This window comes from Burkholderia sp. Bp9004 (genome assembly GCF_003858025.1).
GTDB lineage: Bacteria > Pseudomonadota > Gammaproteobacteria > Burkholderiales > Burkholderiaceae > Burkholderia > Burkholderia diffusa.
On sequence record NZ_QTQD01000018.1, the window covers coordinates 54,712 to 110,271 of the forward strand.

General features: G+C 65.7%; 56 protein-coding genes and 2 pseudogenes (2 of these 58 cut by a window edge). 17 read left to right on the forward strand and 41 right to left on the reverse strand.

The window, feature by feature from the left end; genetic code table 11:
• From DIE08_RS20140 to DIE08_RS36265, 17 genes are all read right to left on the reverse strand, one after another.
• Positions 1–96, reverse strand: the 5' portion of a protein-coding gene (locus DIE08_RS20140) for an OmpP1/FadL family transporter (RefSeq protein ID WP_124903223.1). 1,287 nt of this gene lie to the left of the window's left edge; the window shows 96 of its 1,383 coding nt (coding positions 1–96); it begins with the start codon at positions 94–96; its stop codon lies beyond the left edge, outside the window.
• Between the two features lie 206 nt (positions 97–302).
• Positions 303–1,133 carry an alpha/beta fold hydrolase gene (locus tag DIE08_RS20145; protein ID WP_124903225.1) on the reverse strand — a complete coding sequence of 277 codons (831 nt, stop codon included), beginning with the start codon at positions 1,131–1,133 and terminating at the stop codon, positions 303–305.
• Positions 1,134–1,169: 36 nt separating this feature from the next.
• On the reverse strand, positions 1,170–1,364 hold the full coding sequence (locus DIE08_RS20150) for a 2-hydroxymuconate tautomerase (RefSeq protein WP_257129466.1): 195 nt from the start codon (positions 1,362–1,364) through the stop codon (positions 1,170–1,172).
• Between the two features lie 24 nt (positions 1,365–1,388).
• Positions 1,389–2,177 (reverse strand): 2-oxo-3-hexenedioate decarboxylase, encoded by a 789-nt coding sequence (gene dmpH / locus DIE08_RS20155; RefSeq protein ID WP_059604954.1) that lies wholly within the window; start codon positions 2,175–2,177, stop codon positions 1,389–1,391.
• Positions 2,174–3,220: a 4-hydroxy-2-oxovalerate aldolase gene (gene dmpG, locus DIE08_RS20160; RefSeq protein ID WP_059604951.1), complete on the reverse strand. Its 1,047-nt coding sequence runs from the start codon at positions 3,218–3,220 to the stop codon at positions 2,174–2,176. The genes dmpH and dmpG overlap by 4 nt, the downstream gene beginning before the upstream one ends.
• 45 nt (positions 3,221–3,265) lie before the next feature.
• A complete protein-coding gene (locus DIE08_RS20165) occupies positions 3,266–4,186 on the reverse strand; it encodes an acetaldehyde dehydrogenase (acetylating) (protein WP_124903227.1) in 921 nt (306 codons plus the stop codon).
• 41 nt (positions 4,187–4,227) lie between these two features.
• Positions 4,228–5,010 (reverse strand): 2-oxopent-4-enoate hydratase, encoded by a 783-nt coding sequence (gene dmpE / locus DIE08_RS20170; RefSeq protein ID WP_059604944.1) that lies wholly within the window; start codon positions 5,008–5,010, stop codon positions 4,228–4,230.
• 27 nt (positions 5,011–5,037) lie between these two features.
• Positions 5,038–6,549, reverse strand: coding sequence for a 2-hydroxymuconic semialdehyde dehydrogenase (locus DIE08_RS20175; protein ID WP_124627816.1), 1,512 nt, complete (start codon positions 6,547–6,549; stop codon positions 5,038–5,040).
• Between the two features lie 60 nt (positions 6,550–6,609).
• Positions 6,610–7,059, reverse strand: coding sequence for a heme-binding protein (locus DIE08_RS20180; RefSeq protein ID WP_124903229.1), 450 nt, complete (start codon positions 7,057–7,059; stop codon positions 6,610–6,612).
• Between the two features lie 20 nt (positions 7,060–7,079).
• Positions 7,080–8,024 carry a catechol 2,3-dioxygenase gene (locus DIE08_RS20185; RefSeq protein WP_124903231.1) on the reverse strand — a complete coding sequence of 315 codons (945 nt, stop codon included), beginning with the start codon at positions 8,022–8,024 and terminating at the stop codon, positions 7,080–7,082.
• Between the two features lie 25 nt (positions 8,025–8,049).
• Positions 8,050–8,406, reverse strand: coding sequence for a 2Fe-2S iron-sulfur cluster-binding protein (locus tag DIE08_RS20190; RefSeq protein WP_124903233.1), 357 nt, complete (start codon positions 8,404–8,406; stop codon positions 8,050–8,052).
• A gap of 1 nt (position 8,407) precedes the next feature.
• Positions 8,408–9,472, reverse strand: coding sequence for an NADH:ubiquinone reductase (Na(+)-transporting) subunit F (locus DIE08_RS20195; RefSeq protein WP_124903235.1), 1,065 nt, complete (start codon positions 9,470–9,472; stop codon positions 8,408–8,410).
• 25 nt (positions 9,473–9,497) lie between these two features.
• The gene (locus DIE08_RS20200) at positions 9,498–9,854 is read right to left on the reverse strand and encodes a phenol hydroxylase subunit P4 (protein WP_124903237.1); all 357 of its coding nucleotides are present in this window, start codon (positions 9,852–9,854) and stop codon (positions 9,498–9,500) included.
• A 69-nt stretch (positions 9,855–9,923) separates the two neighbouring features.
• Positions 9,924–11,474, reverse strand: a complete 1,551-nt coding sequence (locus DIE08_RS20205) for an aromatic/alkene/methane monooxygenase hydroxylase/oxygenase subunit alpha (protein WP_124627729.1) — start codon at positions 11,472–11,474, stop codon at positions 9,924–9,926.
• 38 nt (positions 11,475–11,512) lie between these two features.
• The gene (locus DIE08_RS20210) at positions 11,513–11,782 is read right to left on the reverse strand and encodes an MmoB/DmpM family protein (protein ID WP_059604920.1); all 270 of its coding nucleotides are present in this window, start codon (positions 11,780–11,782) and stop codon (positions 11,513–11,515) included.
• Between the two features lie 36 nt (positions 11,783–11,818).
• Positions 11,819–12,814: a phenol hydroxylase gene (locus DIE08_RS20215; RefSeq protein ID WP_124903239.1), complete on the reverse strand. Its 996-nt coding sequence runs from the start codon at positions 12,812–12,814 to the stop codon at positions 11,819–11,821.
• A 16-nt stretch (positions 12,815–12,830) separates the two neighbouring features.
• On the reverse strand, positions 12,831–13,217 hold the full coding sequence (locus tag DIE08_RS36265) for a phenol hydroxylase subunit (RefSeq protein ID WP_260436545.1): 387 nt from the start codon (positions 13,215–13,217) through the stop codon (positions 12,831–12,833).
• 133 nt (positions 13,218–13,350) lie between these two features.
• Here DIE08_RS36265 and DIE08_RS20225 point away from each other — a divergent pair, with 133 nt between their 5' ends.
• Entirely contained in the window at positions 13,351–15,036 is a 1,686-nt protein-coding gene (locus tag DIE08_RS20225) for a sigma-54-dependent Fis family transcriptional regulator (protein ID WP_124903241.1), read from the forward strand.
• Position 15,037: 1 nt separating this feature from the next.
• Positions 15,038–15,778, forward strand: coding sequence for a GntR family transcriptional regulator (locus DIE08_RS20230; protein WP_059604908.1), 741 nt, complete (start codon positions 15,038–15,040; stop codon positions 15,776–15,778).
• 23 nt (positions 15,779–15,801) lie between these two features.
• Here DIE08_RS20230 and DIE08_RS20235 read toward each other — a convergent pair whose 3' ends face one another.
• Complete coding sequence (locus DIE08_RS20235) at positions 15,802–16,626, reverse strand: phosphate/phosphite/phosphonate ABC transporter substrate-binding protein (RefSeq protein WP_124903243.1); 825 nt, start codon at positions 16,624–16,626, stop codon at positions 15,802–15,804.
• Positions 16,627–16,939: 313 nt separating this feature from the next.
• Between DIE08_RS20235 and DIE08_RS20240 the strand changes: the two genes are divergently transcribed.
• The gene (locus DIE08_RS20240) at positions 16,940–17,965 is read left to right on the forward strand and encodes a fatty acid desaturase (RefSeq protein ID WP_124903245.1); all 1,026 of its coding nucleotides are present in this window, start codon (positions 16,940–16,942) and stop codon (positions 17,963–17,965) included.
• A gap of 229 nt (positions 17,966–18,194) precedes the next feature.
• Positions 18,195–19,397 carry a benzoate/H(+) symporter BenE family transporter gene (locus tag DIE08_RS20245; protein WP_124903247.1) on the forward strand — a complete coding sequence of 401 codons (1,203 nt, stop codon included), beginning with the start codon at positions 18,195–18,197 and terminating at the stop codon, positions 19,395–19,397.
• 34 nt (positions 19,398–19,431) lie between these two features.
• Here the strand turns inward: DIE08_RS20245 and DIE08_RS20250 are convergent, their stop codons facing one another.
• Both DIE08_RS20250 and DIE08_RS20255 read right to left on the reverse strand, forming a co-directional pair.
• A complete protein-coding gene (locus tag DIE08_RS20250) occupies positions 19,432–20,319 on the reverse strand; it encodes an NAD(P)H-binding protein (RefSeq protein ID WP_124903249.1) in 888 nt (295 codons plus the stop codon).
• 196 nt (positions 20,320–20,515) lie between these two features.
• Entirely contained in the window at positions 20,516–21,421 is a 906-nt protein-coding gene (locus tag DIE08_RS20255; protein ID WP_124627741.1) for an AraC family transcriptional regulator, read from the reverse strand.
• A 192-nt stretch (positions 21,422–21,613) separates the two neighbouring features.
• Between DIE08_RS20255 and DIE08_RS20260 the strand changes: the two genes are divergently transcribed.
• Positions 21,614–21,811, forward strand: coding sequence for a hypothetical protein (locus DIE08_RS20260; RefSeq protein ID WP_124903251.1), 198 nt, complete (start codon positions 21,614–21,616; stop codon positions 21,809–21,811).
• A gap of 49 nt (positions 21,812–21,860) precedes the next feature.
• On the opposite strand, the gene DIE08_RS20265 is transcribed toward DIE08_RS20260, so the two are convergent.
• Positions 21,861–22,814 carry a LysR family transcriptional regulator gene (locus tag DIE08_RS20265; protein ID WP_124627743.1) on the reverse strand — a complete coding sequence of 318 codons (954 nt, stop codon included), beginning with the start codon at positions 22,812–22,814 and terminating at the stop codon, positions 21,861–21,863.
• A 100-nt stretch (positions 22,815–22,914) separates the two neighbouring features.
• Between DIE08_RS20265 and DIE08_RS20270 the strand changes: the two genes are divergently transcribed.
• Both DIE08_RS20270 and DIE08_RS20275 read left to right on the forward strand, forming a co-directional pair.
• Positions 22,915–24,273, forward strand: coding sequence for an NAD(P)/FAD-dependent oxidoreductase (locus DIE08_RS20270; RefSeq protein WP_124903253.1), 1,359 nt, complete (start codon positions 22,915–22,917; stop codon positions 24,271–24,273).
• Between the two features lie 324 nt (positions 24,274–24,597).
• Positions 24,598–25,032, forward strand: coding sequence for a phosphatase (locus DIE08_RS20275; protein ID WP_124627747.1), 435 nt, complete (start codon positions 24,598–24,600; stop codon positions 25,030–25,032).
• Between the two features lie 194 nt (positions 25,033–25,226).
• Here the strand turns inward: DIE08_RS20275 and DIE08_RS20280 are convergent, their stop codons facing one another.
• Together DIE08_RS20280 and DIE08_RS20285 are read right to left on the reverse strand one after the other, a co-directional pair.
• Entirely contained in the window at positions 25,227–25,478 is a 252-nt protein-coding gene (locus DIE08_RS20280; protein WP_059447486.1) for an energy transducer TonB, read from the reverse strand.
• A 60-nt stretch (positions 25,479–25,538) separates the two neighbouring features.
• Positions 25,539–25,820, reverse strand: coding sequence for a transcriptional regulator (locus tag DIE08_RS20285; protein WP_124627749.1), 282 nt, complete (start codon positions 25,818–25,820; stop codon positions 25,539–25,541).
• A 368-nt stretch (positions 25,821–26,188) separates the two neighbouring features.
• Here DIE08_RS20285 and DIE08_RS20290 point away from each other — a divergent pair, with 368 nt between their 5' ends.
• The 4 genes and pseudogenes from DIE08_RS20290 to DIE08_RS20310 all read left to right on the forward strand — a co-directional run bounded on the left by DIE08_RS20290 (position 26,189) and on the right by DIE08_RS20310 (position 32,650).
• On the forward strand, positions 26,189–26,500 hold the full coding sequence (locus DIE08_RS20290) for a hypothetical protein (RefSeq protein ID WP_124903255.1): 312 nt from the start codon (positions 26,189–26,191) through the stop codon (positions 26,498–26,500).
• A gap of 356 nt (positions 26,501–26,856) precedes the next feature.
• Positions 26,857–28,501, forward strand: a pseudogene (locus DIE08_RS20295) (EAL domain-containing protein).
• Between the two features lie 216 nt (positions 28,502–28,717).
• A complete protein-coding gene (locus tag DIE08_RS20300) occupies positions 28,718–31,090 on the forward strand; it encodes a DNA polymerase II (RefSeq protein WP_124903257.1) in 2,373 nt (790 codons plus the stop codon).
• A gap of 432 nt (positions 31,091–31,522) precedes the next feature.
• Positions 31,523–32,650 carry a molecular chaperone DnaJ gene (locus DIE08_RS20310; protein ID WP_124903259.1) on the forward strand — a complete coding sequence of 376 codons (1,128 nt, stop codon included), beginning with the start codon at positions 31,523–31,525 and terminating at the stop codon, positions 32,648–32,650.
• A 43-nt stretch (positions 32,651–32,693) separates the two neighbouring features.
• Here the strand turns inward: DIE08_RS20310 and DIE08_RS20315 are convergent, their stop codons facing one another.
• The 6 genes from DIE08_RS20315 to DIE08_RS20340 all read right to left on the reverse strand — a co-directional run bounded on the left by DIE08_RS20315 (position 32,694) and on the right by DIE08_RS20340 (position 38,286).
• On the reverse strand, positions 32,694–33,599 hold the full coding sequence (locus DIE08_RS20315; RefSeq protein ID WP_059604864.1) for a LysR family transcriptional regulator: 906 nt from the start codon (positions 33,597–33,599) through the stop codon (positions 32,694–32,696).
• 79 nt (positions 33,600–33,678) lie between these two features.
• Positions 33,679–34,923, reverse strand: a complete 1,245-nt coding sequence (locus tag DIE08_RS20320; RefSeq protein WP_124627757.1) for an acyl-CoA dehydrogenase family protein — start codon at positions 34,921–34,923, stop codon at positions 33,679–33,681.
• A gap of 39 nt (positions 34,924–34,962) precedes the next feature.
• Positions 34,963–35,721, reverse strand: coding sequence for an SDR family NAD(P)-dependent oxidoreductase (locus DIE08_RS20325; protein WP_059604859.1), 759 nt, complete (start codon positions 35,719–35,721; stop codon positions 34,963–34,965).
• A 7-nt stretch (positions 35,722–35,728) separates the two neighbouring features.
• Complete coding sequence (locus tag DIE08_RS20330; RefSeq protein ID WP_059605181.1) at positions 35,729–36,493, reverse strand: SDR family oxidoreductase; 765 nt, start codon at positions 36,491–36,493, stop codon at positions 35,729–35,731.
• Positions 36,494–36,559: 66 nt separating this feature from the next.
• Positions 36,560–37,591: a phosphotransferase gene (locus tag DIE08_RS20335; protein ID WP_059604855.1), complete on the reverse strand. Its 1,032-nt coding sequence runs from the start codon at positions 37,589–37,591 to the stop codon at positions 36,560–36,562.
• A gap of 20 nt (positions 37,592–37,611) precedes the next feature.
• The gene (locus DIE08_RS20340; RefSeq protein ID WP_124903261.1) at positions 37,612–38,286 is read right to left on the reverse strand and encodes a histidine phosphatase family protein; all 675 of its coding nucleotides are present in this window, start codon (positions 38,284–38,286) and stop codon (positions 37,612–37,614) included.
• A 208-nt stretch (positions 38,287–38,494) separates the two neighbouring features.
• On the opposite strand from DIE08_RS20340, the gene DIE08_RS20345 reads away from it, so the two are divergent.
• The 3 genes from DIE08_RS20345 (at position 38,495) to DIE08_RS20355 (ending at position 39,621) form a co-directional block, all read left to right on the forward strand.
• Positions 38,495–38,650: a DUF3309 family protein gene (locus DIE08_RS20345; protein WP_011881216.1), complete on the forward strand. Its 156-nt coding sequence runs from the start codon at positions 38,495–38,497 to the stop codon at positions 38,648–38,650.
• Positions 38,651–38,889: 239 nt separating this feature from the next.
• Entirely contained in the window at positions 38,890–39,066 is a 177-nt protein-coding gene (locus tag DIE08_RS20350; RefSeq protein ID WP_409360401.1) for a MerR family transcriptional regulator, read from the forward strand.
• 117 nt (positions 39,067–39,183) lie between these two features.
• Positions 39,184–39,621: an N-acetyltransferase gene (locus tag DIE08_RS20355; protein WP_124903263.1), complete on the forward strand. Its 438-nt coding sequence runs from the start codon at positions 39,184–39,186 to the stop codon at positions 39,619–39,621.
• Positions 39,622–39,646: 25 nt separating this feature from the next.
• Here DIE08_RS20355 and DIE08_RS20360 read toward each other — a convergent pair whose 3' ends face one another.
• The 6 genes from DIE08_RS20360 to DIE08_RS20385 form a co-directional block, all read right to left on the reverse strand.
• Positions 39,647–41,581 (reverse strand): SMP-30/gluconolactonase/LRE family protein, encoded by a 1,935-nt coding sequence (locus tag DIE08_RS20360; RefSeq protein ID WP_124903265.1) that lies wholly within the window; start codon positions 41,579–41,581, stop codon positions 39,647–39,649.
• A gap of 451 nt (positions 41,582–42,032) precedes the next feature.
• On the reverse strand, positions 42,033–43,340 hold the full coding sequence (locus tag DIE08_RS20365) for a dicarboxylate/amino acid:cation symporter (protein WP_124627763.1): 1,308 nt from the start codon (positions 43,338–43,340) through the stop codon (positions 42,033–42,035).
• Positions 43,341–43,693: 353 nt separating this feature from the next.
• Positions 43,694–44,899, reverse strand: a complete 1,206-nt coding sequence (locus DIE08_RS20370; RefSeq protein WP_059604837.1) for an MFS transporter — start codon at positions 44,897–44,899, stop codon at positions 43,694–43,696.
• A 7-nt stretch (positions 44,900–44,906) separates the two neighbouring features.
• Positions 44,907–45,092, reverse strand: a complete 186-nt coding sequence (locus DIE08_RS20375) for a DUF1289 domain-containing protein (protein ID WP_059508013.1) — start codon at positions 45,090–45,092, stop codon at positions 44,907–44,909.
• Positions 45,093–45,095: 3 nt separating this feature from the next.
• Entirely contained in the window at positions 45,096–46,409 is a 1,314-nt protein-coding gene (dmeF, locus tag DIE08_RS20380) for a CDF family Co(II)/Ni(II) efflux transporter DmeF (RefSeq protein WP_124903267.1), read from the reverse strand.
• 11 nt (positions 46,410–46,420) lie between these two features.
• Positions 46,421–46,693 (reverse strand): metal/formaldehyde-sensitive transcriptional repressor, encoded by a 273-nt coding sequence (locus tag DIE08_RS20385; RefSeq protein ID WP_124627771.1) that lies wholly within the window; start codon positions 46,691–46,693, stop codon positions 46,421–46,423.
• A gap of 269 nt (positions 46,694–46,962) precedes the next feature.
• On the opposite strand from DIE08_RS20385, the gene DIE08_RS20390 reads away from it, so the two are divergent.
• From DIE08_RS20390 to DIE08_RS36270, 3 genes are all read left to right on the forward strand, one after another.
• On the forward strand, positions 46,963–47,940 hold the full coding sequence (locus DIE08_RS20390) for a chromate resistance protein ChrB domain-containing protein (protein ID WP_124903269.1): 978 nt from the start codon (positions 46,963–46,965) through the stop codon (positions 47,938–47,940).
• Entirely contained in the window at positions 47,937–49,115 is a 1,179-nt protein-coding gene (locus tag DIE08_RS20395; RefSeq protein WP_124903271.1) for a chromate transporter, read from the forward strand. Before DIE08_RS20390 ends, DIE08_RS20395 begins: the two co-directional genes overlap by 4 nt.
• Before the next feature lie 71 nt (positions 49,116–49,186).
• On the forward strand, positions 49,187–49,432 hold the full coding sequence (locus tag DIE08_RS36270) for a chromate resistance protein (protein WP_260436549.1): 246 nt from the start codon (positions 49,187–49,189) through the stop codon (positions 49,430–49,432).
• A 1,513-nt stretch (positions 49,433–50,945) separates the two neighbouring features.
• Here DIE08_RS36270 and DIE08_RS36715 read toward each other — a convergent pair.
• From DIE08_RS36715 to DIE08_RS20440, 6 genes and pseudogenes are all read right to left on the reverse strand, one after another.
• A pseudogene (locus tag DIE08_RS36715) lies at positions 50,946–51,191 on the reverse strand (hypothetical protein); the annotation flags it as partial.
• A gap of 399 nt (positions 51,192–51,590) precedes the next feature.
• On the reverse strand, positions 51,591–52,481 hold the full coding sequence (locus DIE08_RS20420; RefSeq protein WP_185715877.1) for a gamma-glutamyl-gamma-aminobutyrate hydrolase family protein: 891 nt from the start codon (positions 52,479–52,481) through the stop codon (positions 51,591–51,593).
• Positions 52,482–52,491: 10 nt separating this feature from the next.
• Complete coding sequence (locus DIE08_RS20425) at positions 52,492–52,878, reverse strand: GFA family protein (protein WP_124903277.1); 387 nt, start codon at positions 52,876–52,878, stop codon at positions 52,492–52,494.
• A gap of 36 nt (positions 52,879–52,914) precedes the next feature.
• On the reverse strand, positions 52,915–54,069 hold the full coding sequence (locus DIE08_RS20430; RefSeq protein ID WP_185715878.1) for a PLP-dependent aspartate aminotransferase family protein: 1,155 nt from the start codon (positions 54,067–54,069) through the stop codon (positions 52,915–52,917).
• Entirely contained in the window at positions 54,066–55,277 is a 1,212-nt protein-coding gene (locus DIE08_RS20435) for an MFS transporter (protein ID WP_185715879.1), read from the reverse strand. Before DIE08_RS20435 ends, DIE08_RS20430 begins: the two co-directional genes overlap by 4 nt.
• 4 nt (positions 55,278–55,281) lie before the next feature.
• Positions 55,282–55,560, reverse strand: the 3' end of a protein-coding gene (locus DIE08_RS20440) for a peptide ligase PGM1-related protein (RefSeq protein WP_124903283.1). 1,095 nt of this gene lie beyond the right edge of the window; the window shows 279 of its 1,374 coding nt (coding positions 1,096–1,374); its start codon lies off the right edge, out of view; the stop codon is at positions 55,282–55,284.

Here is a 55,560-nt window from a genome sequence, read left to right on the forward strand (position 1 = left end):
ATAGCCTTCGAGATTGAACACGTCGGTCGCACGCGCATGCGTGCCCCATGCCGCGGCGCATGCCACGACCGCCAATCGAACATACATGCCTTTCACGGACGTCTCCTTACCCATTTATAATTAAATAGTGCTAATCGTTTAGAAAGCTGCTATCCATCGCTTGAAATTGCGCCCGGCTCGCGATCAGCGGGATCTCGCCGGCCTCCGTCCGGCAATCCGCACGATCACGACATGCGATTCCTCGTGCCCCACCCAACCTGCCGCGCACAGTCGCACGGCATACCGTCTTCGGCGCGGGTCGATCAGTCCGTCGACTCGCTGAAATGATCGATCACCAGCCGGTTGAACCGCGCCGCATGCTCGATCTGCGTCCAGTGTCCGCAGTTGCCGAACACGTGCAGTTGCGCGTTCGGCAGCAGTTCCAGCAGCCTCATCGAGCTGTCGAGCGGAATCACGCGATCCTCGCGGCCATGGACGATCAGTGTGTCGTGCGGCACCGCGCGCAGTTTCACCTCGTCGCTCGCGAGCGCATCGACCCAGCGCTGGCGTGGGGCCGGAAACATGTTCGCGAACGCTTCCTGGTAGCCGGGCCGCACGCTCGCGTCGTAGCGCAGCTTCGCGAGCTCGTCGTTCACGAGCGTGCGATCGAACGCGAAGATGTCCAGCAGGCCGCGCATGTTCGCGATCGACGGCGTGTAGCCCCACACCGCGTCGAGCCCTTCGGTCAGCGTGAAGCGCGTGCCGGCCGCGCCCATCAGCACGAGCCGGCCGACACGCTCCGGCGCGCGGATCGCCAGCGCGAGCGCCAGCGCGCCGCCGAACGAATTGCCGATCACGTGCGCGCGCTCGACGCCGAGCGCATCGAGCAGGCCGAGTGCGTGGTCGACCCAGTGGTCCATTGAATACACGTAATCGCGCGGCCGCTCGGTTTCGCCGAATCCGGCCATGTCCGGTGCGATCACGCGAAACTGCTCGGCGAGCGCGGGCATCGTGAGCCGCCAGTTCGCGTAGGCCGTGACACCCGGCCCCGAACCGTGGATCAGCAGCACGGGCGGCCCGTCGCCGACGTCGTGATAGTTGGTGTCGAGGCCGCCCGCGACGATCCGGCGGCCCAGTTCGGGATTGGTTGACATGACGTCCTCCAGTCGATTTCGATGGTGCGCGGCGCGTCAGCGCCCGCGCTTCTTCGCGCTCTGCCCGCCGATCCCGAAGTGCGCCTTCGGCATCTCGGTGATGATCACGCGCACCGATTCGAGCGGTGCGTCGAGCGAGCGATGGATGGCTTCCGTGACTTCGGCGATCAGGCGTTCCTTCTTGTCGTCGTCGCGGCCTTCCAGGATGTACAGATGTGCTACCGGCACGATGGCCTCCCTTTGCGTTCGGAACGTTCAGATGAATCGCAGGCCGACCGACCCGATGTCCTGCACGCGCAGCGTCACGTTGTCGCCGGCCGCGACGGCCACCGCCTCCGTGATGCCGCCCGACAGGATCAGGCTGCCCGCCGGAATCGATTCGCCGCGCGCGCCCAGGTGATTCGCGAGCATCGCGATCGCGGCGGCCGGATGCCCGAGCACGGCCGCACCGGCACCGAACGCGACCGGCAGCCCGTTCTTCTCGAGCACGATGCCGAGCGTGCGCAGGTCGACGCCATCCACAGCCAGCGGCCGGCCGCCCGCGACGAAGCGCGCGGCCGACGTGTTGTCCGCCACCACGCTCTTCAGGTCGAACTTGAAGTCGCGGTAGCGGCTGTCGATCACCTCGATCCCGGCGACGACGAAGTCCGTCGCGGCGAGTACCGCGCCGACATGGCAGCCCGGCCCCTTCAGTTCGGCCTTCGTCACGAATGCGATCTCCGGCTCCACCTTCGGATGAATCAGCGCGGACGTATCGCACTCGCCGCCGTCGGGCAGGTCATGGACGTCGGTCAGGAAGCCGAACACGGGCGTGTCCACCCCCATCTGCCGCATCTTCGCGTGCGACGTCAGGCCGGCCTTGTAGCCGACGATCCGCGCGCCGCGCGCAAGCTGCCGGCGGCGGATCGCATCCTGCACCGCATACGCGTCGTCCCAGTCCATCTCCGGATGACGGTCGGTGATCTTCGGCGTGTCGCGCGCCTCGCGCATGCAGTCGTCGAGATGCGCGGCCAGCGACTCGATCGTGTCGGTCGTCAGATTCATGCGGCCTCCCGCTTCGGTTGCGCCGCGCGCGCCTTCGCGAGCGTCAGCGCGGTGTCCTCGATCATGTCCTCCTGCCCGCCGACCATGCCGCGCCGGCCGAGCTCGACGAGGATGTCGCGCGCCGGAATCCCGTACTTCTCGCCCGCGCGCTTCGCGAACAGCAGGAACGAGCCGTACACGCCCGCATAGCCGAGCGTCAGCGCGTCGCGGTCGATGCGGATCGGGAAGTCCATCATCGGCACGACGAGATCCTCGGCGACGTCCTGGATCTTCCACACGTCGATGCCGGTCTCGATGCCCATCCGCTCGCAGACGGCGACGAACACTTCCAGCGGCGTGTTGCCCGCGCCGGCGCCGAGCCCCGCCGCCGCGCCGTCGATCCGGTTCGCACCGGCCTCGATCGCGGCGATCGAGTTCGCGACGCCCATCGCGAGGTTGTGGTGGCCGTGGAAACCCAGTTCCGTTTCAGGCATCAGCGCGTCGCGCACGGCTGCCAGGCGGGCCTTCACGTCGTCGGGCAGCATGTAGCCGGCCGAATCGGTGATGTAGATGCAGTTCGCGCCGTACGACTCCATCAGCTTCGCCTGCTTCACCAGCCCGTCGGGGCTGTTCATGTGGCTCATCATCAGGAAGCCGACGGTATCCATGTCGAGCTTGCGCGCCATCGCGATGTGCTGCTCGGAGACGTCCGCCTCGGTGCAGTGCGTCGCGACGCGAATCGTATGCACGCCGAGCGCGTGCGCCTCCTTCAGGTGATCGACGGTGCCGATGCCCGGCAGCAGCAGCGCCGACACCTTCGCGCGCTTGAGCAGCGGGATCACCGCGCCGAGGTATTCCGCGTCGGTATGCGCGGGAAAGCCGTAGTTGACCGACGAGCCGCCGAGGCCGTCGCCGTGCGTGACTTCGATCAGCGGCACGCCGGCCGCGTCGAGCCCGCTCGCGATCGAGCGCATCTGGTCGAGCGTCATCTGGTGACGCTTCGGGTGCATGCCGTCACGCAGCGTCATGTCGTGGACGGTGATTCGTTTGCCTTTGAGATTCATTGCCGTTCCTTTCTTGTCCGGTCGTGGAAGTCGCGTCTGCCGGCGTCAGGCCGCCTGGGCGGCCGATGCCAGCGTGAGGCGGCCGGCCAGCAGTTCCTCGGCGAACATCTCGGCGGTGCGCGCGGCGGCGGCCGTCATGATGTCGAGGTTGCCCGCGTATTTCGGCAGGTAGTCGCCGAGACCTTCGACCTCGAGATAGACCGACACGCGGTTGCCGTCGAACACCGGCCCGTTGACGAGCCGGTAGCCGGGCACGTAGCGCTGCACATCCGCGATCATCGCGTGCACCGATTCGACGATGCGCGCTTCGTCGGGCGCGGTTTCGGTCAGGCAGTGCACGGTGTCGCGCATGATGAGCGGCGGGTCGGCCGGGTTGATCACGATGATCGCCTTGCCCTCGTTCGCGCCGCCGACCTGCGCGACGGCCGCGGCCGTGGTGCGCGTGAATTCGTCGATGTTCTTGCGCGTGCCGGGGCCGACCGAGCGCGACGACACGGTCGCGACGATCTCGCCGTACGCGACCGGCTGCACGCGGGAGATCGCGCGCACCATCGGAATCGTCGCCTGGCCGCCGCACGTGACCATGTTCACGTTCATCTCGCCGGAGCCGATGTGATCCTTCAGGTTGACGGGCGGCACGCAGTACGGGCCGATCGCGGCCGGCGTCAGGTCGATCATCAGCACGCCGAGCGCGTTCAGCTTGCGGCTGTTTTCCGCGTGGACGTATGCGCTCGTCGCGTCGAACGCGATCTGCACGCCGTCGGCCTGCACATGCGGCAGCAGGCCGTCGACGCCGTCCGAGGTGGTCTTGAGGCCGAGTTCGCGCGCGCGCTTCAGGCCATCGGAATCGGGATCGATGCCGACCATCCACACGGGTTCGAGCACGGGGCTGCGCATCAGTTTGGCGAGCAGGTCGGTGCCGATGTTGCCGGGACCGATCAGCGCGCAACGGATCTTTCGGGTCATGGGGAATTCCTCGTTTGCGTGGAAAGGGGAACGGGCGGCGCTCACGCGAACCGCACCGAACACGCGCCGATTCCGCCGATCGACACGCGGAAGTTGTCGCCGCGCCCGACCGGCGCCATCGCTGCGAGCGCGCCGGACAGAATCACTTCGCCGGCCTTCAGCGGGATGCCGAGGCGGCCGAGCGTGTTGGCGAGCCATGCGACGGCATTGACCGGCGAGCCGAGCGCGGCCGCGCCGGCGCCGGTGCCGATCACGTCGCCGTTCTTCTCGAGCACCATGCCGCAGGTCGACAGATCGACGCTGCGCGTGCTCACCGCCCGGTCGCCGAGCACGAACACGCCGCACGACGCGTTGTCGGCCACCGTGTCGCCGATGCGGATCTTCCAGTCGCGGATGCGCGAGTCGACGATCTCGAAGCACGGCATCACGCACTCGGTCGCGGCGAGCACCATCGCGTTCGTCACGCCCGGGCCGAGCAGGTCGCGCTTCAGCACGAACGCGATCTCGCCTTCGGCCTTCGGCTGGATCAGCGTGTCGAGCGCGATGCATTCGCCCTCGCCGTACACCATGCCCGACAGCAGGTAGCCGAAGTCGGGCTGGTAGACGCCGAGCATGTCCATCACCGCCTTCGACGTGACGCCGATCTTCTTGCCGATGACGGTCTCGCCGGCATCCAGGCGGCGCTGCACGAAGCGCTGCTGGATCCGGTACGCGTCGTCGACCGACAGGTCCTCGTGCTGCGACGTCAGCGGCGCGATGGGCTCGCGCGACGTCATCGCGTCGTACAGCCGGTCGCCCAGCGTGGTAATCAACGTGGAGTCCATAAGAGTTTTCCGGTCGTTAACAGAGGGTCAGAGCTTGATGCAGACGTTGCGGAGCTCCGTGTAGAACTCGAGCGAATGCACGCCGCCCTCGCGGCCGATGCCCGATTGCTTCGCGCCGCCGAACGCGGTACGCAGGTCACGCAGGAACCATGAATTGACCCACGCGATGCCGACGTCGATCGACGCCGCGACGCGGTGCGCGCGCGACAGGTTGGTCGTCCAGATCGCGGTCGACAGCCCATACGCATTCGCGTTCGCGCGGCCGATCACCTCGGCTTCGGAATCGAACGGCATCACGAGCGTGCACGGCCCGAAGATCTCGTCGCGCGCGATCGGCGAATCGTCGCCGAGGCCGGTCCAGATCGTCGGCTGCACCCACGCGCCGCCGCGCAGGTCCTCCGGCATGTCGGGCACGCCGCCACCCGTCACGACCGTCGCGCCGAGTTCGGCCGCCTTGCGGTAATACGACAGCACCTTGTCGCGATGCTCCTGGCTGATCAGCGGGCCGAGGCCGGTCGACTCCGCTTCCGGGCGGCCGGGCCGCAGCCGTTCGGCACCGGCCTTCAGCGCGGCGACGAAACGCTCGAACAGCGGACGCTCGACATACACACGCTCGGTGCCGAGGCAAACCTGCCCCGCGTTCGCGAAGCACGAGCGCAGCGTGCCCTCGACGGCCGCATCGAAATCGCAATCGGCGAACACGATCGCCGCGTTCTTGCCGCCCATCTCGAGGCTGACGGGCCGCGCGCCGTCGGCCGCGGCTTTCATGATCGCCGCGCCGGTGCGCGTCTCGCCGGTGAACGTGATCGCGTTCACACCCGGATGGGTCGTCAGGAATTCGCCGGCCGAGCCGGGCCCGAAGCCGTGCACGACGTTGTAGACGCCGCGCGGCACGCCGGCCGCGTTCATCACCTCGCCGAGCAGCGCGGCCGTCTGCGGCGTCTCCTCCGACGGCTTCACGACCACCGTGTTGCCGCACGCGAGCGCGGGCCCGACCTTCCACGTCATCAGCAGCAGCGGCAGATTCCACGGGCAGATCACGCCGACCACACCGACCGGCCGGCGGATCGCGTAGTTGAGCGCGCCCGCGCCGTCCGGCGTCGCCATCTCGAAGGTTTCGCCGGGCACGTTCTTCACCACGTCGGCGAACACCTTGAAGTTCGCGGCGCCGCGCGGGATGTCGATATGGCTGGCGAGGCTCACCGGCTTGCCGGTGTCGGCCACTTCGGCTTCGAGGAAATCGTCGAAGCGGCGCGTGATGCCGTCGGCCACCGCATACAGGAGCTCGACGCGCTGCGCGACGGTCAGGCCGCCCCACGGGCCGGCCAGCGCCGCGCGTGCGGCCTGTACCGCCGCGTCGACATCCGCGCGGCTCGCTTCGGCGACGCGCGCGATCACCGCGTTGTCGAGCGGCGAGCGCTTGTCGAACCAGCGTTCGCCCGCGCGATAGTCGCCATCGATGAAGTTGCGGACGAGCCGCGGTTCCGGCTGCCCGCCGGCGGGGCCGCGTGTCGCGGCGATGGGTTCGGTGTCGTACATGATGTGTGTGCCGATAGTCGTCAATCCGTGGGTTCGTGGAGCGCGTTTGCGTGCCGTGCGTCATGGCCCGCCGAAGCCGGCCGCATCGAGCCCCGCGTTCGCGCATTGCTCGTCCTGCGCCTCGCTACCGCCCGATACGCCGATGCCGCCGATCAACGCGCCGTCTTCGACGATCGGCAACCCGCCGCCGAATGCGACGAAGCGCGGCCGCAGCACGAGGCCCTGCCGCACCGCGTCCGAGTGCGACGCCAATGCGGCGTGCCACGCGCCGGTGGGCAGACCGAAGCTCGCGGCCGTGTACGCCTTGTCGATCGCCATATCGATCGAATGCAACGGTGCGCCGGGCATGCGGACGAATGCCGCGAGCAGTCCGGCCGCATCGACGACCGCGACGTTGACGCGCACGCCGAGCCGTTCGGCGGCCTCGGCCGCCGCCTGCGCCGCGCGCGCCGCGGCGGGCCAGTCGATCACGCGCGTGTCGATGCTGCGGTTCGTGTCGTTTCGATCCATGACGCTGGGCTCCTTGCGGCTCAGGTGTAGACGGTCGTGAATGCTTCGTTCAGCTCGCCGGAGTGGAAGAAGATCCCGCGCCCGAGCTCCTCCTCGGTCCACGTCGTGACCGGGCGATCGGGTTGCGCGAGATAACCCAGCCCCGCGAACGTCTCGTTGCGGTTGCCGCTCGGATCGAAGAAATAGATGGTGGTGCCGCGCGTGATGCCATGCCGCGTCGGCGCGACGTCGATCTTCACGTTGTTCTTCGCCATGACGTCGGCCGACTTCAGCACGTCGGCCCAGTCGTCGAGGAAGAACGCGATGTGATGCAGGCCGTTGCTCGGGCCGCCGACGAACGCGATGTCGTGCGGCGTCGTGCTGCGGAACATCCACGTCGCGGCCCGGATCGTGTTGCCGGGGCCGACCATCACCTGTTCCGCCAGATGGAAGTCGAGACACTCGGCCATGAAGCGCGTGTTCTCCTCGACACGGTTCACGCCGGTTTCGGGGTTCAGTTCGCACATCAGCAGGCAGTGGTCGAGCCAGTGCACGGCCGAGCCCGGTACATCGTCGGGCCACGGATCGGGGTTCAGCGAGCCGACCGCGGTGCCCACCAGCTCCTTCTTCGCGAACAGCCGCAGTTCATGCCCGCTCGGCAGCAGGAACCGCAATTGACGGCCGACCGCCGGCAGCGCGCCTTCGGGCAGCATCTCGGTCGCGATCCCGTATGCCTCGATACGCTGCTGGAACGCGTCCAGGTCGGCGTCGTGCTCGACCTTGTACGCGGCGTGCTTGAGCCCCGCCTGGTCGGACGGCGACAGGATCAGCGAATACTTGTCCCATTCGTCCCAGCATTTCAGATAGACGTTGCCCGCCGCGTCGCGCATCGTCTCCTGCATGCCGAGCACGCGCACGTAATGACGCAGCGCCGCTTCCATGTCCATCACCTTCAGACTGACATGACCAATACGCATCACACCCATGATGTGTCTCCTCCTGGTTTCCTGGTTACTTGTCGATCGTCGGCGCGCCGGCACGGGCCGCGCCGCAGAAGAACGGCTTTTTCAACCGGCCGGCCACCTCCAGTTCCACGTCGCCGTCCGGCACCACACGGCACGCGAGCGCGTAGCCGTCGTTCTCCTCGTCCGCGCTGACGTGTGCGCGGCTGACCGGCCCGAGCTTGCGCACCGCGCCGCGCAGCACGCGCACCTTGCACACGCCGCACCCGCCGTTCAGGCAGCCGACCGGAATGCCGCGCCGGCCGAGCTTCGCCATGCCGGCCAGCAACGACTCGCCCGACACGCACGCATAGCGCTCGTCGGTCTGCGCGATCCTGACCGTCCCGCATACGCGACCCGCATCCATGTCACACCCGCCGGAACAGCGGGCTGCGCGTCTGTTGCGCGTCGGCCGCCGAGATGAACTTCTCGTGATAGATGTCGCGCTCGAACAGGCGCCCCTGCATCAGCGTCGTGATGCACGCGTCGATCATCGCGGGCGGGCCGCACAGGTATGCCTGGTGCCCCGAGAAGTCGCCGTCGAAATGCGCCTTCGCGACGTCGTGCACGAACCCTTGCGCGACTTCGCCGCCGGCATCCGGCGCGCCTTCGGACAGCGCCGGCACGTACGTGAAGTTCGGGTGGCGTTCCGCGAGCGCGCGGAATTCGTCGTGGTAGTACAGCTCCTTCGCGTTGCGCTGGCCGTACACCAGCGTGATCGGCGCGGTGACGCCGCTGGCGAGCAGGTCCGCGATCATCGAGCGCGGGCTCGACAGCCCCGATCCACCAGCCATGAAGATCATCGGCCGCGCGGCCGAGCGACGCACGAAAAAGCGCCCGTACGGGCCCGACAGCCGCATGCGGTCGCCGGTGGCCAGCTGCTCGTGCAGGTAGCCGGTGCCGAGCCCGCCCGGCACCTGCCGCACGTTCAGCTCGATCTCGCCGGTGGCCGCGACGTCGGCCGGCGCGTTCGCGATCGAGAACGCGCGGCTCTGCCCGAGACCGGGAATCTCCAGCTGCACGTACTGGCCCGCCTGGAAATGCATCGGCTGCGACAGCTTCAGTCGGATCGACTTGATGGTCGGCGTGAGCTGCTCGATGCGCGTCACTTCAGCCGCGAAGTCCTTGACCGGAATGATTTCCGCGTCCGGTTCCTCGTCGACGTCGGCCTCGATCACGGTGTCGGCCTGCAGCGTCGCGCAGCACGCGAGCGCCTTGCCTTCCTCGCGCTCGAAATCCATCAGCGCGAACGGGTTCGCGTCGCCGAGATCGGTCTCGCCGTCGAGCACCGCGACCTTGCAGGTGCCGCACAGGCCGTGACAGCACGCATGCGGAATGTAGATGCCCTGGCGCAGCGCGGCATCGAGCATCGTCTGTCCTTCCTCGACCTCGATCGTGACGCCCAGCGGCTCGATGGTAAGTTGGTGGCTCATGATGGTTCGCTCGTCAGCGTGGCGGTCAGAAGCTCGCGCCGCCGAGGCCGTCGAGGCCCGGCGTGCGGAAGCTGATCAGGTCCTTGTGCCCGAGGCCGTTGTCGGCCAGGCTCTTCGCTGCGTCGGGCGCCCACGGCTCACCGGAGCGAAACCACTCGACGCGGCCCCAGTCGATCTTCGCGAAGTCGGGGTGATAGCCGTAGATGGGCGGCAGCACGTCGCGCGCGAGCGCGCCGAACGGCATATCGGGCGGCAGCGGCAGGCAGAACGGCGCCGGGAACATCAGGTGGTCTTCCCAGCACACGTAGAGCAGCGGCGCCGGAAACTTCTCGACCGCGTCCTTCACCGGGAAGTCGTAGGGTTTGAGCGCGATGACGGTCATGCTTGTCTCCTGTCGGCCGGCGTTTGCGCATTCGCGCGTACGCCGGTCTCGTTCAAGGTTGTGTATCGATCAGTTGCTCGTGGCCTGGCCGCGCCAGGCCGCGAAGTTCTTCTGGTCTTCCGAGCCGTCGAAATCGAGGTTGTCGCGGCCCATCTGCACTTCGTAGTAATCGAGCACCGCGGCGAGCGGATCGAAGCCTTCCGCGCTCGGGTCCGCATCGGGCGGGAAGCAGTTGCCCTGATAGATCTGGTGCACGGGCAACCATGCCTGCACGTACTTCTGCGGCTCGTGGTCGAAGATTTCCTTGCAGTGATCGCTGCAGAAATGGAACTTGTTGCCGAGGTAGTTCGACTCGCGCGCGCCGATCTTCGTCGGGTTGCCGGGCTCGGTGAACAGCATCGGGATCTGGCAGGTCTGGCACAGCATCGGCAGCGTCTTCATGTAGAAGCGGTTGCCGGCCTTCGCCTGCTCTCCCCAGTAGTCGAAGCGCGGGCGGTAATAGCGGTCGAACGAGTCGGGATACTTCGCGGACAGCCACGCCATCTCGTCCTCGGTCGGCACCCACGTGTGGAACGCCGACGCCGCGTTGAAGCCGTAGAATGTCGACCATGCCTGGTGGCTGATGTGGTCCTTGCCTTCGCAGGCGTCCTGCCAGCCCTTCGGCTCGCGAATGCCGTAGCGCGCGAGATCCTTGAACAGCGCGCCGCCGTTCTGCTCCGCGTACATCTCCCACGACTCGCGCCAGCTCATCACGCGCTTCGGCTGCATGTAGTCCATCATCATCGCGACCAGCGTGAGCAGCCGGTAGCCGCGCCAGAACCACTTGTCGATCCAGCGCTGCACGATCGGCACGTTGTCCGGGTCCTGCTCGAGCAGGAACTTGATGCACTCGATGCCGAGCGTCATGTGACGCGATTCGTCCGACTGCGCGGAAAAGCCGAACGTGACGGTCGACATGTCGCCGTTGTACGCGGCGCCCGACATGAACGGCACGAACAGCAGGTTCGTCAGCACGTATTCGAACGAGAAGCTGACCGCCGTCAGGAACTCGAACGGCCCTGACGAATACGCGTCCTCGAAGAACGACTTCGGCACCGACAGGTACCAGACGCGGTCGAACCAGTGGTTCGAATGATGGAAGCCGTTGAAGAACTTGTTGTACGTCGACATCGCGTGCGTTTCGGTCTGGTAGTGCCGCAGCTCGTCGATCGACTGCATCTGGCACGCGATGCGCGCGCCCTCGCCGGTGAAGTGCCGGCCGACGTGCGCGAAACCGCGATGCGCGAGATATTCAAGCGGCGTCACGCCCTGGATGAACAGCTTCAGCGCGTTGATGTAGCGCGCGTCGGTCACGCCGAGGAACGCGTTGTTCTGCGTGAACGCATCGAGCACCGCGTACAGCTTCTTCTCCTTCTCGCCCTGGTATTTCCAGTACGCATCCATCGTCAGGCGGAACGGGTCGACCCACTTGTCCCAGTCGTGGATCTTGATGCCTTCGTAACGGTCGTACGGGAAGACCTTGTCCATCGGCTGGTAAGTCGTCTCCCAGCCGAGGCCGCGCGTCATCGCCGCGTAGCGGTCCTTCAGGCCGAGCTTTTTCTTGAGCGTTGGCGTGTCCATTCGTGTCTCCGGTGTTGTCGGTGCGTGTTGCGCAGCGTTCAGTGCGACCAGCTCAGCGTGAACTGGTCGTCGTCTTCGTCGATGTGGCCGGACAGCGTGATCAGGTTCACCTGCAGCTGCTGCAGGTCGAAGCGCGTGCCGGTCAGTTCCTCGATCGTTTCGCGGCGGATCGTCAGCCGGTCCGGCGCGTCGATCTTGACCATCCCGGGCGACTCGACCACCACCGCGTGCGGGTTGTCGGCGACGATCGCGTCGACGATCGGTCTGGAGTCCTCATTTGTCTGAAAGGCGATGAATACGTTCGACATGCTGGCTTTCCTTGGATTGAGGGGATATGCGCGGCGTCAGAGCGCGAGGCCGAGTTTTGCGACGCGTGCATGGAACTGCTCGCGCACTTCGTCGAGCGCTGCCCGGCCGGCATCCTGCAACGCGCGCGCCGCGACCGGTGCGAGCGCCGCGTCGGCCCGTGCGGACCAGTCTCGGGTCCAGCGGGCGAGCAGCGCGCGGTTGTCGTCGGATTCGGCGGCCATGGTCTTCACCACCGCGTCGATCCAGCGATTCGATTCGGCGTGCCATTCCGGCATGAACGCGGTGAGCATCGCGACCGCCGAGCCGCCCGCGAGCGCGATCCGTTCGTCGATGAAGCGGTCGTAGACGAGCGGATACAGCAGGCCGTCGAGCGCGAGGTTCTGCGCAACGAAAAGCTCGACCGGGTCGGCCACGACCAGCGTGTCCTCCACATAGCGGCGCAGCGGTTGCCATGCGGCGTCGTTCGTCCAGCTGGCCTTGGCCGCATCGAGCACGTCGGGCTCGGCCATCGCGAGCGCGAGGCGCGTCAGGTACTGCGCGACGCCGAGGTTGTCCATCGCATGGAACATCGCGGGCGCGGTGAACGCGGTACCGTAGCCGAGCGCGCAGATCTGCGCGTTGTTCATGTTCGCACCCCACGCGGCATGGCGCAGCGGCACCAGCACGTCGAGCGCCTGCGCGGCCACGTCGTCGCGCATCAGGCCAATCATCCGGCGCGATTCGACGAACTCGAAGTTCGACTCCATCGCATCCTGCTGGCGCGCGCGCGTCGTCGCCCACGACGCGTAGTAGAACTGGCGCGGATCCTTCAAGGCGTACCAGTTCGCCATCCGGATCGCCGAACGCGACGGATCGAAGATCTCGTGGTCCGGGTCCCAGGTCGGCCGGTAATGGAAGTTCGCCTGGGGCTGCGCGCCCATCATGCCTTCCTGGTAGCGCGTCGCCGTCTTGTCGCCGCCGATGTTCTGCGCGACATGCGCGAAGGTGTGCCGGAGCGGCTTGATGTCGACTGTCTTCAGCTCGATGGTCACTTCTTGCTCCTCAAGGTCATGGGTTCGCTTCGACGTCGAGCCGCGTCACCTGCTGTTCGCGGCAGAACGCGTCGAAGGCGGCAGGAGACAACGTCAGCTCGACGAACAGATCCGGCGCGCCGCCGAGCGAAAACTCGAATTCGACGAAGCCGCGCACGTTCGTGCCGGTCACGCGCGCGCACTTGCGGCCAGGGTCGAGCGGGGAAAGATCGGTCGGGTGCTGATTCATGATCGGTGTCGCCTCCATGCCGCACTTCAATGCAGCATCCGTGCCACGTGCGGGCACGCGCTCAAAAAATCTCGATAATTGAGGGAAAGCCCTGACGCGAAGTTCAAATTCGCGATCCACAATGGCGGTTAACCAGAACGGAAATCGCTCGCTTGCGACCGCGCCCGAACCCATATCTGGTGGCGCCTTTCATCATTTGAGCAACCCGGTAGAACGCATTTGACGAAATGATCAAATCGATCCGCCCGCCGCGGCGCCGCTGGCGAAAACCTTGAAAATCACGAGAAATCTCGACGGAGGAGACACGATGCGGCCCAGCCTGCCCCCATTGCCGCCGGACACCGACCTGCGCAAGCTGATCCATTTTTCGGCGAGCGACGGTCGCATCTGGCTGGCCGGTCAGCGGATGGTGCTGCTGCATGCCGGCGCGCTGGCAACGCTGCGCCAGGAACTGATGGAAAGCGTCGGACCGGCACAGACGCGACGCTTCTTCACGCGGGTCGGCTTCGCCGCCGGAGAACGGGACGCCGCGCTCGCCCGCGAAATTCGCAGCGGCGCGTCGTTGTTCGACATGTTCCATGTCGGCCCGCAACTGCACATGCTCGAAGGCGCCGTTCAGGTCACGCCGTTGCGGTTCGAGGCCGATCCCGCGACGGGCGCGTTCTATTGCGAATACCGCTGGGAACATTCATGGGAAGCCGACGTGCACCGCCGCACGTTCGGGCCGCAGCCCGAACCCGTCTGCTGGATGCTGATCGGCTATGCGACCGGCTACACCAGCGCGTTCATCGGCCGGACGATCCTGTTCAAGGAAACGACCTGCGTCGGCATGCACGACCCGCACTGCACGATCGTCGGCAAGCCAGCCGAGGAATGGCCGGATGCCGACGAGATCTCGTCGTGGTTCAAGGCCGACTCGCTGATCAACACGATCCGCGACCTGCAGACCGAAGTCGAATCGCTGCGCCTCGAGATCGCGCCGGACGACAGCCGGACTCGGCTCGTCGGGCGTTCCGACGCATTTCGTGCAGCCTATGCGCTGCTCGAAACGGCCGCGCCGACCAAGGTCGCCGTGCTGCTCACCGGCGAAACGGGCGTCGGCAAGGAACGCTTCGCGCGTGCGCTGCACGGCCTCAGCCCGCGCGCGCAGAAGCCGTTCGTCGCGATCAACTGCGCGGCCATTCCGCATGCGCTGATCGAGTCCGAACTGTTCGGTGCGGAGAAAGGCGCGTTCACGGGCTCGCAAGCCGCGCGCGCCGGCCGCTTCGAGCGCGCGGACGGCGGCACGCTGTTTCTCGACGAGATCGGCGAGCTGCCGCTCGACGTGCAGGCAAAGCTGCTGCGCGTGCTTCAGGAGGGCGAGGTCGAGCGGCTCGGCGCGACCGAGGGCCGGAAGGTGGACGTCCGCGTCGTCGCGGCGACCAACCGCGATCTCGAGCAGGCCGTGCGCGACGGCACCTTTCGCGCCGATCTCTATTACCGGATCAACGTCTACCCCGTGCTGATTCCGCCGCTGCGCGACCGGCAGGACGACATCGCGCCGCTCGCCGACGCAATGCTCGAACGCTTCGCGGCCGTGCACGGCAAGCCGACGCCGACGCTGACCGACTACGCCTACGACACGCTGCGCGGCTACCGCTGGCCCGGCAACGTGCGCGAGCTCGAGAACCTGATCGAGCGCGCGGTGATCCTGTCGCGCCCGAACCGTCCGGTCGACGCGAAGGACCTGTTCCCCGGCGTCGGCGCGCCCGGTGGCGCGACGGTCGATCGGGCCGGGCAGATCCGGCCGGCGGCCGCGATGTCGATCGACTGCGGCGCCATCCTCGACCAGTTGCAGGGCGGCGGCGGACTCGACGGCCTCGAGCGGGCGCTGCTGCACGAGGCCGTCGACCGCGCGAACGGCAACCTGTCGGCCGCCGCGCGCCTGCTCGGCCTGACGCGCGCGCAACTCAGCTATCGGCTCAACCGCAAACAGGATCAGGAGGACGCGTGACATGAACACCATCCTGCCCGCCCATCCGTTCGACGACCCGCCGCCGGCGCACGAGCCGGCCGACGCCGACGCCGCCGAGCCGCATGCCCGCACGCTCAGCGAGCATGCGTATCACCAGCTCCGGCAACACATCATCGAGGGACATCACCCGCCCGGCACGAAGCTGCGCGTCGAGCATCTGAAGGACGTGTACGGCGTCGGCGCGGGCACGCTGCGCGAGGCGCTCACGCGGCTCGTCAGCGATGCGCTGGTCGTCGCCGAAGGGCAGCGCGGGTTTCGCGTGACGCCGATGTCGGTCGACGATCTCGAAGCCATCACGCGGCTGCGCATTCATATCGAGGTCGATGCGCTGCGCGACTCCGTGCGGCGCGGCGACGACGCATGGGCGCAACGCGTGCGGCAGAGTTTCGACATGCTGTCGGCCTGGGAGCAGCCGGTGTCCATCGAAAACCGCGCCGCATGGGAAGCGTGCAACCGGCGCTTTCACGAAGCGCTGATTTCGGCGGCCGCGACGCCCTGGACGTACCTGATCCTGCGCATGCTGTCGCAGCAAAGCGAACGCTATCGGCGCGTGTGCATCGGGCTCGGCGATTCGAAGCGCGACGTGCATGCGGAGCACACATGCCTGTTCGAGGCCGCGATGCGCCGCGCCGATGCGCGCGCGGCACTCGCGCTCGAGGATCATATCGGCACGACGCTCGCCGTGGTACGCAATGCGCCGCCCGGCACCTTGCCGTTCTAGCCACCGTCGCGCGGACGCTGCGCTCACGCCAGCTCGGGATACCCGTGCGCGGCCGCGTCCTGCGCGAGCCGGGCAATCGTGTCGTAGGCACTCGGCGGCAGACGCTCGAAACCCTTCAGCCGCAGTGCGTTCGCTCGCGCCGGATCGACCGAGACCGCACCATCGAGCGCATCCTGCAACGCGCCTGCCAGCGTTGCGTCCAGCGCCTTCGACGCAATCAACGGCAAGCCCGGCGCCGACGCCGTCATGCCGATGATCCGGACGTCGTTCAACAACTCGGGCAGTGCGTCACGCACATACGCGAACGTCACGCAGTCGATCGCCGCGCAATCGGCAACGCCTGCCGCCAGCGCGCGCAGCACGTTCAGGTGCGAGCCGAACGACACGACCGAACTGAAGAAACGCCCGTCATGCGCATGCGGCGCGACCGCATGCCGGAACGCGTTCATCCCGCTGTGTGAATCCGCGCCATTGAATGCTGCCCGCAATCCGCGACAGGCAGTCAGCGTCGTCGCGCCGCCCGCGTACACGCGCGCCGACACCACCAGCACACTGCTGTAGCGCGCGCCGTCGCAGCCGGGCGCATCGAATGCCGGTGTCGCGATCAGGTGCACGGCATCGCGCAATCCGAGCATCCGGTATGGATAACCGCATGTCTGCGACAACAGCAAGTCGTTGCGGTGCCACAGCGCGTGCAGATCCCCGAACGGCTCGTCGAGCAGCGCGACGCCGGCAGGCCCGCCGGCACGCGCGAACGCATCGAGCGCGTCACGCAGCAACGCGCGCCACAGTGCGGCGTGGCGCGGCGTCACGTTGTACATCGGCAGTCCGGCGATCCATGGGCTCATGCGTGCATTCTACGCACCGGCGATGCGTTGGAGAAAGCCCGTTCGCCCGGGGTTCGCGCCGGTCCGGCACGCGCAGGGTCGGTCAATGCTTATCTGCCGCGCAGCGATAAGCAAATGCGAATTGCTTGGTTGGCCTGACTACGCGAGCCGGTTAGCGTTCCAGTGTCGCGACACCGTCGCAAGCCGCTGTAGCGGCCGACCGCGAGCCGCGCCCCGTTTCTGTCAACAGCATCGCGGCCCGCACCGGCGCGATCGTCCGCTACCCGTTACCCGTATAGCACCCGAATCACCCGCTTCATCCCGCCCCAGCACCATGGCCGAATACTTCGACGTCGACCACGCGCGCGCGATCGCCGCACTCAACGCCCGCTTCACTGCCCGCACCGAGTGGCCGACGTGGCTGCTGGTCGTCGCGATCTACGGCGGCTGGCTCGCCGTGCTGCTGCTCGTACGCGCCGAGCGCCTGTCGCTCGCGGCCGCGACGCCGCCGCTGATCCTGCTCGGCGCATGGCACATGTCGCTGCAGCACGAGCTGCTGCACGGCCATCCGACGCGTTCCGCGTTCGTGAACCGGCTGCTCGGCTACCCGCCGTTGACGATCTGGTATCCGTACACGCTCTATCGCGACACGCACCTCGATCATCACCGCGACGAGGACCTGACCGTGCCGGGCGTCGATCCGGAAACGAACTACGTGTCGCGCGAGCGGTGGGCGCGGCTGCCGCGCTGGCGTCGCACGCTGACGGTTGCGCGCACCACCTTCGCCGGACGCCTCGTGTTCGGGCCGCCGACGAGCGTCGCCGCGATGTTCGCCGACGCATTCGCCGCGTTCCGGCGCGGCGACTTCCGCAATCTGCGGATGTGGATCACGCATGCCGCCTGCGTGGTCGCGCTGCTCGCATGGCTGCAGTGGGCAATCGGCGTGCCGTGGTGGTATTACCTGCTGGCCATCACGTGGCCCGCGCTGTCGCTCGCGATGATCCGTTCGCTGTACGAGCATCGCGCCGCGCGGCACCCGAAGGCGCGCATCGCGATCAACGAAGCCGGCTTCGCGATGCGGCTGCTGTACCTGAACAACAACTATCACCTCGTGCATCACGACCTGCCGACACTGCCGTGGTACGACCTGCCGCGCGCGTACCGGATGCGGCGCGATGCGTATGCGGAGAAATGCGGCGGCTTCGTGATCCGCGGCGGCTATCGCGAACTGCTGGCGCGCCATGCGTGGACGCCGACCGACACATCCGTGCATCCGTTCGACCAGGGCACGGCGTCGCTGTCGACGGGCAGTGGTGCGAAGGTCGCCGCCGTCGACGGGTATCTTCAGATCAGTACGTAGTGCTTGAGTGAGTCGCGCTTCGCCGTGAAGGCGTCCGATGCGACGACGCCCGCGCAATGCAGCACGGCCGCCCCGACGCGCATTTCTTACGAAAAGCCGACAACACCGATCTTCATCGGCAAATTGCCAATTTCGGCGGCAATGCCCAGAATGACGGATCGTCCGGGGCCTCCGACAATCATTCGCCCCGGCTCAGCCGCCCGGCCGCGCGCCGCACTCCTCTACGACGATGCAACCGAACACCTCGCCCGGCGCGATCCGCTCGATCGGCAACGACTGGTCCGTCTCCGCGGTGACCGCGGGCTTTCTCGCGGTGCTGATTTCCTACGCAGGCCCGCTCGCGATCTTCTTTCAGGCGTCGCAGGCCGCGCATGTCCCCAACGAGATGGTGGCGTCGTGGGTCTGGGCGATCTCGATCGGCGCGGGCGTGTCGGGCCTCTTCGCGAGCTGGAAACTGAAGGTGCCGATCGTGACCGCATGGTCGGCGCCCGGCACCGCGCTGCTCGTCGGCCTCTTTCCGCAGCTGACGCTGAACCAGGCCGTCGGCGCGTACATCACGGCCGCGCTGATCATCCTCGTGATCGGCATCACCGGCTATTTCGACCGGCTCGTGCGCCACATTCCGCGCGGCATCGCGTGCGGGATGATGGCGGGGATCCTGCTGCCGTTCGGCATGCATGCGTTCTCCGCCGCGACCGCGCAGCCGGTGCTCGGGTTCGGGATGATCGCGGCATACGTGCTCTTCAAGCGCCTGCTGCCGCGCTACAGCATCGTGCTCGTGCTGCTGACGGGCGCCGCGCTCGCGACGCTGCTCGGGATGGCGCATCTCGGCAACGTGTCGCCGAGCATCGCGCGGCCGATCTTCATCGCGCCCGAATGGACGCTCGGCACCACGCTCAGCCTCGCGCTGCCGCTCGTCGTCGTCAGTCTCACCGGCCAGTTCCTGCCGGGGATGACGATCCTGCGCGTCTCGGGCTATCACACGCCCGCGCGGCCGATCATCACCGCAACCAGCGTGATGTCGCTCGTCGTCGCGTGCTTCGGCGGGATCACGATCGTCGTCGCGGCGATCACCGCGGCGCTGTGCACCGGCAAGGATTCGCACGAGGATCCGGACCGGCGCTACATCGCGGGCATCGCGAACGGCGTGATCTACCTGATCGGCGGGCTCTTCGCGGGGACGATCGTCACGCTGTTCTTTGCACTGCCGAAGGCGTTCGTCGCGATCCTCGCGGGGCTCGCGCTGATCGGTGCGATCGGCGCGAACGTGCACGGGATCTTCGAGGACGAGGCGCATCGCGAGGCATCGGTGATCACGTTCCTGGCGACCGCATCGGGGATGACGTGGCTCGGGCTCGGGTCTGCGTTCTGGGGGATCGTGATCGGGTCGATCGCGTATGGGGTGACGAGCTGGGCGCGGCGGCAAACGTAACGCGCGGCGCGCGCCCGCTCAGCCGCCGCGTCGCTCACCGCGCATGCTCGCGCACCAGCTTGGCGAATGCCTCCGCCGGTGTCGTCGCGCCATACACCCGCTCCGACACGTCGGCCTCGACATCGATCTGCCCCGCGTTGTGCGCGTCATAGAGATCGACGATCAGTTGCGCATGACGCTCGCTGAGCCCCGCGCGCAACAGCGTCGCGGTCCATGCGTCGCGCGGCAGTTCGCGCGCGACGATCTCGTGGTCCGCGACCGCGCCGAGCGTATCCGCGATGTCCCGCACGCTCACCCGCCGCGGCCCTTCGATGCTGACGATACGCGGCCCATTGCCGGTTTCGGCGGAATCGAGCAGCAGCCGCGCCGCCGCGACACCGACATCGGGCGCCCAGACCGTCGGAAACACCTTGTCGACCGGATGGTGAAAGCTCGGCAGCACGCCGGTTGCGAGTGCGACGGGCAGCACGCGGGTCCAGTTCTGCAGGTGTTCGGCCGAGCGCAGCAGCGTGAGCCGCGTCGGGACCGTCCTCAGCCTTTCCTCCAGACGATGAAAGAGCCGCGTGATGCCCGTGTTGCCGTCGCGCTCGGCGCCATAGTCCGACAGCGCGAGCAGCGCCGGCGGCGGATTCGCGACGAGCGCGCCGGTCACGAGGTCGATCGTCCGCTCCATCGTTGCCGCCGGGTCGCTGTCGGCGATCGGCACCGGGCACAACATCTGCACGGCTTGCGCGCCATCGATCGCCGCGGCGACCGCGCGGGCGTCCGTCAGATCGGCGATCGCGACGTCGCAGCCGAGTTGCGCGAAGCGTTCGCGCCGGCGTGCGTCGCGCAGCACCGCGCGCACCGGATGGCCTGCCTGGCGCAAGGTCGTTACAGTCGACAGTCCGACGTTGCCTGATGCTCCGAAGATCACGAACACGATCCGCTCCCGGGGGATGATGGTGCAGTGATTCTCGGCGCTCACAGCCAACGTGACGCGCACGGACGGATGATCGGAACAGGAACGGATGACGGATTACACGGTTGCCGAGTGTGTCCGCTGCGTCGCCTGCTCCGGCAGATCATGGGCTCGCCGATCGTCGGCCCCCGCGGGGCCAATCCGGTACAGCGGTCGATCAACGGTCCTCGCCGTCATAAGCGAGCCGCAGCCCGCCCCGCGCTCCGGAGCGCGCGACCTCCGTCGGCGTCACGCCCAGCACGCGATTCATCCAGTTCGCCATGTGGCTCTGATGCGCGAACCCGGCTTCGAGCGCGATCTGGCTGATGCTGAGCCGGCCTTCGAGCAGCAACGCCTTTGCACGCTCGACCCGGCGCCGCACCACGTACTGATGCACCGGCATCCCGAGCGTCTCGCGAAACAGCACCTTGAAATGCGGCACGCTGATCGACACGAGCGCCGCGAGTTCGGCCAGCGTCATGCGGCGTTCGAGGTTGGCCTCGACATAGTCGATCACGCGCGCCGCCGCTTTCGGCGCAAGCATACGCCGGCGCTCGCGAAACACCGGCTGGCTGTCGGCCAGCCGCGCGACGAGCGCCGTGCACAGGCTCTCCGCATAGAGCGGATCCGACGCGTCTTCCGCTTCGAGTTCGGCGGCCATCGCCCACGCGATGTGCTGCAGGCGCGGATCGCGCACCTGCAGCCGCCGGCGGATCTGCGCCTGCGACGGCTTCAGCTCGAGTTGCTCGAACGTGCGCCGCACGAACGTGTCGCTGAGTGCGACGTGCAGGATCCGGCAGTCGGCACTGTCGGTCCACTGGCCCGGCAGGCCGGCGGGAATCACGTCGATGTCGCCGTGGGCCTGGATGCGCGACACGCGTTCGCCGTCGCACACGCAATCCGCGCGCACGGGCGAGCCGATATGCACGCCGATGCGGTGATGATCCGTGGCCGGAATCCGGTACGTACCGGCGCGAATCTCCAGCAGCGACGCGCCGAAGCCGCGCCAGCCGAGCCCGCGGCTGGAGCGCAGGCTGACCGGCACGCCGTTGTCAGTCGGCGCGGCGAGAATCGGATCGCTCATGGTTCCCCTCCACCAGATCGGGTGTCGAACGCGCATTGTGACGCTTTTCCGGGCCGCTTGCCGGGCGCGCACCGCCATTCCCGCGCCGGGCAGAAAAAGATCATCCGTTCCTGCTCCGCCGCATCCTTGCCTGCGCGCGGACGGACGCCGCGACGATTACGATGGCCTCATCCGACACCTACGGAGACCGTCATGCCCCATTCCTGCCCACGACGCGCGGCGTTCATCCTCGCTTCGTCGTCCCGTGCGGCTCGCCGTCCTGCCGGCCCCGCTCCCCGCAACAACCGGACCGCCTTCGCCGCGCGGTGCCTGCGCATGATCGGCTGGTACCGCCTCGAACGGCTGCTCGCGTCGATTCCCGACAGCAACGACGACTTCGGGATCGTCTGACCGGCGGAACGCACGGCTCGCACACGCCGCCCGCGTCCCCGGCGTGCGCCTACTTGCGCCGCCGCTCGTGCGGCGCCACCGTCGCGCCGTCGATCACCGGGGCGCCCTGCTTGATCAGGAAGTCGCGAAACAACCCCGTCACCTGCGAGATCCGCCGGTCGGCGAGCGTGACCACATACCATTCGCGCTCGATCGGGTTGCCCGGAAACGGCAGTTGCCCGAGCAGCCCGGTGCGCAACTCGAGTGCACACGCGTGCAACGACAGGAACGCGACGCCGAGCCCCGCTTCGGCCATCTGCTTGATCGCCTCGTTGCTCGACAGTTCGGAGCCCACATGGAAGCGATGGCCTGCCGTCTTGAACAGGCTCTCGACGGTCGAGCGCGTGCCCGCACCGCGCTCGCGCACGAGCAGGTGCGCGGATTCGAGATCCTTCAGCGCGACGCGCTTGCGCTGCATCAGCGGATGGCCGGGCGCCGCGACGAACACCATCGGATGCTTCGCGAACTCGACCGCGTGCGTGCGCAGCTCCCTCGGCGCGCTGCCCATCACCGCGAGATCGATTTCATGCGTCGCGAGCATGCGGATGATGTCGTCGCGATTGCCGACCTTGAAATAGGTCTTCACGTGCGGGCGCGTCGCGGTGAATTTCACCAGCAGCGGCGGAATCAGATACTCGGCCGTCGTAATCGCGCCGATCCGCAGCGTGCCGCCGAGGTCGCCCGTCAGCGCGGCCACTTCGTCGCCGGCCTCGCTCCACAGATACAGGATCTCACGCGCATAGCGCGCCACGATTTCACCGGCCGCGGTCAGCTGCACGCCGCGCCCCACCCGCTGCAGCAGCGCAGCGCCCACCGCCTCCTCGAGCAGGCGAACCTGCAGCGACACGGCCGGCTGCGTCAGGTTCAGCTCCTCGGCCGCGCGAGATACGCTACCGAGCCGCGCAATCATGTCCAGCGCCTTCAGCTGCCGGAACGTCGCGGCCTTTCCTATAAGTGAATACATATGAGTTGCTTATAAACATTAAATTGTTCGCGTAGGTTCAAAACTATATCGTCGGTTCTTGAGCAATGTCATCCGAATCGTCATCAGCGGGAGCCACAACATGGACCACATCACGCCTACCCTTGCCACGGATCGCGCACCGCGCGTGCCGCGCATCGTGATCGTCGGCGGCGGCGCCGGCGGCCTGCAGCTCGCCACGCGCCTCGGCGACACGGTCGGCCGCCGCGGGCAAGCCGACGTCGTGCTCGTCGACCGCTACCCGACGCACTTCTGGAAGCCGCTGCTGCACGAAGCCGCATCCGGCCATCGCGATCCGGCCTCGCACTCGATCGAATACGCGGCGCAGGCGAAGCGCCACGGCTTCCGCTTCGTGCAGGGCGCGCTGCAGCGGGTCGACCGCGCGGCACGCACGGCGACCATCGCGCCGGTGCAGGACGCGGACGGCACGGAGATCCTGCCGCAACGCGAGCTCGGCTACGACGATCTGGTGCTGGCCGTCGGCAGCGTGACGAACTTCTTCAACGTGCCGGGCGCCGCGCGTCACGCGCTGCCGCTCGAAAACCTCGACCAGGCCGAGGATTTCCGCCGCAAGTTCCTCGCCGCCTGCACGAAGGCGAACCACCTGGCCGAGCAGCAGCCGGCGCGGCGCGCGGCACCGATCTGCATCAACGTGATCGGCGCGGGCGCGACGGGTGTCGAACTGGCCGCGGCGCTGCGTCATGCGATCCAGCAGCTGACGACGTATCGCTTCAAGGCACTGGTGTCGGCGCGCGACGTACACATCCGGCTGATCGAAGGCGGCCCGCGCATCCTGCCGGCGCTCGACGAAAGGCTGTCGGCCAGGATGCAGGCGCAACTGCGCACGATGAACGTCGACGTGCTGACGGATACGCGCGTCGCGGAAGTCGGCGCGGACGCGGTCATGACCGCGACCGGCGAGCGGCTTGCGAGCGACATCACGATCTGGGCGGCCGGCGTCGCGGGCCCCGCGATGCTGCGGGAACTCGGCGACATCGCGCTTAACCGATCGAACCAGGTGATCGTGACCGACACGCTGCAGACGCCCGACGATCCGCACGTGTATGCGTTCGGCGATTGTGCCGCGTGCCCGTCGGCCGATGCGAGCGGTTTCCTGCCGCCGCGCGCACAGGTTGCGCACCAGCAGGCCGTGTACCTCGGCGATGCGCTCGCGCGGCGCCTCGCCGGCAAGCCGACGCCGGGCTTCACGTTCCGCGACGCGGGCACCGTCGTGTCGCTCGGCCGGGCAGGAGCCGTGTATCAGGCCGACCTCGGCGTGCGTTCGCGCTCGCTGATCGTCGACGGGCTCGCCGCGATCGGGCTGTACAAGTTCCTGTACCGCAAGCATCTGTTCAGCGTGTACGGTCTGAAGCGCGCGCTGTTTCAGTCGCTGAGCCACTGGCTGCAAAGGCTCAACCAGCCGTCGATCAAGCTGCACTGATCGCCGACTGCCACACGGCATCGCAAGACGGCGTATCGGGCGCACCTCGCCCGATACGCCGTTTTCTTGTCTGCACGGATCCGGTGCATTCGTTGCGTGCGCACGTTTGGTGCATCACATGGAAGCCCGTCGATACGATGCAAATCATCCGCAAAACATGGGATCGGGCGCATCCCGCGCCGGTGTTGGCTCACCGCCCCATTCATTAGTCGAATCGTATGAGTCGACTATAAATATTAATTGGTTGTAATTTCCGGATCGACGCTAAGGTGTTGGGCATTCCCGTCCGCGAACGGATCGTCACGTCTCAGGAGAGGAATCACCGTGGTCATCGAAGCCATCGTCACCCGTCTCGACGCCGCATTCGCGCAGATCGAAGCGACACCGGATTCGCACGAATCGCGCAACCAGCGCGATGCGATCATCCAGTGGCTCGACAGCGCGTCGGAGCAAGGATATCGACTCGGTCTCGTCACGACGCTGCCTGCCGCCCGGCTCAGCGACATGTTCGAAGGCCAGTTCGGCCGCGCGAACCTCGACCGCTTCTCGGTCGTCGTGACCGACGCCAATCAGCAGGACTCCGTATCAAGCCAGCATCCGTTCGACATCGCGCTGCAGGCGCTGGGCGTGCCGCCCGAGCGCGCGGTGGCCGTCGCGAGCAGCGAACCGGAACGCCGCGAAGCCGAGACGTTCGGCCTGTCGCGTTGCGTGCGCATCACCGACACGATGCGCTCGATCGCATCGGCAGGCCTGCACTGACCTGAGCACCTGCATACGGGCCGGCTCGCGCGGGACGTGTATCGCAACGGCGCGCGGGTCATCGTGAAGATGCTGTTAAACAAGCGCGCGACGGATTTCCAGGGCGGCGTGCGACGGCGAGAAACTCGCCGCCGGAAGCCGCTTCTACGATTACACGGGATTGAAGCGCTGTGACGGATAGCCTCGACGCGTCGTCAGTCCACCGGGTAATCGAGATCGTGCCAGCGCTTCGCCGATTTCCCGCCCGAGCCAAGATGACCGCCGGGGAAGCGCATGACCGCAATCGCGTGAAGCGCTTTCTCGTCGAGCGCGGCGTCGCCGCAACTGCGCCTGACCTTGAGATCGCGGACACGCCCGTGCTCGTCGAGCCAGACACGCACGATCACGCGCCTTCTCGACGTGCCGTTCTGCACGCCGCGTGACAGCAGGCGGTCCATCAGCGACATGGGTTTCTCCGTGATGCTCGAACGCTTCGGTTATCGATACGTGCCGGCCTGCGTGCAACGTCAGTGCTGAATGGCCACGCTTTTGTGCGTCGCCCGCACGGCCTTCGGCTTCGCAACGACGGGCGCCTTCGGATCGATGCCGACCGCATGCTCGACCTTGCGGGTCTTCGCGGGTGCCGCGTGCGCCTTCGACACGGGTTTCGCGTCGGCATGCGCCGCGGCCGGCGCATTCGACCGCCAAGAACCGGGTTGCCGCCCCGGCTTCACGGCCGCCGCACCGCTTGCTGCCACGGGTGAATGCTTGACCTGGTGTGCGTATTCCTTGACGTCGTGGTCGCTCATCCACGATTCCGTATAGGCCGCCGACGCGGGCTGTGACAGGTTGAGATACGCGACCGATGCGACGAGAAAGGCACGTACATGCGTGCGACGATTGAATGCGGTAATGACGAATGCTCCTTGCGAACTGGCTCGACGCCCTGTATCGGCGCCGTCGTGGCGGCACGATAAATGAGCGCATTCAGCATCGCAAGCGTCTGAGGGGGATCCAAACGATTCTTGACGTTTGAATGATCGATCCTGTGCGCGAGACCACTCACGTACCGCGTTCGACCGCGTCGGACATGCCGATGTTGTCACGCGTGCGGCATCGGCAACCTGCCGAACTCGGGCCCGCCGACGGTGTCGAACGTGCATCGCCGGAGAATCACATGAAACGCGCCGCCCCTTTCGCCATCCTGATCCTGCTTGCCGCCGTCAGCTTGCCGGCGGTCGCCGGCACCGCCACGGACAATGCCACCGCGCCGGTTGCGCAGCAAGCGAGAAACTGCGTGCCGTCCTCGACGTCCGCCGGCGCAGCGCCCGGCTCCCGCACGGCGTCGAAGGCGCCACCGATCCGCATCTGCGTCGGCGATTCCGATACGCAACTGAACCTGCCGTGGTTCCTGACCGACGTCCTCACCGCCATGGACACGCATCAATCGCCTCGCGACCTGCTCCACAAGATGCGCAACGACTTCTGAAGCGCGGCCGCTAGATGTGACGCGCGATGCAAATATTTCTCGACAAGCATCAATCTCGATATTGCGCTATTTTTTGAATAACAATATTTCGTAATCGCGCGTAACACGCCTTATACTTGCCGCGCACCATCCTCGTGCCAAGAGACGGTGTCTTCTGTCCCGGCTGCACATCGATGCGGCCGGGTTTTTTTTGGGGTGTGCGATACCGACATACATCCGTTGTCGATGTATGTTACGAAAGAGCGCCTCGAATCCTGTGCTCCCGCCGCGATGTCGCTTCGTGCGTTTCGCGAGCGTAGAATCGATTTGCGTCCCGATATGGGCGCGAGCCGCGGTGCCCCGGCCAGGCACGGCGAATGCCTCGCGCCAATTCATCGACCGGTTCGACCTGCATTCACATGCGCACAACAACAAGTACGACCCGAGGACCATCCGCGCTCGCACCGCGCCCGAAACCCGCGTTCCAGCGCAGCGGCGCGTGGTCGCACATCGTCTTCCCGGTTGCCCTGATCGTCTGCATCCTCGTGTTCGTGCTGGCGCTCGTCGTTGCAGGGCGTCTGGCGCGAGACTCGATTGCACGGCACGAAAGCGACGTCGCGAACGACATCGTGATATCGGTCGACCGCATCCTCGACGGGATTCGCACGCGGCATCCGGATGAGTTGAACGCGCTGGTCGGGCGGCCCTGCACGACGATCTTCAGGACGCTCGCCGAAGTGGGCACTCACCTGCGCTATCTTCGGGCCGTCGGGCTGGCGAACAGCGGTCGCGACCTGCTCGTCGGCGCTGGGCGCGATCAACGTCCCGCTCGACGCCTACATTCACGCGCCAGCGCCGGGGATGACGGCCATCACGCTGCTTCGGCAAACGCCGTTTCAGCGTGACGTTCCGGTGCTGGTGGCGTTTCGCGCGACCGCGCCCGACTCCGGCGTCCTTTATCTGGTCGAAGGCGACTATGTGGCAGACGTGCTCGCGCACGGAACCCGCTTCGGGGCGGAAACGGCCACCCTGTCGATCGAGGGCGCGGGAAGCATCGATCGGCATGGTACGTTCGTCCCGTCACTCAGCGCGGCGCCGGCCACGGGCAGCAAGATTGCGTCGAACGCGTGGCCATTCACAGTCTCCGTCAGCTCGGCGGAACCCTACGTTTCGCAGGTGCAGCGGCGCTACCGACTCATCTGCCTGACGATCGCGCTGCTGGTCAACGGCCTCGTAGCGGCCACGTACCTGCTCGCGATGGCGCCGCGCCGGCTGTTGCTGAAGGCCGTTCGCAATGCGCTGAAGCGCAACGAATTTCATGTCGTCTACCAGCCGATCGTCGAAGTCGAAACGCGCAGGACTGTCGGCGTCGAGGCGCTGCTGCGCTGGCACCATCCGAAATGGGGAGCCATCAGTCCGGCCGTGTTCGTGCCGCAGGTCGAATCAAGTGCGGTCCTGCCGAAGGTGACCGAGTTCGTGCTTCGGAGGGCCGTATCGGAACTGACCGCACTCGCGCCGTCGGTGCCGCTACGCATCGCGATCAACGTCGCGCCGAAGGATCTTGAACGCGCGCGCTTCGTGTCCGTCGTCGAAGACACGATCGGCAGGCTTCCACAAGGCAGCACGCTGGTCCTCGAAGTGACCGAGCGCATCCTGCTCGAGAAGAATCCGCGCACCACCGAGATATTCGCCACACTGCGCGCGAAAGGCGCGAAGTTCGCGATCGACGACTTCGGCACGCATCACAGCAACCTCGACATGCTGTCGCGCTTTCCGTTCGACTACGTGAAGATCGACCGACAGTTCATCTCGCAGCTCACGACGGGCAACGCGAAACTGATCGAAGGAATCGCGGCGGTCGCCCACCACTACGGCCTGAAGATCATTGCCGAGGGCGTGGAGACGGAAGAGCAGCATCGCGCACTGCATGCGGTCGGGATTCAGTACGCGCAGGGCTATCTGTATCAGCGGCCACGGCGAGCGGAACACCTGAAGCGGAATTTCGCGCCGATGCCGGCTTGAATGCCGCATCGGCGCTAAACGCCCGGTCGGCGAATACGTGACGCACACGCGTCGTCCGGTCCGCACGTGACGCCGGCTGCCGCACGCGGTCGATGCGCTGCGTGGCGGGTCACGCGGCGGCTTCCTGCCACCTGATGCCATCGATCCGCCCTTCGGCGGGAACCGCGCGAGAGGCGCTAAAATCCGCCGCCTGGGCATCCACGACGAGCAAGCGTTTTGACGGAGTTCGAGCAAGGTTTCATCCTCACCCGCCACTGGCGGGACACCGCATCCGGCATCGAGATCGAGTTCTGGCTGGCAACCGAACACGGTCCGCGCCGCGTGCGGCTGCGCCCGCAGGAAGCCGTCGCGTTCGTGCCGGTCGAGCAGCAGGCGCTCGCCGAACACACGCTCGCCGGCGAACGCGATGCCGAACTGCGCCCGCTCGCGCTGCGCGACTTCCGCCAGCGCGCGGTGGCCGGCCTCTATTGCCGCCGCTACCGCCACCTGTCCGGACTCCAGAAACGCCTCGCCGCGGCCGGTGTCGACGTCTACGAAGCCGACGTGCAGCCGCCCGACCGCTACGCGATGGAGCGCTTCATTACCGCACCGGTGCTGTTTCGCGGCACGGCCGGCCACGACGGCACGCTGACCGACGCCGAACTGAAACCCGCGACCGGCTATCGGCCGACACTGCGCTGCGTGTCGCTCGACATCGAGACGAGCGTCCACGGCGAGCTCTATTCGATCGCACTCGAGGGCTGCGGACAACGGCAGGTCTACATGCTCGGCCCGCCGAACGGCGACGCGTCGGCCGTCGACTTCCGTCTCGACTACTGTGACAGCCGGGCCGAGATCCTCACACGCCTCAACGAATGGTTCGATGAATACGATCCCGATGCGGTGATCGGCTGGAACCTCGTGCAGTTCGACCTGCGCATCCTGCATGCGCATGCGGAACAATACGGCGTGCCGCTGAAGCTCGGCCGCGGCGGCAGCGTGCTCGAGTGGCGCGCGCACGGCCAGCAGCCCGACCATTTCTTCGCGGGCGCGGCCGGCCGCCTGATCCTCGACGGCATCGACATGCTGAAATCGGCGACGTGGACGTTTCCGTCGTTCAGCCTCGAATACGTGTCGCAGTCGCTGCTCGGCGAAGGCAAGTCGATCGACAATCCGTATCAGCGGATGGACGAGATCCAGCGCCGCTTCGATCACGACAGGCCCGCGCTCGCGCGCTACAACCTGAAGGATTGCGAACTCGTCACGCGCATCTTCGACAAGGCCGACCTGCTGTCCTTCGCGCTCGAACGCGCGACCGTCACGGGCCTCGCGGCCGATCGCACCGGCGGCTCGGTCGCCGCGTTCACGCACCTTTACCTGCCGCGCATGCACCGGCTCGGCTACGTCGCGCCGAACCTCGGTGACGTGACGGGCCAGAATAGTCCCGGCGGCTTCGTGATGGATTCGCGGCCCGGCCTGTACGACTCGGTGCTCGTGTTCGATTACAAGAGCCTTTATCCGTCGATCATCCGCACGTTCCTGATCGATCCGGCCGGGTTGATCGAGGGGCTCGCGCATCCGGGCGACGACACGTCGGTGCCGGGCTTTCTCGGCGCGCGCTTCTCGCGCACCGCGCATTGCCTGCCCGACATCGTGCGGCGCGTGTCCGAAGGCCGCGACGAAGCGAAACGCCAGCGCAACGCGCCGCTGTCGCAGGCGCTGAAGATCATCATGAATTCGTTCTACGGCGTGCTCGGCTCGACCGGCTGCCGGTTCTTCGATCCCCGCCTCGCGTCGTCGATCACGATGCGCGGCCACGAGATCATGCATCGCACGCGCGAGTTGATCGAGGCGCAGGGCTACGAAGTCATCTACGGCGATACCGATTCGACCTTCGTCTGGCTCGGGCGCGAGCACGACGACGACGCAGCCGCCGCCAAGGGCCGCGCGCTCGTCGAGCACGTGAACCGCTGGTGGCAAGCGCACCTGCGCGATCGCTTCAGGCTGGAGAGCGCGCTCGAACTGCAGTACGAGCGGCATTACCGGCGCTTCCTGATGCCGACCGTGCGCGGTGCGGAAGAAGGCAGCAAGAAGCGCTATGCGGGTCTCGCGCTCGCGGCGAACGGCGGCGAGGACCTCGTGTTCAAGGGGCTCGAAACGGTGCGCACCGACTGGACGCCGCTCGCGCAGGCATTCCAGCGCGAGCTCTACCGGCGCGTGTTCAAGCGCGAACCGTATCAGGACTTCATTCGCGACTACGTGCGCCGCACGCTCGCCGGCGAATACGACGCGCAACTCATCTATCGCAAGCGCGTGCGCCGGCCGTTGAGCGAATACCAGCGCAACGTGCCGCCGCACGTGCGCGCCGCGCGGATCGCCGACGAATTCAACCAGGCGCGCGGCCGGCCGCTGCAGTACCAGCGCGGCGGCTGGATCAGCTACGTGATGACGACGGCCGGCCCGGAGCCGCTCGAGACGATGCGCTCGCCGATCGACTACGCGTTCTACGTGAGCCGTCAGTTGCAGCCGGTCGCCGATGCGATCCTGCCGTTCCTGCGCGACGATTTCGAACGCGTGATTTCCGGGCAGGGGCAGTTGTTCGGCGACTGACGACACGCGGTACTGCGCTAGCCAATATCTTCATACGGTTGCGTTCGCAACCGCTTCGCATCCTGTTGGGCCTCGGGTTGCGCACGCCTCGATCGGCATTCAGGCCGGCCCGCTCGCCGGCCGACACCGCGATACCGTAAGCACTCGCCGCGACGGCAGCGTGCGACTTCACCGTAAGTTCGCTGACGGCTGCGAAACTCGGGCGCGACCACGACGAACTGATCGACGCGATCGCGCAACGCGATGCCGACGCCGCCGAACGCGCCGCGCACGAGCACACGATGCTGTTCCGGAAGCGCTTCCTCGACTACATGAAGCAGAACATGACGGAATCGATGGCCGTGCTGTAACGCCGCACGCCGGAAGGAGTGCGTCCGTCCGGCTAAAATACCGGCCTGCCGCGCCCCCCGCCGCGGCCGGAGGACATTCATCATGACCGCACGTCGCGGTGCCGCGGTCGCCATCGCGCCCGGTCACGAGACAGCCAGCCTGTCGAAAGCCCAGAAAACGTTCAATACGCTCGTCAAGCACATCGAAAAGCGGCGCGAGCGGCTCGGCGCGTGGGAAGCCGTGATGCCGGCGTTCCAGAAGAAGTTCGTCGACGCGCTGTTGCCGCTCGAACAGGAAGCGACGGCGCTGCGGATCCGGCTGATTCATCTGCTCGACGACACGTTTCTGCAGAAAGGCTTGAGCAAGGCCGAACAGCGCACGCTGTCCGACCTGATCGCCGACATGGCGCGCGATTTGCTGAATGTGAGCGACGACGCGGCGCTGAAGATCATTTACAACCGGCACGCCGAATCCGGGCACGTCGGCAACGCAGCGGCCGAGCCCGAGCCAACGGAACCGGCGCGGGAGCCCCAACCGCAATCGCAACCTGCTGAGGATCTGGACTCACTGTCGCCGGACGAGCTGGCCGAACGGATGCAAGCCGAACTCGATGCACAGTTCGAGCGCGACATGGCCGCTCACGCGGCCCGCGAGGCCCAGCGCGCGAAGCGCAAGAAAGCGCCGAAGCAATCGGCCGCGCAGGCCCGCGTCGAAGCCGAGCAGGCCGAATCGAGCAAGTCGATCCGCGAGATCTATCGCAAGCTCGCGAGCGCGCTGCATCCCGATCGCGAAACCGATCCGCTGGAACAACAACGCAAGACCGTGCTGATGCAGCGGGTCAACCGCGCTTACGAGAAGGGCAACCTGTTGCAGCTGCTGGAGCTCCAGCTGGAGATCGAACAGATCGACCGCCGTGCAATCGACGGCCTCAGCGAAGCGCGGCTCACGCGTTACAACGGCATCCTGGAGGAACAACTGCGCGAACTTGATCAGGAGATCGTGCACGTCGAGAACGATTTCCGGCGGACCTACGGCATCGCGTCGTCGAACAAGGTCGCGCCCGATACGGTCCTGCGCATGCTCGCGCGCGACATCGCCGGCATGCAGCGCAGCAACCAGGACCTGGCCGTCGCGCTGCGCGAGTTCGAGGATCCGGATCAGGTCAGGAGCTGGCTGAAGGACATGAAGCGCCGGCGCGCATCGTCGCGCTTCGACGAGGATTCGTATTGAGCCGGCAAGCGCGGGCAAACGCGCGATGCGCACGCCGCGCCCTTCACTGCGGCTCGCCGATCCCGCCCATCAGCATCATCAACTGCTCACGCAGCCACCGACTACCCTGATCCTGATCGGCGCTGCGGTGCCAGTAGCAGAAGTATTCGAGCCCCGGCATCTCGAACGGCAGTTCGAGAATCCGCGCCGGGTAACGCTGCAGCAGCCTGAGCGGCGCCGTCAGCGCGAGATCGCCGCGCATCGCGATCAGCGGCGCGACCATGTAGTGCTGCACCCGCATCTGGATGTTGCGGCGCAGCCCGAGCCGCGTCAGCTCCGCATCGACGTGCCCGCTGCCCTTGCGGCGGCTCGACACGTGGATGTGCCCCATCGACAGGTAGTCGTCCATGGTCAGCGCGTCGCCCTTGAACGGGTGATCGTCGCGGATCATGCATGCGTAGCGGTCGCGCACGAGCAGCGCCTGATGCAGGTGCGGGTCGCCGATCAGCGGCGCGTCGATCGCGATGTCGACGGAGCCGTTCGCGAGCGCGGTCGCCACTTCGCGGCGGTCCATCGTGTAGCTGCGCACGTGCATGCCGGGCGCATGCGTCTGCAGCAGTTCACCGAGCGCGGGCAGCAGCAGCGCCTCGGTCAGGTCGCTCATGCTGAGCCGGAACACGCGCTCGGACGAAGCGGGATCGAAAACGTCGCCTTCGTGCGCGCTCGAATCGAGCAGCTGCAGCGCCTCGCGCACGCGGCCGACGATGTTCTCGGCCATCGGCGTCGGCATCATCCCGGCCGGCGTGCTGACGAACAGCGGGTCGTTCAGCGTCTTGCGCAGCCGCGCCAGCGCGTTGCTGACGGCCGGCTGCGTGAGGTTCAGCACCTCGGCCGCGCGCGTCAGGTTGCGCTTGTTGTAGATCGCCTCGAATACGACGAACAGGTTCAGATCAATCTTCGAAAGACGCATCGCCGGATCTCCTTGCCGGCATCTTAATACGGCGTGCGTCTCCCGCTCCTCCACGTCGCGTCCCCGCGCGGCGCGCGGCTCAGCCGCGCGGCGGCCGTGTCAGGTACGGCTCGGTCGAACCGCGCACGGCGTCCTTGATCTCCATGCGCGCGATCGCCTGCAGGTGCACCTCGTCCGGGCCGTCCGCGAAGCGCAGCGCGCGGCCCCAGGTCCACAGATCGGCGAGCGGCGTGTCGGGGCTCAGGCCCATCGCGCCGAACACCTGCATCGCGCGGTCGCACACGTCCGTGTATACGGTCGGCACGAGCGCCTTGATCATCGAGATTTCCTTGCGCGCCGCCTTCGCGCCGACCTTGTCGATCATCCATGCGGCCTTCAGCACCAGGAGGCGCGCCTGGTCGATCTCGATGCGCGAGCGCGCGATCCATTCGCCGATCGTGCCGTGCCGGTTCAGCGGCTTGCCGAACGCCTCGCGCGACTGCGCGCGGTCGATCATCAGTTCCAGCGCGAGCTCGGCCGCGCCGATCGAACGCATGCAGTGGTGAATCCGGCCCGGCCCGAGGCGCGCCTGTGCGAGCGCGAAACCGCTGCCTTCCTCGCCGAGGAGGTTGCGCGCCGGCACGCGCACGTTGTCGAACGTGATCTCGCAGTGCCCTTCGGGCGCATAGTGATTGACCACCGTGATGTTGCGCACGACCGTCACGCCCGGCGTGTCGCGCGGCACCAGGATCATGCTCTGCTGCTGGTGCGATTCCGCGTCGGGATCGGTCTTGCCCATCACGATGAAGATCCGGCAGTTCGGATGCGCGGCGTTCGTGATGAACCACTTGCGGCCGTTGATCACGTATTCGTCGCCCACGCGCTCGATGCGCGTCGTGATGTTGGTCGCGTCCGACGACGCGACGTCGGGCTCCGTCATCGCGAACGCCGAACGGATCTCGCCGCGCAAGAGCGGCAGCAGCCACTGTTCACGCTGCTCGGGCGTCGCGAACATGTGCAGCAGCTCCATGTTGCCGGTGTCCGGCGCGTTGCAGTTGAACACCTCCGACGCCCAGCCCACGCGCCCCATGATCTCGGCGAGCGGCGCGTATTCGAGGTTCGTCAGCCCGGTGCCCGGCTCGTCCTCCTTCAGGTGCGGCAGGAACAGGTTCCACAGCCCTTCGGCCTTCGCGCGCTCCTTCAGCGCCTCCATGAACGACACGGGATACTGCCCCGCATGCACTTCCTCGTTCCACTGACGGATGCGCGGCACGATGTGCGCGTCCATGAATGCACGCACGCGTTCGCGCAGTTCTTCCACTTTCGGGGTGTAGCCAAAGTCCATGATCGACTCCTCGAGATTCCGTTGTTCCGTTCGTTTCGCTCAGAAGGCCGAGACACCGCCGTCGACGGCGACGGCCTGCCCGGTCAGATAGGTGTTTTCCTTCGCGCACAGCGTGAGCATCGTCGCGACGATTTCCTCGGGGCGGCCGAGCCGTTTCATCGGCGAGCCCTGTGCGAGAAAATCCTGGCGATCGCCGATGTCGCTGTCGGTCACCATCGGCGTCGTGCTATAGAACGGGCACACCGCGTTCACACGAATGCCATGCCGCGCGTATTCGAGCGCGGCCGTCTTCGTGAGCCCGACCACGGCGTGTTTCGACGCCGCGTACGCGGCCAGCTTCGGTGCGCCGCCGAGCCCGGCCATCGACGCGACGTTCAGGATCACGCCTTCGCGCTGCGCGAGCATCTGGCGAATCTGGTGCTTCATCCCGAAGAACACGCCCTTCGCGTTCACCGCGAAGCTCAGATCGAGATCCGCTTCCTCGGTATCGATCAGCGCCTTCAGCGGCGGCGCGATGCCCGCGTTGTTGATGCCGACGTCGAGCCGGCCGAAGCGCTCGACCGCCGCCTTCACCAACGCAGCGACCTCTGCTTCGATGCGCACGTCGCAGCGCTGCGCGATCACGTCGGCGCCGGCCGCCAGTAGCGGCGCGGCCACGCGTTCGAGCGCCGCCTCGTTCAGGTCGCCGAGCGCGAGCCGCGCGCCCATCGCGGCCAGCTCGCTCGCGAGCAGCGCGCCGAAGCCGCTCGCGGCGCCCGTGATCATCACGGCCTGCCCGGCGTAGCTGTCGAGTTTCATCGCGCGCTCAGATCGTCAGGCCGCCGTCGACGACGATGCACTCGCCGTTCGTGTAGCTCGCCGCGTCCGACACGAGATACAGCACGGTGCCAGCCATCTCGCGAGGCTCCGCGTGGCGGCGCAGCGGAATCTTCGCCATCCAGGTGTCGTAGATGTCCTTGTCGGCGAACAGCGCGCCCGCGAACTTCGTCTTCGTGAGGCCCGGCAGCAGCGCGTTCACACGGATGCCGAATGGCCCGCATTCCTTCGCGAACGCCTTCGTCATGTTGACGACCGCAGCCTTCGTGATCGAGTAGATGCCCTGACGGTCGCCCGGCTGCAGCGCGTTCACCGACGCGGTGTTGACGATCGCGCCGCCGCCCTGCGCCTTCATCATCTTGCCGGCCTCGACCGACATGAAGAAGTAGCCGCGGATGTTCACGTCGACGGTCTTTTCATACGCGGCGAGATCGGTATCGAGGATGTGCCCGAAATACGGATTCGCGGCCGCGTTGTTCACGAGGATGTCGAGCCGGCCATGCTTGCCGCGGATCGATTCGAACGTCGCGGCGATGTCCTCCAGCCGCCCGACGTGACAGGCCAGCGCTTCGGCACGGCCGCCCGCCGCGACGATCGCGTCCGCGACCGCCTGGCAGTCGTCGAGCTTGCGGCTCGACACGATCACGTGCGCGCCCTGCTCAGCGAGCAGCTTCGCGATTTCCTCGCCGATGCCGCGGCTCGCGCCCGTCACCAGCGCGATCTTGCCCGTCAGATCGAACAGATTCGTTGCCATGTTGCTGTGCTCCTCCATTGATGTTTTTCGTGCGGCCGCGCGGCGATGTCCGCGATGTCACCTATGTCAGCGATGCGCGCCGATCACGTCGACCGCCATTTCGGCCAGCCGGCCAGCCATCGCGCCCACGCGCAGCGCCTGCTCGCTCGACGCGTTGCCCTGCAGCGCGCGCGCCTTCACGCCCTGCGCGATCGACGCGAGCCGGAAGAAACTGAACGCGAGATAGAAATGCCAGTCGCGGATCGGCTCGATCCCGCGCAGTTCGCAGTAGCGCGCGACGATCGCCGCTTCGTCGGGAATGCCGAGTTCGGCACGATCCTGGCCCGCGAGCCCGCGCACCTGGTCGCCCGGCGGCAGCCGCAGGCACATGCAGAAATACGCGAGATCGGCGAGCGGATTGCCGAGCGTCGACAGCTCCCAGTCGAGCACGGCCTGCACGCGATAGTCGTCGCGCGCGAACATCAGGTTGTCGATCCGGAAATCGCCGTGCACCAGCGCGGGCCGTCCGGTGTCCTCAGGGCAGGCCTTCGGCAGCCAGTCGATCAGCGTTTCCATCGCGTCGAGGCGCTCCGTTTCCGCCGCGCGATACTGCTTCGTCCACACGCCGATCTGGCGCTCGAAGTAGTTGCCGGGGCGCCCGAAGTCGGCGAGGCCCACCGCGTCGACGTCCACGTCGTGCAGGGCGGCCAGCGTGCGCAGCAGCGCGTCGTAGCAGATCGCACGATCGGCCTTCGGCAACTCCGGCAGTGCCGGATCCCAGAAGATCCGGCCGTCCTCGAAGCTCATCACGTAGAACAGGCTGCCGATCACGTCGCGGTCTTCGCAGAGGTGATACGGACGCGCGACCGGCACGGCGGTGCCCGACAGCGCGCTCAGCACGCGGAATTCGCGATCGACCGCATGCGCGGATTTCAACAACTCGCCGGGCGGCTGGCGGCGCAGCACGTAGCGACCGCTCTTCGCATGCAGCAGGAAGGTCGGGTTCGACTGGCCGCCGGCAAACTTCTCCATGTCGAGCGGGCCTTCGAAACCCGGCACGTGCGCTTCCAGATAGCGCGTGAGGCGAGCTACGTCGAGGGGCTGGGAAGGGTTCGTCATCGTCGCGATCGTTCGTAGGGTCAGCCGTAGGTGCGCCACGCATGTCGTTCGGTATCCTCGAGATGTGGTATGCCGTTGAACGACGCCAGGTGGAACGCTTCGGCGTTGAAGAAAAACTGCGAAAGACTGCTGTTGCGGATCTGCAGGTTCAGCGCGATCGCGCTCGACGGCGGTGCCGCGAGCACCTGCTGCACGGTCACCGCGATCGGGCCGCCGGAACTCACCGCGAGCACGCGCTGGCTGCCGCCCTCGCGGATCGCGGCGCGGGCGTCGGCGACGCGTTGCTGGAAATGCGCCCAGGTTTCGGGCGCGGTGTCGCCCAGCTTGTCGTCGGACCACAGGTGCAGCACCTGCCGCAGCGCGCGAAAGTGCTCCTTCATCGAACCGGCCGCGAGCCGCGCGATCTCCGGATAGTCGCTCGCCGCGGCCGCGAACAGCCCGTGGAAGTCGTATTCGTTCAGGCCGGGATGGCGGTCGACCTGCGCGCCTTCGCCGCCCATCCCGCGCAGGATCGCATCGACAGTCTGCGCATGCCGGTTCATCGTGCCGCAGATCACCCGGTCGAACGTCAGGCCCTGCTGCGCGAAGTATTCGCCGAGCCAGACGCCCTGCTGCTCACCGGCCGCGGACAGCCGGTCGTAATCGTCCGTGCCGAACGACGCCTGCCCGTGCCGCACCAGAAAAAGTTCAGCCATTGCGTGCCCGCCTGAGGGGAAACCGAAGGCCCAGCATAGCGACCGGGGTCGCATTTTTGAAATTTATTTTCTGAATCGCCCACTATTCATCGCATGAATTCCACGTATTAATACAGCGCGCTTGTGCCGGCTTTCGCCCGACTCCCCGCCGCGGCACGCGAATTGCGGCAGGAGCCACCGTCATGTCACCACGTTCAGGAGGGGTGCGATGCTCGGTACGATCCTTATCATCGTTCTGATTCTGCTGCTCATCGGAGCATTTCCGGCGTGGCCGCACAGCCGAAGCTGGGGCTACTGGCCATCGGGCTCGGTCGGGCTGATCGTCGTCATCGTCGTGATACTGGTGCTGCTGGGTCGCATTTGAGTGTGACGACGCGTGCCTGTTGCGCAGGCACGCATCGTTCGATCGCGCTGCCGTGGCTTCTTTACAAAAGCCGGCGATGAATGCCAACCCGGCAACGACGCGAACCCGCCCGGGCGCCGTCGTTCCTGCCGTATCTCGGCGGCGCGCGCACGCCGCACAATGACGCGCATGCGCGGGGTGTTCTTCGGGTTATCCAGCGAACACTGGTTTCACGAATCGACAGCAAACTGAGACGCCGAATGAGCACGCCCACCCTGCGCCCGAGCGCTTCGGCCGCAGCCGCGCGGCTCGGCGTATCGGTCGAGGCGCTGCGGTTCCGCGAGCAGCACGGCCTCGTCGCGCCGGCGCGAATGTGGGCGGGCTACCGGGCAGTCGGGCCGTTCACCCGAGCGCGTCAGCCGGCCGCCGTCGGTTGATGCAGGCTTTCGGTCGACCGTCATGACAATGCCGGCTGCCCGGCCTTTGACCGCCATACCGCGTTCGTGGATCATTCGCTTCGAGCCATGGAATCCACCCGCCCACGCTCCTCGACCATGCCCCCTGCCATTTGCCTGCGCCCGGCGACCGCCGCCGACCTGCCGTTCCTGCTGAGGCTCCGCCGACTCACGATGACCGAGCATCTGCGACGCGTCGGCGCACCCACCGACGACAAAGCGCACGATCAGCGCATCCGCTCGAACTTCGAGGACGCGATGATCATCTGCGACGGCGCCGATGCAATCGGTTTGCTGAAGGTCACGCGCTCCGCCGACGAATGGCACGTTCACCAGATCCAGATCCTCCCGTCGCGACAGCGACAAGGCATCGGCGAAGCCGTGCTGCGCGAGCTGCTGATCGAAGCCGCACGCGAGCACGTGCCCGTATCGCTCGGCGTGCTGCGCGGCAACCCGGCGCGGCGCCTCTACGAGCGGCTCGGCTTCACCCTCGCGTCGGAAACGGAGACGAGCGCGAGCCTGATCTGGCGCGCCTGAACCGTGGCGTGCCGCGCCTCGCCCATCAAGGCGTCCACCGATAGACGGTGATGCTGTTCCCCTTCACGTTGTTCTTCGTCACCACGTATTCCCCGTTCGAGCGGCGATACGCGCACACGCTGTACATCGCGTCGATCGCGCTGCTGGTATCCACGGTCGCGGGGCTCGCGTTGACGAGCGTCGTGTCGAGATTGCCGGTGTCGAGGTTGAATGCGTCGATGTTCGGCCACAGCGGCCCACTGCTGCTGAACCAGTAGCCGACGAACAGATGGTTGCCGGCCGCGTCGATCGACTTCGCGCCGCTGTGCGGCAGCGTGATGACCGGATTCGGCTTCGTCGTGTTGCCGGCGCTCCAGCCGTGATACACCTCGATGCGCGTGCCGATCGACGTCCAGTCGGTGCTCCCGACCACACCCTGCGCGAGCACCATCGTGTCGCTGTCGGCGAGATAGACGATGCGCGTCAGCGGCTGGATGCTGGCTGGCACGGGCGTGGGTACGCCCGCCCCCCACGAAGGCTTGCCGCTCGCGTCGAAACCGTTCAGCGGATAGTGATAAATGGCGCCGGTCTTGTCGAGGCCGGCCCAGACGCCGCCCTTGCTGTCGAGGCTGAAGCCGGCCGACACGCGCCGGGTCGTGTTGAACGCGGGCCCGGGGATCGATCCGTCCGGAATCGCGACGTAGCCGTTGGCCGCGTTGAAGTGGAAGAAGTAGTAGACCGGCGGATTCTGCCCCGCTGCAACGAGGATCCGGTTCGCGCCAACGGACGTCAGCAGCCCGAAGTGCTCGTCGCGCTGGGTATCGCTCATGTTGATGCGCGGGTCCGACGGATACGTGAACGGATCGACGGTGTTCGCGACGAAGGTGCCGCCCGCCGTGCCACTGTAGACGTGCGTGCCGCTGTAGAACAGCGCGCCGTCGGTGACCGGATCCGGTGCGGCGATGCCCTCGAAGTTGAGCGACTGCAGCGTCCACCGCAGGCTGCCGGCGCTGCTGTATGCGTGAATGTCGGTCGCGCCGTTGCGGCCGAGATCCCAGCTGCCGCCCCACGGGTTGTTGAGCACATACAGGTTGCCGGCCGTGTCCTTGCCGATGCCGGCGATGCGGGTGAAGCGCTTCGCGCCGACCTGCCCCTTGATACCCGTCGTCGTGTCGAGATAGCCGCCGGGCACGCCGAACGTGCTGGCCAGCGCGGGTCGGCCCGAGACGGAGTAGCGCTTGATGTTCATGTCGGGGCCTTCGTCGCCGATCATCAGCTGCCCCGCAACCGCATCGAAATAGAGCGCCGACGGCTGCGACCCGGCGGCCAGCCGGATCGTGTTCAGCAGCGCGCCGGCCGGACTGAATTCGACGACCGAGCCTGCGCTCTTCTGCGCGACCCAGATGTTCCCCGCACCGTCGACCGCGAGCGCGCCGGGTGCCGACACGCCGATGTCACGCTGCCACACGCCGTCGGTCGTGAACACCCGCACGCGATTGCCGTAGAAATCGCTCGCATAGAGCAGCGAGCCGGCCGTGGCGAGCCCCGTGACGACGTCGATGCGCGGCTGGTTGGTCGCCGCGGTGACCTGAATCAGCTTGTCGCGAAACCGCGTGGCACGGTTGTAGCGCCCGACCGCGCCGCTGCCGTATCCGCTGCCGGGCTGCAGCGCGACGAACAGCGACGTCGCATTGCCCGTGATCGCGCTGCCCTGGAACTCGGAATGCGTGCCGATCGAACCGACGCTCTTGCCGTTCTGGTAGATCGCGACGCCGCCCTCATCCTCGTCCCACATCGACGCCGTGTAGATCACGCCTTCGGGCGCGACCCACATCGAGCGCGCGACGTTGCCGACGTGCGCGGCGAGCGTGCCGTAGGTATTCGCGATCCAGTCGGTGGTGTTACCCGCGTTTGCGGCCGGCGCGATCGCGGCGACCGCGGCGGCGAGCAGCACGGCCTGAATCGATTTTCTGGCGACCATGGCTGATGCTCTCCTGAATGGTGGAGTCATTCACGTGAGGGGGCAGCCGGGTGGTTTGAAAATCGGCAATGCGTAAATACTTCCGCTAAATCACCCGGTGCAGTCGGTATTACATCGCGCGTGCGCTCGATAATCGGCAACGCCGAGAATAGCGTCATATAAATCGAAAAAAATTGCGCGCTGCTCGCGACGGCCGGGCGTACGACTGCGCGAGAGTGAACGACCACTTAAGCGTTCGCGTGTGCTATCGGGGCAGTACGGCTTTCGATGGCGGGAATATCGCCGCGGTTTCGAATGCCGCGTATCGGAAATGGCGGAAGGTTTTTCGGCGAATCGGAAAAATCGCCGGGATACGGGTAAAGACGGGTAAAGGAATGACCGCTGGCGGGTATCGCGCCGGCCCGAGTCCGTGTCGAATCCGGGCCGGCGCATATCATTCACAACAGGGAAATCACGCGGACGTCGCCGTCTCCCGTACCTTCACCTGCTCGATTTCGCCACCGCCGTCCGAATCCGAGTCGGCGCGCGGTTCGCCGAGCTGGCCTTCCCACTTCGCGACCACCGCAGCCGCGATCGAATTGCCGACGGCGTTGGTCGCCGAGCGCCCCATGTCGAGGAACATGTCGACGCCCATGATCAGCAGCAGCCCGGCTTCCGGCAGATGGAACTGGTTGAGCGTCGCCGCGATCACGACGAGCGACGCGCGCGGCACGCCCGCCATCCCCTTCGACGTCACCATCAGCATCAGCAGCATCGTGATCTGCGTACCGAGCGGCAGGTCGATCCCGTACACCTGCGAGATGAAGAGCACCGCGAACGTGCAGTACATCATCGAGCCGTCGAGGTTGAACGAGTACCCGATCGGCAGCACGAAGCTCGAGATCCTGCGATTCACGCCGAACCGGTCGAGCGCGTCGAGCAGCTTCGGATACGCGGCTTCGGAACTCGCCGTCGCGAACGACAGCAGGAACGGCTCGCGAATCAGGCGAATCAGCGTGAACGCGCGCTTGCCGAGGAACGCCACGCCGGCGAGCGTCAGCACGCCCCACAGCAGCGCAAGCGCCAGATAGAAGCTCGCCATGAACTTCGCGAACGTGAGCAGGATGCCGAGCCCTTCCGTCGTGATCGTCGACGCCAGCGCGGCAAACACGGCGACCGGCGCGAACCACATCACCGCGCCCGTCACTTTCAGCATGACCTGCGCGAGATCGTCGATCACGCCGGTCAGGCGCTTCCCGGCGTCACCAAGCGCGGACAGCGCGGTACCGAAGAAGATCGAGAACACGACGATCTGCAGGATTTCGTTGTTCGCCATCGCCTCGGCGATCGATTTCGGCACCAGGTGGACGACGAAGTCCTTCAGCGTGAATGCGCCCGTCTTCAGGTTCAGCGCCGCGTCGGCGGCAGGCAACGGCAGGCTCAGGTGGCTGCCCGGCTTCAGGATCGTCGCGGTCACGAGGCCGAGCACCAGCGACGTGAACGACGCGATGAAGAACCAGCCGAACGCCTTCACGCCCACGCGGCCGACCGACCCGCTGTCGCCCATCTGCGCGATGCCGACCGTCAGCGTCGCGAACACCAGCGGCGCGATGATCATCTTGATCAGCCGCAGGAACACGTCGGACAGCAGCGACACGTAGCCGGCGACTTCCTTGGCCATTTTCGGGTCGGGAAACGCGCTATGACAGGCGTAGCCCACGGCAATGCCAAGCACCATCGCGATGACGATGTACTTGGTGATGTTGTGCTTCTTCTTCATTAGCAATCCAAATTACAGAACTTGTGTTTCCAACGGCAGGGAGATCGCCGGCATCGACATGGGAACGGTGGACCGCGAGCGCGGCGCGCGCCGCTTCGAGTGCCGGTGCCCGTCCGTGGGCATGGCCACGGCGAACAGGGGGGGCATTCTATCGCAAACGCCGGACAATCTTTCAAATCTGAAAGCGACAAGCGATGCGCGGCGCGGGAAAGGAGGCGAGGCCGGCCTTCGCCGGCCGGGGCCGGGGCCGGGGACGGGCGGACCGCGACGGCGGGTCTGGTCTTCGGGCACCGTCGTGCCCGGCCGTCAGCTCAGCCTTGCGCCGAACGTCGGCAGACCCGGCCGGCGCCGCGTCACGCGTGCGACGCGCCGGGTCGCGGCATGAACCGGCACAGGCACAGCGGCAGCACGACCAGCGCCGCGCCCGCGAGAAACGTGGTCGATGCGCCGAAACGCGTCCACAGTGCGCCGGCGATGCTGCTCGCGAGCAGCATGCAGACGCCGCTCACCAGGTTGAACACGCCGAACGCGGTGCCGCGCAGCGTGGCCGGCGAGGTTTCCGACACCATCGCGGCGAGGATGCCCTGCGTGAAGCCCATGTGCAGCCCCCACACGGCCACGCCGGCGAACATCGAGATCGTCGACGTGCCGATGCCGAGCAGCAGGTCGGCCGCGATCAGCAACACCATGCCGGCCGCGAGCAGCACGCGGCGATCGAGCCGGTCCGACAGGATGCCGACCGGCCAGGCCGACAGCGCATAGGTGACGCTCATCGCGACCATCACGGCCGGAATCCATGCCGCGTCGAGCCCCGTCTGCTGCGCACGCAGCACCAGGAACGCCTCGCTGAATCGCGCGAGCGTAAACGTCGCGCCGGCCGCGACGACGAACCAGTAGCTGCGGGGAAACTCGCGCAGGGCGTTCCAGCGCAGCGGCGAGCGAAAGCGCCGGTCCGGTTTCGACTGCTCGGGCTCCTGTACGCCGAAGACGATCAATGCGATCGCGACGAAGGCCGGCACCACGGCAAACCAGAGCACGGTCCGGATGCGATCGCCGAACCACAGCATCAGCGCGATCGCGAGCATCGGGCCGAGAATCGCGCCGACGGTATCCATCGACTGACGCAGGCCGAAGCACGCGCCGCGAATTTCGGGCGGCGCGATGTCGGCCACCAGCGCGTCGCGCGGCGCGCCGCGAATCCCCTTGCCGACGCGGTCGAGCAGACGGGCCGTCACGACGACGGCCGGCGTGGACGCCAGCGGAAACAACGGCTTGGTCAACGCCGCGAGCCCGTAGCCGACCAGCAGCAGCCCCTTGCGGCGCCCGAGCCAGTCGCTGATCGCACCGGAGAACACCTTGACGATCATCGCCGTCGCTTCGGCCGCCCCCTCGAGGACGCCGAGCGCGGCGACGCTCATGCCCATCGTCGACACCAGGTAGATCGGCAACAGCGCATGGATCAGCTCGGACGACAGGTCCATGAAGAGGCTCACGAGACCCAGGGCCCAGACGGTCCGCGGAATCGCAGGTTTGCCGGCAATCGGTGACGGGGCGCTCATGATGTGTTCAGTCGGTCGTTTCCCGCGTCAGTTTCGCATGCCGCCGCGCGCGGTCGTTCACGATTTGATGACGCCGGTGATCCGTCATCTTCTTCCAGCCGCGCGCTTCGTCGCGCGTCCGCAGGCATGCCACGCAGTAGCCGGTGCGACCGTCGAACGAACACACGTCGACACAAGGGGACTTGACCGCCATGCTTTATCGTCCTCGCGTCGCGGGCACGACTTCGACGGTGACGTGCGACAGGTTCCTGAATCGCTGCAGCACGCCGTGATAGAAGCGCGCATCCCGATCCGGATCGGTGGTCGTCACCGACACCACCGCACTCATGTGCCCCGGCCCGAGCCGCCACACGTGCAGGTCGGCGACGCGGTCTCCGGTGCCTTCGATGGCGCCACGCACCTTGTCCGTCAGACGGCGATCGGAATTCATGTCGAGCAGGATGCCGCCCGTGTCGCGCATCAGGCCGTACGACCAGTTCGCGATCACCATCGCGCCGATGATGCCGGCCAGCGGATCCATCCAGACCCAGCCGAACGCACGCGCGAGCAGCAGCCCGACGATCGTCAGCACGGAAACCGCGGCATCGGCGATCACGTGGATGTAGGCGGAGCGGATGTTGTGATCGCGCGCCGCCGCCGCGGACGCGCCATGATCGTGCTCCTCGAACGCCAGTTCGTGTTCGCGACCGTTCAAGCGGACGATCGCCTTGAATTCGTGCGGTTCGGGAATGGCTTCGGTCGACTCCAGATAACCATCGCGGCTTTGCATCGCGAACGTCTGGCGTGTGCCGTCCGGGCGAATCGTCGTCACCGACACGGCGCTCGCATCGACGCGCTTCGTCTCGTGTGTCGCCGGCGCGACGCGGAAAACCGGCGGGACGCCCTCCTCGAACACCGACACGACGAATATGCCCTGCTGGTCGAAGATCCGGTGCGCTTCATCTTCGTGGTCGTGCGCATGATCGTCGTGATCGCCATGACCATGCCCGTGATGATGGCCGTGGCCGTGGCCGTGGCCGTGGCCATGACCGTGGCTATGGCCATGATGATCGCCGCTCAGCAGCCAGACGCTCGCAATGTTGACGAGCAAGCCGGCAACCGCGATCGGAATCGCCTCGTCGAAATGGATCGGAACGGGCGCCAGCAAACGCGCGACCGCTTCGTACCCGATCAGCAGCGCGATCATCGCGAGCACGATCGCGCTCGTGAAACCCGCGAGGTCGCCGAGCTTGCCCGTGCCGAACACGAAGCGCGGATCGTTCGCATGCTTGCGCGCATACGTATAGGCGAACGCGGCGATCAGCATCGCGCCCGCGTGCGTCGACATGTGCAGGCCGTCCGCGATCAGCGCCAGCGAGCCGAAAAGCGACCCGCCGACGATCTCGGCCACCATCATCGCCGCGCACAGCGCGATGACCATCCAGGTCCTGCGCTCGTTCTGCTCGTGCGCCGCGCCAAGAAAAATGTGGTCGTGCCCTGCGCCGAAGGCGTCATCGCTGAAATTGCTCATTCCGCCTCCGTTTACTTGAAGTAGCTGTGTACGACTTCGATCAACTGCTCGGTCGCGCTGCCTTCGTCGTCGTGCCCCTCGGCGTCGACCAGATGGCTGCGGATGTGATCCTCGAGCACGACTGCGAGCAGGCCGTTCATCGCGCCGCGGCCGCTCGTGATGAGGCGGAGGATTTCGTTGCAACCGCGCTCGTCCTCCAGCGCGCGTTCGAGCGCTTCAACCTGTCCCTTGATGCGGCGGACACGGTTCAGCAGCTTCTGCTTGTCCTTGATGGTGTGGCTCATGGTGGTTCCCCTATATACCGGGGGGGGGACTATATCTGAAATCGCATTTCCATATAGGGGGGAGGGGTATATATCGGGCTAACGAAAGGTCTATGCCGGAAAGCGGCGCCCCGGTGCTCGAACGGACCTGCACCGTGCTCGCTTCGGCCCACTGCGCGCGGATCTGCAACAAGCCTGGCCACGATGAAGCGGGCATGGGTGCGACGCGACACAGCGACTGCGCCGAAAAAAATTTGTAGAGTGAATAACAATTGGATAGAGTTCACTACATGAACACTATTTCTACGTGGTCGCTCCTCGTGCTGACCCTTCCGACCGAAAACGCGACGGCCCGCATGCGCTTCTGGCGCGCGCTGAAGGCAAAGGGCTGTGCGGTGTTGCGCGACGGTATCTACCTGCTGCCGTACAGCGAAGAGCATGAGGAGACACTGCGCGACCTCGCGGGGGCGATTGCCGAAAGTGGCGGCACGGCTCATCTGTTACGGGCGCCGAGCCTGGACGCATCGCAGGAACTGGAATTCCGCGCGCTCTTCGATCGCGGGGAGGATGACGCCGCCTTCATCCAGACCCTTGCGGATGCCCGCAAGACCCTCGCCGGTAAGTCGGCCACGGAATTGACACGTTTGCTGCGGCGCGTGCGCAAGGATTTCGACGCCATCCGCGCGATCGACTATTTCCCGGGCGACTCGGCCACCCGTGCCGAAGTCGCCCTGCAGGATTTCGTCGCACTGATCGACACCGTGCTGTCGCCGGGGGAGCCGCACGCCGCGGACCGCGCGATCCGCCCGCTGGCGATCGACGAATATCAGGGCCGCACCTGGGCGACGCGACAGCGGATGTGGGTCGATCGCGTCGCCAGCGCGTGGCTGATCCACCGCTTCATCGACGCACGCGCCCGCTTCATCTGGCTCGCATCGCCTGCCGATTGTCCGGCTGACGCGCTGGGCTTCGATTTCGACGGTGCGACGTTCACGCACGTCGGCAAGCGCGTAACGTTCGAGGTGCTGCTGGCCAGTTTCGGACTCGACAACGACCCTGCGCTCGCGCGGCTCGCCGAGATCGTGCACGCGCTCGACGTGGGCGGCCCCGCCGCGCCCGAGGCGATCGGCTTCGAGGCCGTGATGGCCGGCACGCGCCAGCGCACGGAGAACGACGATCAATTGCTCGAGCAGATGAGCGCCGTGCTCGACGCCCTGCACGCGCATTTCTCGTCGAGCGGAAAGAACGAGACCGGAGCCAGGTCATGACCACTGCCATCGCCACAACCGAACCGACCTACTCGCTCGGCGAGCTGGTCGCCTACATGTTGCGCCTCGGCACGTTCGGCTTCGGCGGGCCGGTTGCGCTTGCGGGCTACATGCGTCGCGACCTGGTCGAGCGCCGCGGCTGGATCACGGAAGCCGACTACAAGGAAGGACTCACGCTGGCCCAGCTCGCGCCGGGGCCGATGGCGGCCCAGCTCGCGATCTATCTCGGTTTCGTTCACTACCGCATCGTCGGTGCGACACTCGTCGGCTTCGCATTCGTGCTGCCGTCGTTCCTCATGGTGCTCGCGCTCGGGTTCGCGTACGCGCATTTCGGCGGGCTGTCCTGGATGCAGGCCGTCTTCTACGGCGTCGGCGCCGCGGTGGTCGGCATCATCGCGATGAGCGCGTACAAGCTCACGACGAAAACGGTCGGCCGCGACAAGCTGCTCTGGGCGATCTTCGCGACGCTCGCCGCCGTGACCTTCATCACGGAATCGGAAATCGCGTGGCTGTTCCTCGTCGCGGGCCTGGTCGGCTGGCTGTGGCGCGCTCCGCCCAGGTGGCTGCACCGGGGCGGGCTGAATGCGGTTGCCGCCGCCAACCTGCCGGCGGCCAGCGGAATGCTGAGCGGCATCGATTTGCCGCAGCTCGTTCAGATCGGCGCGTTCTTCATGAAGGCAGGCACGTTCGTGTTCGGCTCCGGGCTTGCGATCGTGCCGTTCCTCTACGGCGGCGTCGTCACCGAACATCACTGGCTCAACGACAAGCAGTTCGTCGATGCGGTCGCCGTCGCGATGATTACGCCCGGCCCCGTCGTGATCACCGTCGGCTTCATCGGGTATCTCGTGGCGGGCTTGCCCGGCGCGTGCGTCGCGGCGCTCGGCACGTTCCTGCCCTGCTATCTGTTCACCGTGATTCCCGCGCCGTACGTGAAGAAGTACGGGCACCGCCCGGGCGTCAGGGCGTTCGTGGACGGAATCACCGCCGCAGCCGTCGGGGCGATCACGGGCTCCGTGCTCGTCATCGCGAAACGCTCGATCGTCGACGTGCCGACCGCACTGCTCGCCGTCGCTACCGTGCTGCTGCTGTGGCGCTTCAAGAAGCTGCAGGAGCCGGTCATCGTCATGGCTGCCGCGCTCGTCGGGCTGGTGGCCTACCCGCTGCTCCATCATTGAGCCGCACTGCGGAGGAGACGGCCGTGACGCATTGGACGACATTCGTCCGGCATACAGGAGGCGCGCCATGCATGAAGTGGATTACGCGCGAACGGCCGAAGGTCGACCGCATCGCATGCCCGTGGCTGATTGCGCGATTCATCGACGAAGCGCTTTACGCGTGGTGCCGGCGTGATGCACACACCTGGCAACCGGCGCGCGTCCACGCTCGTCGAGTTCGTCGAAATCGATCCGGCTACGGACTGTGTCGGCTCGCGACCCGGCCGTCGAGCGTCAACGCGAGCCGATTGCCGCCGGCACGTGTGGACTCTCAGTAAAGGTGTCTTAGGCACCCTAGACAAATCAAGGACTTGGACATCTTTTTTGAGAAATCTGCACGCCTCTCGTCTCAGAAAAGATGTCCGCGGCCTCGGGAATTTTCGGAAAAGTCGCCCTTGGGAATGTCACGGCCCTGCCTAGGTGTCTCGACGGAGCTTGGCGACCAGCAGCGCCATGAATAAGGGTTTCGGCGGCCAGTGCAGTCGGTACTCTTTGTGCAATAAATGTGCAGTAGTGTGCGGCGGGTACTCTGCCATGAAACATGACCTGTTCCCAAATTCAACGCCGCCCTCAATTTCGACCAGTTCATGGCGTCTTTGAGAAACTCAGATAGTGTCGCGCCGATCGTCTCGGCGCGACGCTTCGCGTCCGCCCTGCATATCGATATGCAAACAGTCGCACGGCTGGCCCGTGTACATCGCAATACGGTGAGCCGCTTGGCTGGTTCCGAAAGCGTGCAAAAGTACCTTAGAGACGCACTCCAGGTCATCCGAGCTGCAACCGATATTTCCGGAGACGTACGAAGCAAGTTGCTTTGATATCGCAATGAACCGCTGCCGACCTTTGGCTACAAGACTGCCGAGCAGTTGATATCGGAGGGACGCACTAAGGACCTGCTGTGTTACGTCACGTCGCTCGAGGCCGGTCCGGCTGGATAGGGTCGATGCACACTTTGCAGATCTGCAAATTCACGGCTACGTGGCATTAGAAAACAGCGAGCGGGACTTACCGGATTGGGCGTGATACCGCGGTATGCTCGTGCCCCACCTCCGCGATGCCCGCTTGACGAGTGGCCACTTTCTTTTTCGCGCACACTTAACAGTCGGTCTACTCGGAAATTGTGTGTCTCGGACCAGCGCACTACGAGCGTAGTTCGTGGACCTTCATATCAGCTGTAGCGCGCAATACGACAGCGTCGTGACCCTGCGCCTGTATCCGGCAGGTATCGGCGCATCTATGGTCATTGGCGCGAGGAGCGCGCACGACCGCTTCCTGACGTCTATGGGAATGCTGATCCGCACAATATGCGAAACGAAAAGAACGTGCACTGGATGCGCGGAACCGGTAGCCCAGTCCGCTCGCATCAAAGCTCCATGGAGTTGTATCCGCTTACCTTCACATCGGCAACATCCCATCCAAGAACGCCGATTGGCCACGTGCCGATTCTCCATTGTTCGGCTTGAGCACGGGAAGAAGCCGGAAGTGGCCTTTCCTGCACTCACCATATTGGATGTGACCGCCTAGGTCCCCCTCCATGCATCGCTAAGCATTGCTTTCAGAGTCTCGATCGAATCATAAAATCTCTTCTCCTGCTTGCGCTTCTCACCGGTAGCGAGAAACTCGCTCGTACCACTACCGATTCCGACGACATTTCTCCAGCATTGATTCGGAAGGCAGGCTAGATCGCTAGAGTGGAACGCGCGCAAATGTCGAATTGATCGTATGCGAGTGCTCCGAGGATGAGTTCATCAACTTGTACGACCGGAAACGGCCCCATTCGAGCCTGGCGGATCAAACGCCGAATGAGGCATACGTCGCGACGTTGCCTGCGACCAATTCGGCAGTATGATTGCCTCGGATGCTCCACTTAGAAATCTCAGAAAACGGTCCGAACGAGCGAGGCCACCTCTGATGCTTCTCGTTGCAATGCTCGAACGCGATGGCCAAGTTGCGTGCAGCAGTCGCTGCATCCGGCTTCGGCATGAAGGCGACGGAGTCGCGCTTCATCGTTTTCACGAAGCTCTCAGCCATCCCGTTTATATGGATGCCGACGCCAAGCGAAGCGCTTAGGGTGCAAGTGCGTGCTGCACCGGGTTCGGGGTTCAGCGTGCAGCGCAAAGCACCGAGTTCACGCGGACGAGCTTCAAACGTAAACGAGCAGGCAAGCGTCTCCAATACGACAACAACAGGCTTGATCAAGCATTGTGCCGGAGGCCTGTGTGAGAAAATATTCTCCGAGCATTTCCCGTAAGTGAAGGCGGCTCGAACCCTTCACTTACGGAACGCAGTCAATTATTCAAAGACAACATATTGCGACTGCGGACATCTTTTCTGAGAACCGACACCGATGTGGGCTCTCAGAAAAGGTATCTTTGGCCCCCTGGACAGATCAAGGACTTGGACATCTTTTTTTGCGAAATCCGTATGCGCCTCGCCTCAGAAAAGATGTCCATGGCTCCGGAAAATCTCAGAAAAGCCGTCTTTGGGAATGTTGCCCGCCCCCGTCGACGTATCACGGCAGGACTGGTCGTCGAATCGACGCCGCAAATAAGCTGCACATTCGCGACCGAACCGTGCCCAGACTGCACGGTTCAACACACTATCCCGCACATACCACTCAGGATGCCACTGCACTCCGAAGATTGGCGCCCTAATATGCGACACCGCTTCAATGGTGCCGTCGTCGGCATATGCATCGACACTCAGTCCGTTCGCCAGGGCGGCAATGCCCTGCCCATGCAACGAGTTCACATGAGCCTGCCGACACTCCGGCGGTATTGTCCGAAGCATCTCGTCAAGCCAGCCGCCGCTCACCAACTCGACCGCATGAGCGTCCCGGTAGCGTTCCTCGAAAGCCAGAGCGCGATTCGCCCGGTGATCCATTCTCCCCGGTTCGTCGTGAAGTGTCGCGTAAAGGGTACCGCCCAACGCGACATTGATCTCTTGCATGCCGCGGCATATCCCGAACACCGGACGCCCCGATGTCACTGCCTCCCGGACGACACGAATCGCCATCCTGTCACGCAGTCGATCTAGGGATCCCACGTGTGGATGCGTGCCACCGTAAAACGCCACGTCGATGTTGCTCGCGCCGCCCGGCAGCACGATTCCGTCAAGACGATCGAGCAGCGTATCGAAACTTCGGTCAGATACGAGATCGTCCGTGGAACCGATCAGGAGGGGCAAGACGCCGCCAAACTCCGTTGCAGCCTGCAGATATCGGTCGAATACGGCTTGATGAGAAAGGCACCCCCACCCCGGTATCTCGATATCCTCTGCCGAACACAGCACGCCGACGACGGGCTTTATTTCCGGAAGTTGTCGCATCGCGGCCGAGTCATTGTGGAAAGGACTGAATGTTTTCTTCCCAGTTCCTGCCGTCAAACGGAACAACATCGAAAGCGTTGGCCCCTGCAAGATCCAGACAGCGCAGATTGACGCTGTAGTCGTGGGGATGAGAACGAGGACGATAGAATGGCTTCACGCCGCACACTCGGCAGAACGTGTGCTCCGCAATCCCAGTATTGAAGCGGTATAGCGTCAAGTGCTCGCCACCCTCGAGCAACTCGAAATCGTCGTGCTCGACGGGAACGTGCAGGAAGCCCGATGCAAAACAGATCGAGCAATTGCAATCGATCACCTTGCGCGACGCTGCCGATCGAATGCGAAAGCGTATCGCACCACAATGGCATTTTCCGTAGATATATTGCGTTGCTTCCGTCATTGATCGCCCCTCGTTTCAGAAAATACACATTGCCTTTCATCGGTGCCCTGTACGCAGCGCGGTATCCAGATCGTGTCGAAGCGTGTCGGGATCTTCGAGCCCGATGCTCAACCGGATACCAATCCGCTTCGCATTGTCTCGGGGCACCATGATCGGACAGGCTACGGACTCGTAACCGCCCCAGCCCCAGCCTCGCCCGATAAGCGAGAGACCGTCGATGGCGTTTCTGACCGCCCCCTCGCCGCCATCCTTGAGTACGCATGCAAACACACCGCCCGCACCCGAATACTGTGTCCGCCATGCGGCGTGACCGCTGTCGCCGACCAGCGGCGGGTAGTGAACGCTTTCGATCAGCGGATGATCCCGCAACCAGGACGCAACATCGCATGCGGACTGAAAATGCCGATCCATCCGGACTGCCAGCGTCCGCAATCCTCGCAAAGCCAGATTCGCGTCGTCTGCGCCGACGGCCTGCCCCGTCAGACGGCTCACACTCTTCACGCGCTCGTACATATCGAAGCTCGCAAACACCGCCGCACCGACCATCGAATCGGCATGGCCGCCGATGTACTTCGACATGCTGTGAATGGCGATGCTCGCACCGTGATCAAGCGGATTGAAGAAATACGGCGTGCCCCAGGTGTTGTCGACTACGACCGGAACTGGTCCGGCAATCTCGACGACGTCTCGTAGCACGCACATATCGAAATGCGACGAGCCCGGCAGGTCGAGGTAAACCACACACGTCCGTTCATCGAGTTTCGCCGCCAGTTCATCCGGATCGTCCAGCGAGAATTCGTCGATCGATACACCCTGTCGATAAAGGACCTCGTCGCAGAATTTACGTGCCGCCGGATACGACGAACGCGAGATCAACACTCGCCCTTCAGGAACAGCCAGCGTCTGCAACACCGTCGCGATAGCGGCCAGTCCTGAACACATCACGAGCGCGGCAACGCCATGTTCGATTTCCGCCATCGCGTCGCACAACGCATCCGTCGTCGGTGTCCCCCAGCGCCCGTAGTGATACGGGGCCGCGCCAGGTGCCATTTCATCGAATGATTCGAAAAGGACTGTCGACCCTCGATATACCGGTGGATTGACGAAGCCGAAATGTGTAGCAGGCGGGCGGCTCACCGTGGTCAGGGCAGTGCCCGTCGCGCCCTTCCCGGCGGCAGGTTCGAGATTCATTTTTGCCATCTCCAGAATGCAAGTAGACCAATCACGGAGATGCCCATGAACACGACCCACCCGAGTGTATGAACGGTCCAGCCTGCCGCAGCACTGCCGATGAAGTTGCCGAGCATCCCGCCAATCGCCCACGAGATTGCTGATGCGCCGAAATAGCTGCCGGCGTTGCCGTCGGTCGTCAGATCGGCGAGCGCGATATTCGATGCAGGAAGAATCAGGCTTTCGCCAAACGTGAAGACGACCGCGACGGCAATCAGAATGACCAGCGACGCACCGGCGCCCCAACCGTGATCGAAAAGCAGTGCGGCAATCGCGAAGCAGCAACACATCGCAGCGTGCCCGATGGTCATCATGGATCGCCAGGTCGTGCGCTGAAACCAGCCCATGCCAAGCGAAGCTGTAGCAATTCCAACCAGCGCATTCGTTATGTAGAACGGCCTGACGCCGTTATAGCCGCTCGCGCCGTTCGAAAACGTCAGCGGGACGAAGACGTAGATTTGCGTATACACCGTCCAAAACGGAACAAGCGCCCAGCACAGTCGGCGGAACCGTCTGTCTCCAAACGCGATCATCAAACCACGCAGCGGATGTACTGCGGCTGGGTTGCTCGCTCTCCGTCCCGAGATCCAAGGCGCCACGAGCGCAAGCACGGCGAAAATCATGCCGCTTACCAGGAACGGTAACGTCCGGTCGGTGTTCGGCACGACGATCAATACCGCCGGACCGATCAGCGCCCCGAGATTGAGCGCCAGATTATTCAGCGCGAATACCTTTGGACGTACCGCTACGTCGAGCGAACCGAAGATCGAATACGCGGTCGTCTCGTAAAGCGCAGCGCCGAGCCCGGACAAAAATGCCCACATCAGCAGTCCGGTAAACGACGGCGTAAGCGCCAGTCCGACAAATCCTGCGGCTCGGCAGATCAGACCGAGTGTGGCCAACACGCGGCTGCTGAAGCGATCCGTCGACGCACCCAGCACCAGAGGCAACAACCGGCTCGCCAGCAAATTCACCGTCAGTACGCTGGCAACGCTGCCCGCGTCCAGATGACGCTCCAGGTCAAGGAACGCTGCAAGCAGCGGAAGCGACCCGAACACGGACAAATTCACGAGGAACTGAAAGCTCAGCAGGATCCGCGTCGAAACCGGCACGCCGTCGGCCATGCCGGTGAGCCATGCCGAGGGCCGTGTGAACTTGATTGCATCCATCGTTTCACCCCGGTAGAGCGACTGACTCTTGAGCCATCTCGAACTCGCGCTGGAACGTGCGCTCAAGCGCAAGCGCACCTGACAAATTGCGCGCATACACCATGTATTCGATCGTGCCTGTACCCGCAATATCTTCCGTGAGTACGACGACACCGGCTTCGCCGCGCTGCTGCGTAAGTCGATGCGATACAGTCAGCGCTGCGCGCAGGTCGCGAACGGGCACCCTGTTGCGCGTCACGACTGCGTGCGTCGACAGATAGTCCGGCCCCACCAGTTCGCACAG

What these genes read in the sequence shown, in the direction of transcription:
- DIE08_RS20145 (WP_124903225.1), bottom strand. Translation starts at nt 1,133, where the DNA reads ATGTCAACCAATCCCGAACTGGGCCGCCGGATCGTCGCGGGCGGCCTC.
- dmpH (WP_059604954.1), bottom strand. Translation starts at nt 2,177, where the DNA reads ATGAATCTGACGACCGACACGATCGAGTCGCTGGCCGCGCATCTCGAC.
- dmpG (WP_059604951.1), bottom strand. Translation starts at nt 3,220, where the DNA reads ATGAATCTCAAAGGCAAACGAATCACCGTCCACGACATGACGCTGCGT.
- DIE08_RS20165 (WP_124903227.1), bottom strand. Translation starts at nt 4,186, where the DNA reads ATGACCCGAAAGATCCGTTGCGCGCTGATCGGTCCCGGCAACATCGGC.
- dmpE (WP_059604944.1), bottom strand. Translation starts at nt 5,010, where the DNA reads ATGGACTCCACGTTGATTACCACGCTGGGCGACCGGCTGTACGACGCG.
- DIE08_RS20175 (WP_124627816.1), bottom strand. Translation starts at nt 6,549, where the DNA reads ATGTACGACACCGAACCCATCGCCGCGACACGCGGCCCCGCCGGCGGG.
- DIE08_RS20180 (WP_124903229.1), bottom strand. Translation starts at nt 7,059, where the DNA reads ATGGATCGAAACGACACGAACCGCAGCATCGACACGCGCGTGATCGAC.
- DIE08_RS20185 (WP_124903231.1), bottom strand. Translation starts at nt 8,024, where the DNA reads ATGGGTGTGATGCGTATTGGTCATGTCAGTCTGAAGGTGATGGACATG.
- DIE08_RS20190 (WP_124903233.1), bottom strand. Translation starts at nt 8,406, where the DNA reads ATGGATGCGGGTCGCGTATGCGGGACGGTCAGGATCGCGCAGACCGAC.
- DIE08_RS20195 (WP_124903235.1), bottom strand. Translation starts at nt 9,472, where the DNA reads ATGAGCCACCAACTTACCATCGAGCCGCTGGGCGTCACGATCGAGGTC.
- DIE08_RS20200 (WP_124903237.1), bottom strand. Translation starts at nt 9,854, where the DNA reads ATGACCGTCATCGCGCTCAAACCCTACGACTTCCCGGTGAAGGACGCG.
- DIE08_RS20205 (WP_124627729.1), bottom strand. Translation starts at nt 11,474, where the DNA reads ATGGACACGCCAACGCTCAAGAAAAAGCTCGGCCTGAAGGACCGCTAC.
- DIE08_RS20210 (WP_059604920.1), bottom strand. Translation starts at nt 11,782, where the DNA reads ATGTCGAACGTATTCATCGCCTTTCAGACAAATGAGGACTCCAGACCG.
- DIE08_RS36265 (WP_260436545.1), bottom strand. Translation starts at nt 13,217, where the DNA reads ATGGGTTCGGGCGCGGTCGCAAGCGAGCGATTTCCGTTCTGGTTAACC.
- DIE08_RS20225 (WP_124903241.1), top strand. Translation starts at nt 13,351, where the DNA reads ATGCGGCCCAGCCTGCCCCCATTGCCGCCGGACACCGACCTGCGCAAG.
- DIE08_RS20230 (WP_059604908.1), top strand. Translation starts at nt 15,038, where the DNA reads ATGAACACCATCCTGCCCGCCCATCCGTTCGACGACCCGCCGCCGGCG.
- DIE08_RS20235 (WP_124903243.1), bottom strand. Translation starts at nt 16,626, where the DNA reads ATGAGCCCATGGATCGCCGGACTGCCGATGTACAACGTGACGCCGCGC.
- DIE08_RS20240 (WP_124903245.1), top strand. Translation starts at nt 16,940, where the DNA reads ATGGCCGAATACTTCGACGTCGACCACGCGCGCGCGATCGCCGCACTC.
- DIE08_RS20245 (WP_124903247.1), top strand. Translation starts at nt 18,195, where the DNA reads ATGCAACCGAACACCTCGCCCGGCGCGATCCGCTCGATCGGCAACGAC.
- DIE08_RS20255 (WP_124627741.1), bottom strand. Translation starts at nt 21,421, where the DNA reads ATGAGCGATCCGATTCTCGCCGCGCCGACTGACAACGGCGTGCCGGTC.
- DIE08_RS20260 (WP_124903251.1), top strand. Translation starts at nt 21,614, where the DNA reads ATGCCCCATTCCTGCCCACGACGCGCGGCGTTCATCCTCGCTTCGTCG.
- DIE08_RS20265 (WP_124627743.1), bottom strand. Translation starts at nt 22,814, where the DNA reads ATGTATTCACTTATAGGAAAGGCCGCGACGTTCCGGCAGCTGAAGGCG.
- DIE08_RS20270 (WP_124903253.1), top strand. Translation starts at nt 22,915, where the DNA reads ATGGACCACATCACGCCTACCCTTGCCACGGATCGCGCACCGCGCGTG.
- DIE08_RS20280 (WP_059447486.1), bottom strand. Translation starts at nt 25,478, where the DNA reads ATGTCGCTGATGGACCGCCTGCTGTCACGCGGCGTGCAGAACGGCACG.
- DIE08_RS20285 (WP_124627749.1), bottom strand. Translation starts at nt 25,820, where the DNA reads ATGAGCGACCACGACGTCAAGGAATACGCACACCAGGTCAAGCATTCA.
- DIE08_RS20290 (WP_124903255.1), top strand. Translation starts at nt 26,189, where the DNA reads ATGAAACGCGCCGCCCCTTTCGCCATCCTGATCCTGCTTGCCGCCGTC.
- DIE08_RS20310 (WP_124903259.1), top strand. Translation starts at nt 31,523, where the DNA reads ATGACCGCACGTCGCGGTGCCGCGGTCGCCATCGCGCCCGGTCACGAG.
- DIE08_RS20315 (WP_059604864.1), bottom strand. Translation starts at nt 33,599, where the DNA reads ATGCGTCTTTCGAAGATTGATCTGAACCTGTTCGTCGTATTCGAGGCG.
- DIE08_RS20320 (WP_124627757.1), bottom strand. Translation starts at nt 34,923, where the DNA reads ATGGACTTTGGCTACACCCCGAAAGTGGAAGAACTGCGCGAACGCGTG.
- DIE08_RS20325 (WP_059604859.1), bottom strand. Translation starts at nt 35,721, where the DNA reads ATGAAACTCGACAGCTACGCCGGGCAGGCCGTGATGATCACGGGCGCC.
- DIE08_RS20330 (WP_059605181.1), bottom strand. Translation starts at nt 36,493, where the DNA reads ATGGCAACGAATCTGTTCGATCTGACGGGCAAGATCGCGCTGGTGACG.
- DIE08_RS20335 (WP_059604855.1), bottom strand. Translation starts at nt 37,591, where the DNA reads ATGACGAACCCTTCCCAGCCCCTCGACGTAGCTCGCCTCACGCGCTAT.
- DIE08_RS20340 (WP_124903261.1), bottom strand. Translation starts at nt 38,286, where the DNA reads ATGGCTGAACTTTTTCTGGTGCGGCACGGGCAGGCGTCGTTCGGCACG.
- DIE08_RS20345 (WP_011881216.1), top strand. Translation starts at nt 38,495, where the DNA reads ATGCTCGGTACGATCCTTATCATCGTTCTGATTCTGCTGCTCATCGGA.
- DIE08_RS20350 (WP_409360401.1), top strand. Translation starts at nt 38,890, where the DNA reads ATGAGCACGCCCACCCTGCGCCCGAGCGCTTCGGCCGCAGCCGCGCGG.
- DIE08_RS20355 (WP_124903263.1), top strand. Translation starts at nt 39,184, where the DNA reads ATGCCCCCTGCCATTTGCCTGCGCCCGGCGACCGCCGCCGACCTGCCG.
- DIE08_RS20360 (WP_124903265.1), bottom strand. Translation starts at nt 41,581, where the DNA reads ATGGTCGCCAGAAAATCGATTCAGGCCGTGCTGCTCGCCGCCGCGGTC.
- DIE08_RS20365 (WP_124627763.1), bottom strand. Translation starts at nt 43,340, where the DNA reads ATGAAGAAGAAGCACAACATCACCAAGTACATCGTCATCGCGATGGTG.
- DIE08_RS20370 (WP_059604837.1), bottom strand. Translation starts at nt 44,899, where the DNA reads ATGAGCGCCCCGTCACCGATTGCCGGCAAACCTGCGATTCCGCGGACC.
- DIE08_RS20375 (WP_059508013.1), bottom strand. Translation starts at nt 45,092, where the DNA reads ATGGCGGTCAAGTCCCCTTGTGTCGACGTGTGTTCGTTCGACGGTCGC.
- dmeF (WP_124903267.1), bottom strand. Translation starts at nt 46,409, where the DNA reads ATGAGCAATTTCAGCGATGACGCCTTCGGCGCAGGGCACGACCACATT.
- DIE08_RS20385 (WP_124627771.1), bottom strand. Translation starts at nt 46,693, where the DNA reads ATGAGCCACACCATCAAGGACAAGCAGAAGCTGCTGAACCGTGTCCGC.
- DIE08_RS20390 (WP_124903269.1), top strand. Translation starts at nt 46,963, where the DNA reads ATGAACACTATTTCTACGTGGTCGCTCCTCGTGCTGACCCTTCCGACC.
- DIE08_RS20395 (WP_124903271.1), top strand. Translation starts at nt 47,937, where the DNA reads ATGACCACTGCCATCGCCACAACCGAACCGACCTACTCGCTCGGCGAG.
- DIE08_RS36270 (WP_260436549.1), top strand. Translation starts at nt 49,187, where the DNA reads ATGAAGTGGATTACGCGCGAACGGCCGAAGGTCGACCGCATCGCATGC.
- DIE08_RS20420 (WP_185715877.1), bottom strand. Translation starts at nt 52,481, where the DNA reads ATGCGACAACTTCCGGAAATAAAGCCCGTCGTCGGCGTGCTGTGTTCG.
- DIE08_RS20425 (WP_124903277.1), bottom strand. Translation starts at nt 52,878, where the DNA reads ATGACGGAAGCAACGCAATATATCTACGGAAAATGCCATTGTGGTGCG.
- DIE08_RS20430 (WP_185715878.1), bottom strand. Translation starts at nt 54,069, where the DNA reads ATGAATCTCGAACCTGCCGCCGGGAAGGGCGCGACGGGCACTGCCCTG.
- DIE08_RS20435 (WP_185715879.1), bottom strand. Translation starts at nt 55,277, where the DNA reads ATGGATGCAATCAAGTTCACACGGCCCTCGGCATGGCTCACCGGCATG.